Source organism: Leifsonia sp. SIMBA_070, from assembly GCF_046534635.1.
Classification (GTDB): domain Bacteria; phylum Actinomycetota; class Actinomycetes; order Actinomycetales; family Microbacteriaceae; genus Leifsonia.
In genome coordinates, this window is sequence record NZ_JAWRYK010000001.1 from 1,759,495 (window position 1) to 1,817,165 (window position 57,671).

53 protein-coding genes (2 of these 53 only partly in view) are annotated in these 57,671 nt (G+C 70.4%); 3 read left to right on the forward strand and 50 right to left on the reverse strand.

Annotated features, from left to right (window positions below):
• From pyk to SB754_RS08460, 44 genes are all read right to left on the reverse strand, one after another.
• Positions 1-1,132 carry the 5' portion of a pyruvate kinase gene (pyk, locus tag SB754_RS08245; RefSeq protein WP_410781846.1) on the reverse strand. Its footprint begins 284 nt before the window's first position, so 1,132 of the gene's 1,416 nt are visible here — the first part of the coding sequence; it begins with the start codon at positions 1,130-1,132; its stop codon lies beyond the left edge, outside the window.
• 80 nt (positions 1,133-1,212) lie between these two features.
• Positions 1,213-2,670, reverse strand: coding sequence for a glutamate synthase subunit beta (locus SB754_RS08250; RefSeq protein ID WP_410781847.1), 1,458 nt, complete (start codon positions 2,668-2,670; stop codon positions 1,213-1,215).
• 42 nt (positions 2,671-2,712) lie between these two features.
• Positions 2,713-7,290 carry a glutamate synthase large subunit gene (gltB, locus tag SB754_RS08255; protein ID WP_410781848.1) on the reverse strand — a complete coding sequence of 1,526 codons (4,578 nt, stop codon included), beginning with the start codon at positions 7,288-7,290 and terminating at the stop codon, positions 2,713-2,715.
• A 168-nt stretch (positions 7,291-7,458) separates the two neighbouring features.
• Positions 7,459-8,448, reverse strand: a complete 990-nt coding sequence (gene lgt, locus SB754_RS08260) for a prolipoprotein diacylglyceryl transferase (protein WP_410783287.1) — start codon at positions 8,446-8,448, stop codon at positions 7,459-7,461.
• Positions 8,449-8,531: 83 nt separating this feature from the next.
• The gene (gene trpA / locus SB754_RS08265) at positions 8,532-9,332 is read right to left on the reverse strand and encodes a tryptophan synthase subunit alpha (RefSeq protein WP_410781849.1); all 801 of its coding nucleotides are present in this window, start codon (positions 9,330-9,332) and stop codon (positions 8,532-8,534) included.
• A complete protein-coding gene (gene trpB, locus SB754_RS08270; protein ID WP_410781850.1) occupies positions 9,329-10,540 on the reverse strand; it encodes a tryptophan synthase subunit beta in 1,212 nt (403 codons plus the stop codon). Before trpB ends, trpA begins: the two co-directional genes overlap by 4 nt.
• A complete protein-coding gene (trpC, locus tag SB754_RS08275) occupies positions 10,540-11,310 on the reverse strand; it encodes an indole-3-glycerol phosphate synthase TrpC (protein ID WP_410781851.1) in 771 nt (256 codons plus the stop codon). Before trpC ends, trpB begins: the two co-directional genes overlap by 1 nt.
• Positions 11,311-11,313: 3 nt before the next feature.
• Complete coding sequence (locus SB754_RS08280; protein WP_410781852.1) at positions 11,314-11,544, reverse strand: DUF6704 family protein; 231 nt, start codon at positions 11,542-11,544, stop codon at positions 11,314-11,316.
• A gap of 69 nt (positions 11,545-11,613) precedes the next feature.
• The gene (locus tag SB754_RS08285) at positions 11,614-12,339 is read right to left on the reverse strand and encodes a Trp biosynthesis-associated membrane protein (RefSeq protein WP_410781853.1); all 726 of its coding nucleotides are present in this window, start codon (positions 12,337-12,339) and stop codon (positions 11,614-11,616) included.
• Positions 12,336-13,898, reverse strand: coding sequence for an anthranilate synthase component I (locus SB754_RS08290; protein ID WP_410781854.1), 1,563 nt, complete (start codon positions 13,896-13,898; stop codon positions 12,336-12,338). The genes SB754_RS08285 and SB754_RS08290 overlap by 4 nt, the downstream gene beginning before the upstream one ends.
• Positions 13,895-14,278 (reverse strand): phosphoribosyl-AMP cyclohydrolase, encoded by a 384-nt coding sequence (hisI, locus tag SB754_RS08295; protein ID WP_410781855.1) that lies wholly within the window; start codon positions 14,276-14,278, stop codon positions 13,895-13,897. The genes SB754_RS08290 and hisI overlap by 4 nt, the downstream gene beginning before the upstream one ends.
• Positions 14,275-15,039, reverse strand: a complete 765-nt coding sequence (hisF, locus tag SB754_RS08300) for an imidazole glycerol phosphate synthase subunit HisF (protein ID WP_410781856.1) — start codon at positions 15,037-15,039, stop codon at positions 14,275-14,277. The genes hisI and hisF overlap by 4 nt, the downstream gene beginning before the upstream one ends.
• Positions 15,039-15,878 (reverse strand): ATP phosphoribosyltransferase, encoded by an 840-nt coding sequence (gene hisG / locus SB754_RS08305; RefSeq protein WP_410781857.1) that lies wholly within the window; start codon positions 15,876-15,878, stop codon positions 15,039-15,041. The genes hisF and hisG overlap by 1 nt, the downstream gene beginning before the upstream one ends.
• 48 nt (positions 15,879-15,926) lie before the next feature.
• A complete protein-coding gene (locus SB754_RS08310; RefSeq protein WP_410781858.1) occupies positions 15,927-16,190 on the reverse strand; it encodes a phosphoribosyl-ATP diphosphatase in 264 nt (87 codons plus the stop codon).
• Between the two features lie 21 nt (positions 16,191-16,211).
• Positions 16,212-16,874 (reverse strand): ribulose-phosphate 3-epimerase, encoded by a 663-nt coding sequence (gene rpe / locus SB754_RS08315; protein ID WP_410781859.1) that lies wholly within the window; start codon positions 16,872-16,874, stop codon positions 16,212-16,214.
• A 9-nt stretch (positions 16,875-16,883) separates the two neighbouring features.
• Positions 16,884-18,308 (reverse strand): RsmB/NOP family class I SAM-dependent RNA methyltransferase, encoded by a 1,425-nt coding sequence (locus SB754_RS08320; protein ID WP_410781860.1) that lies wholly within the window; start codon positions 18,306-18,308, stop codon positions 16,884-16,886.
• Positions 18,305-19,231, reverse strand: a complete 927-nt coding sequence (fmt, locus tag SB754_RS08325) for a methionyl-tRNA formyltransferase (RefSeq protein WP_410781861.1) — start codon at positions 19,229-19,231, stop codon at positions 18,305-18,307. Before fmt ends, SB754_RS08320 begins: the two co-directional genes overlap by 4 nt.
• Before the next feature lie 121 nt (positions 19,232-19,352).
• A complete protein-coding gene (locus SB754_RS08330) occupies positions 19,353-21,515 on the reverse strand; it encodes a primosomal protein N' (RefSeq protein ID WP_410781862.1) in 2,163 nt (720 codons plus the stop codon).
• Between the two features lie 2 nt (positions 21,516-21,517).
• On the reverse strand, positions 21,518-22,711 hold the full coding sequence (gene metK / locus SB754_RS08335; protein WP_410781863.1) for a methionine adenosyltransferase: 1,194 nt from the start codon (positions 22,709-22,711) through the stop codon (positions 21,518-21,520).
• 56 nt (positions 22,712-22,767) lie between these two features.
• On the reverse strand, positions 22,768-24,075 hold the full coding sequence (locus tag SB754_RS08340) for a bifunctional phosphopantothenoylcysteine decarboxylase/phosphopantothenate synthase (RefSeq protein ID WP_410783288.1): 1,308 nt from the start codon (positions 24,073-24,075) through the stop codon (positions 22,768-22,770).
• 101 nt (positions 24,076-24,176) lie between these two features.
• On the reverse strand, positions 24,177-24,437 hold the full coding sequence (gene rpoZ / locus SB754_RS08345) for a DNA-directed RNA polymerase subunit omega (RefSeq protein WP_090037987.1): 261 nt from the start codon (positions 24,435-24,437) through the stop codon (positions 24,177-24,179).
• Positions 24,438-24,542: 105 nt separating this feature from the next.
• The gene (gmk, locus tag SB754_RS08350; RefSeq protein WP_410781864.1) at positions 24,543-25,466 is read right to left on the reverse strand and encodes a guanylate kinase; all 924 of its coding nucleotides are present in this window, start codon (positions 25,464-25,466) and stop codon (positions 24,543-24,545) included.
• A complete protein-coding gene (pyrF, locus tag SB754_RS08355; RefSeq protein WP_410781865.1) occupies positions 25,459-26,328 on the reverse strand; it encodes an orotidine-5'-phosphate decarboxylase in 870 nt (289 codons plus the stop codon). The genes gmk and pyrF overlap by 8 nt, the downstream gene beginning before the upstream one ends.
• The gene (gene carB / locus SB754_RS08360) at positions 26,325-29,612 is read right to left on the reverse strand and encodes a carbamoyl-phosphate synthase large subunit (RefSeq protein WP_410781866.1); all 3,288 of its coding nucleotides are present in this window, start codon (positions 29,610-29,612) and stop codon (positions 26,325-26,327) included. Before carB ends, pyrF begins: the two co-directional genes overlap by 4 nt.
• Positions 29,612-30,826 (reverse strand): glutamine-hydrolyzing carbamoyl-phosphate synthase small subunit, encoded by a 1,215-nt coding sequence (gene carA, locus SB754_RS08365; protein WP_410781867.1) that lies wholly within the window; start codon positions 30,824-30,826, stop codon positions 29,612-29,614. The genes carB and carA overlap by 1 nt, the downstream gene beginning before the upstream one ends.
• A complete protein-coding gene (locus SB754_RS08370) occupies positions 30,786-31,328 on the reverse strand; it encodes a hypothetical protein (RefSeq protein ID WP_410781868.1) in 543 nt (180 codons plus the stop codon). Before SB754_RS08370 ends, carA begins: the two co-directional genes overlap by 41 nt.
• Complete coding sequence (locus tag SB754_RS08375; protein ID WP_410781869.1) at positions 31,321-32,637, reverse strand: dihydroorotase; 1,317 nt, start codon at positions 32,635-32,637, stop codon at positions 31,321-31,323. The genes SB754_RS08370 and SB754_RS08375 overlap by 8 nt, the downstream gene beginning before the upstream one ends.
• Positions 32,638-32,639: 2 nt before the next feature.
• A complete protein-coding gene (locus SB754_RS08380; protein ID WP_410781870.1) occupies positions 32,640-33,614 on the reverse strand; it encodes an aspartate carbamoyltransferase catalytic subunit in 975 nt (324 codons plus the stop codon).
• Positions 33,611-34,177 carry a bifunctional pyr operon transcriptional regulator/uracil phosphoribosyltransferase PyrR gene (gene pyrR, locus SB754_RS08385; protein ID WP_410781871.1) on the reverse strand — a complete coding sequence of 189 codons (567 nt, stop codon included), beginning with the start codon at positions 34,175-34,177 and terminating at the stop codon, positions 33,611-33,613. The genes SB754_RS08380 and pyrR overlap by 4 nt, the downstream gene beginning before the upstream one ends.
• Before the next feature lie 104 nt (positions 34,178-34,281).
• Entirely contained in the window at positions 34,282-35,028 is a 747-nt protein-coding gene (locus SB754_RS08390; protein WP_410781872.1) for a DsbA family protein, read from the reverse strand.
• Positions 35,025-35,441: a transcription antitermination factor NusB gene (gene nusB, locus SB754_RS08395; RefSeq protein WP_410781873.1), complete on the reverse strand. Its 417-nt coding sequence runs from the start codon at positions 35,439-35,441 to the stop codon at positions 35,025-35,027. The genes SB754_RS08390 and nusB overlap by 4 nt, the downstream gene beginning before the upstream one ends.
• Positions 35,442-36,005, reverse strand: a complete 564-nt coding sequence (gene efp, locus SB754_RS08400; RefSeq protein WP_410781874.1) for an elongation factor P — start codon at positions 36,003-36,005, stop codon at positions 35,442-35,444.
• Between the two features lie 120 nt (positions 36,006-36,125).
• Positions 36,126-36,563, reverse strand: a complete 438-nt coding sequence (locus SB754_RS08405) for a type II 3-dehydroquinate dehydratase (RefSeq protein WP_410783289.1) — start codon at positions 36,561-36,563, stop codon at positions 36,126-36,128.
• Positions 36,564-36,592: 29 nt separating this feature from the next.
• Entirely contained in the window at positions 36,593-37,672 is a 1,080-nt protein-coding gene (gene aroB / locus SB754_RS08410; protein ID WP_410781875.1) for a 3-dehydroquinate synthase, read from the reverse strand.
• Positions 37,669-38,175, reverse strand: coding sequence for a shikimate kinase (locus SB754_RS08415; RefSeq protein ID WP_410781876.1), 507 nt, complete (start codon positions 38,173-38,175; stop codon positions 37,669-37,671). The genes aroB and SB754_RS08415 overlap by 4 nt, the downstream gene beginning before the upstream one ends.
• A 4-nt stretch (positions 38,176-38,179) precedes the next feature.
• On the reverse strand, positions 38,180-39,388 hold the full coding sequence (gene aroC / locus SB754_RS08420; protein WP_410781877.1) for a chorismate synthase: 1,209 nt from the start codon (positions 39,386-39,388) through the stop codon (positions 38,180-38,182).
• 63 nt (positions 39,389-39,451) lie between these two features.
• On the reverse strand, positions 39,452-40,600 hold the full coding sequence (locus tag SB754_RS08425; protein WP_410781878.1) for a shikimate dehydrogenase: 1,149 nt from the start codon (positions 40,598-40,600) through the stop codon (positions 39,452-39,454).
• Positions 40,593-42,194 carry an endolytic transglycosylase MltG gene (gene mltG, locus SB754_RS08430; protein ID WP_410781879.1) on the reverse strand — a complete coding sequence of 534 codons (1,602 nt, stop codon included), beginning with the start codon at positions 42,192-42,194 and terminating at the stop codon, positions 40,593-40,595. The genes SB754_RS08425 and mltG overlap by 8 nt, the downstream gene beginning before the upstream one ends.
• A gap of 1 nt (position 42,195) precedes the next feature.
• Positions 42,196-42,663, reverse strand: a complete 468-nt coding sequence (gene ruvX / locus SB754_RS08435) for a Holliday junction resolvase RuvX (RefSeq protein WP_410781880.1) — start codon at positions 42,661-42,663, stop codon at positions 42,196-42,198.
• A 7-nt stretch (positions 42,664-42,670) separates the two neighbouring features.
• Positions 42,671-45,328, reverse strand: a complete 2,658-nt coding sequence (gene alaS, locus SB754_RS08440; protein ID WP_410781881.1) for an alanine--tRNA ligase — start codon at positions 45,326-45,328, stop codon at positions 42,671-42,673.
• 53 nt (positions 45,329-45,381) lie between these two features.
• Positions 45,382-45,573: a hypothetical protein gene (locus tag SB754_RS08445; protein WP_410781882.1), complete on the reverse strand. Its 192-nt coding sequence runs from the start codon at positions 45,571-45,573 to the stop codon at positions 45,382-45,384.
• A 57-nt stretch (positions 45,574-45,630) separates the two neighbouring features.
• Positions 45,631-46,014, reverse strand: coding sequence for a DUF948 domain-containing protein (locus tag SB754_RS08450; RefSeq protein WP_410781883.1), 384 nt, complete (start codon positions 46,012-46,014; stop codon positions 45,631-45,633).
• Positions 46,015-46,155: 141 nt separating this feature from the next.
• Positions 46,156-46,779 carry a 30S ribosomal protein S4 gene (rpsD, locus tag SB754_RS08455; RefSeq protein WP_018191226.1) on the reverse strand — a complete coding sequence of 208 codons (624 nt, stop codon included), beginning with the start codon at positions 46,777-46,779 and terminating at the stop codon, positions 46,156-46,158.
• A gap of 186 nt (positions 46,780-46,965) precedes the next feature.
• Positions 46,966-48,306 (reverse strand): replication-associated recombination protein A, encoded by a 1,341-nt coding sequence (locus SB754_RS08460; RefSeq protein WP_410781884.1) that lies wholly within the window; start codon positions 48,304-48,306, stop codon positions 46,966-46,968.
• 157 nt (positions 48,307-48,463) lie between these two features.
• On the opposite strand from SB754_RS08460, the gene SB754_RS08465 reads away from it, so the two are divergent.
• The 3 genes from SB754_RS08465 to SB754_RS08475 all read left to right on the forward strand — a co-directional run bounded on the left by SB754_RS08465 (position 48,464) and on the right by SB754_RS08475 (position 51,279).
• Positions 48,464-49,249 (forward strand): peptidylprolyl isomerase, encoded by a 786-nt coding sequence (locus SB754_RS08465; RefSeq protein ID WP_410781885.1) that lies wholly within the window; start codon positions 48,464-48,466, stop codon positions 49,247-49,249.
• Between the two features lie 129 nt (positions 49,250-49,378).
• Entirely contained in the window at positions 49,379-50,557 is a 1,179-nt protein-coding gene (locus SB754_RS08470) for a DUF349 domain-containing protein (protein ID WP_410783290.1), read from the forward strand.
• 95 nt (positions 50,558-50,652) lie between these two features.
• Positions 50,653-51,279, forward strand: a complete 627-nt coding sequence (locus SB754_RS08475) for a type IV toxin-antitoxin system AbiEi family antitoxin (RefSeq protein ID WP_410781886.1) — start codon at positions 50,653-50,655, stop codon at positions 51,277-51,279.
• Here the strand turns inward: SB754_RS08475 and SB754_RS08480 are convergent.
• The 6 genes from SB754_RS08480 to ruvB form a co-directional block, all read right to left on the reverse strand.
• A complete protein-coding gene (locus SB754_RS08480; RefSeq protein ID WP_410781887.1) occupies positions 51,258-53,504 on the reverse strand; it encodes a RelA/SpoT family protein in 2,247 nt (748 codons plus the stop codon). The two genes, SB754_RS08475 and SB754_RS08480, sit on opposite strands and share 22 nt — an antisense overlap.
• 69 nt (positions 53,505-53,573) lie before the next feature.
• Positions 53,574-53,942: a rhodanese-like domain-containing protein gene (locus SB754_RS08485; protein WP_410781888.1), complete on the reverse strand. Its 369-nt coding sequence runs from the start codon at positions 53,940-53,942 to the stop codon at positions 53,574-53,576.
• Positions 53,943-53,951: 9 nt separating this feature from the next.
• Complete coding sequence (secF, locus tag SB754_RS08490) at positions 53,952-54,971, reverse strand: protein translocase subunit SecF (protein ID WP_410781889.1); 1,020 nt, start codon at positions 54,969-54,971, stop codon at positions 53,952-53,954.
• On the reverse strand, positions 54,971-56,701 hold the full coding sequence (gene secD, locus SB754_RS08495) for a protein translocase subunit SecD (RefSeq protein WP_410781890.1): 1,731 nt from the start codon (positions 56,699-56,701) through the stop codon (positions 54,971-54,973). Before secD ends, secF begins: the two co-directional genes overlap by 1 nt.
• A gap of 62 nt (positions 56,702-56,763) precedes the next feature.
• Positions 56,764-57,195 (reverse strand): preprotein translocase subunit YajC, encoded by a 432-nt coding sequence (gene yajC / locus SB754_RS08500; protein WP_410781891.1) that lies wholly within the window; start codon positions 57,193-57,195, stop codon positions 56,764-56,766.
• 58 nt (positions 57,196-57,253) lie between these two features.
• Positions 57,254-57,671, reverse strand: partial view of a Holliday junction branch migration DNA helicase RuvB gene (ruvB, locus tag SB754_RS08505; RefSeq protein WP_410781892.1) — the 3' portion only. Its footprint extends 620 nt past the window's final position; 418 of the gene's 1,038 nt are visible here — the last part of the coding sequence; its start codon lies beyond the right edge, outside the window — the gene reads right to left on this strand; the stop codon is at positions 57,254-57,256.

Sequence of the window (57,671 nt, forward strand, 5' to 3'; positions counted from 1 at the left end):
CGCCCGACTCGGTGAAGACGCAGAGGAACTTGGCCTCGACGAAGTCGGCGACCTCGACGGCGGCCAGCGTGATCGCACCGGACTGCGTGCGGGGGCGGGTGCCGAGCGGCAGGATGCGCTCCAGCCCGTGCTCCTCGGTGGAGGTCACGATCTTCGCCATGGTCTGGACCGTGACGGTCGGGTACTCGCCGACGCTGGTCTCGCCCGAGAGCATGACGGCGTCCGCGCCGTCGAGAACGGCGTTCGCGACATCCGAGGTCTCGGCGCGGGTCGGCACCGGGCTCGAGATCATCGACTCGAGCATCTGGGTGGCAACGATGACCGGCTTCGCCGCACGGCGGGCCAGCTCGACCGCGCGCTTCTGCACGATCGGGACGGCCTCCAGCGGCAGCTCGACACCGAGGTCGCCGCGGGCGACCATGATCGCGTCGAACGCCTCGATGATCTCCTCGAGCGCATCCACCGCCTGCGGCTTCTCGATCTTGGCGACGACGGGGATCTTGCGCCCCTCCTCCGCCATGATCTCGTGCACGCGCTCGATGTCGGCCGCGTTCCGCACGAACGACAGCGCGATCAGGTCGGCGCCGAGCTTCAGGCCCCAGCGGAGGTCCGCCTCGTCCTTGTCGGACAGCGCGGGGACGTTGACCGCGACGCCGGGGAGGTTGATGCCCTTGTTGTTGGAGACCGGACCGGCGACGATGACCTCGGTCGTGACGACCGGGCCGTCGACCGAGACGACGCGGACGCGGACCTTGCCGTCGTCGATCAGCAGGTAGTCGCCCGGCTTCACATCGTTCGGGAGGCCTTTGAACGTCGTGGAGGAGATCTCCTTCGTGCCGATGATGTCTTCGGTGGTGATCTTGAAGATGTCCCCCTCGGCGAGCTCGTAGGGGCCGGCCTCGAACTTGCCGAGGCGGATCTTCGGGCCCTGGAGGTCGACGAGGACCGCGACCGGCTTCCCCGCGTCGTCGGCGGCCTTGCGCACATTGGCATAGACCCCCTCGTGCACTTCGTAGCTGCCGTGGCTGAGGTTCATCCGCGCAACGTCGACACCCGCATCGATGATCGCGCGGATGTTGTCGTAGCTGGAAGTCGCCGGCCCGAGGGTCGCGACGATTTTGGCCCTTCTCATGCTTTTCTGTTCGCTCCGTTGTTCTGCGCCGACGGCGCTGGATTTCGTGGTGGCGCCCGGTCGTGCGGGCATCGCCTCGTTCAGACGAGGATGCCGCGGTCGGTGGGACGGATCGGAGACGGCAACTGCGTCTCCCCTTCAAGATACCGGTCAACGGCGGCTGCCGCTGCCCGGCCCTCTGCGATGGCCCACACGATGAGGGACTGGCCGCGGCCGGCGTCGCCGGCGACGAACACGCCCTCCTGGTCGGTCTGGTACTCGCCGTCGCGCGCGACGTTGCCGCGCTGGTCGAACGGGAGGCCGAGCTGAGCGGTGATGTCCTGCTGCTCCGGGCCGGTGAAGCCGAGGGCCAGCAGCACCAGGTCTGCGGGGATCTCGCGCTCGGTGCCGGCCTTCGGGACGCGCCGTCCGTCGAGGTACTCGGTCTCGGCTACGCGCAGCGCGCGGACCTCGCCGAACTCGTTGGCGAGGAACTCGACGGTCGACGCGAGGTACTCGCGCTTTCCGCCCTCCTCGTGGGCCGACTGGATCTCGAACAGGGTCGGGGTGGTCGGCCACGGCTGGTGCTCTGGACGCTCCGACGGAGGCTGGGTGCCGATGGCGAGGTTGGTGACGCTCGCGGCTCCCTGGCGGTGCGCGGTGCCGATGCAGTCCGCACCGGTGTCGCCGCCCCCGAGGACGACGACGTGCTTGCCGTCCGCGGTGATCTGGTCGGCGACCTGGTCGCCCGCGCCCGCCTTGTTCTGCTGCACCAGGTACTCCATGGCGAAGTGCACGCCGGAGAGCTCGCGGCCCGGGATGGGCAGGTCACGCGGCACCAGGGCGCCGGTCGCGACGACGACCGCGTCGTACCGGGCACGCAGGTCGTCCCAGGTGATGTCGACGCCGATGTTGACGCCCGCACGGAAGCGGGTGCCCTCGGCCATCATCTGGTTGAGACGCGCCTCGAGGTGCTTCTTCTCCATCTTGAAGTCCGGGATGCCGTAGCGCAGGAGGCCGCCGATGCGGTCGTCGCGCTCGTACACGGCCACCGTGTGGCCGGCGCGGGTCAGCTGCTGCGCGGCGGCGAGGCCGGCGGGGCCGGAGCCGACGACGGCGACGGTCTTACCGGTGAGGCGCTCCGGCGGGTGCGGCTGCACCCAGCCGTTCTGCCACGCCTGGTCGATGATCGAGACCTCGACCTGCTTGATCGTCACGGCCGGCTGGTTGATGCCGAGCACGCAGGACGACTCGCACGGCGCAGGGCAGAGGCGACCGGTGAACTCCGGGAAGTTGTTGGTCGCGTGCAGGCGGTCGATCGCCTGGCGGCCCTCCCCGCGCCACATCAGGTCGTTCCACTCGGGGATCAGGTTGCCGAGCGGGCAGCCGGAGTGGCAGAACGGGATGCCGCAGTCCATGCAGCGTCCGGCCTGGCGGCGCAGCTGCGCCTGGTCCTGGCCTTCGTAGACCTCTTTCCAGTCCATCAGCCGGACCGAGACGGGACGGCGCTTCGGCAGCTCCCGCTCCGTTGTCTTCAGAAAACCCTTCGGGTCAGCCACCGGTCACCTCCAATTCGACGAAACCTTTGGGATCAGACAGATTCATCCGCCGGTCACCTCCAGAATCCGGTTCCACACGATGTCGCCGTCGGGGTCGAGCCCCTCGTCGACTGCTTCCTGCCGCGTCTGCAGCACGGCCGCGTAATCGCGCGGCAGCACCTTGACGAACTTCGCGACGGTCTCGTCGAAGTCCTCGAGCATCCGCGTCGCCAGCGTCGAGCCCGTCTCGGCGGCGTGCTGCTCGAGCAGGTCGCGGACGATCTCGATGTCGGCGCTGCCGAGGGGCAGGAGCTCCAGCTCGCCGCTCGCTAGCGAGTCGCGGTTCACGCGCTCCCGCTTCAGGTCGTACACGTAGGCCGTGCCGCCCGACATGCCGGCGCCGAGGTTGCGCCCGGTGCCGCCGAGGATCACGGCGAGTCCGCCGGTCATGTACTCGAGCGCGTGGTCGCCAACGCCCTCCACGACCGCGGTGGCACCGGAGTTCCGGACCAGGAACCGCTCGCCCACGATTCCGCGGATGAACATGCTGCCCTGCGTCGCGCCGTAGCCGATCACGTTGCCCGCGATCACGTTGCGCTCCGCCGGGAAGACGCTGCCGCGCGGCGGCCGGACGACGATCTGGCCACCGGAGAGGCCCTTGCCGACGTAGTCGTTGGAGTCGCCCTCCAGCCGCAGCGTGATGCCGGCCGGGAGGAACGCGCCGAGCGACTGCCCGGCCGAACCGGTCAGCGTGATGTCGATCGAGCCCGCGGGCAGGCCGTTCTCGCCGTGGCGGACGGTGACCTCGTGGCCGAGCATGGTGCCGACGGCGCGCTCGGTGTTGCGCACGGGGAGGCTGAGCTCCAGCCGGCCGCCGTGCTCCAGCACGTCGCGCGCGGCGTCGATGAGCTGCACGTCGAAGTGCTTCTCCAGCTCGTGGTCCTGCTGGCGCCCGTTGCGGCGCGGGGCCTCCGGACCGAATGCGGGGCCGTGCAGGATGGGCGCCAGGTCGAGACCGGACGCCTTCCAGTGGTTCACCGCCTTGTCGACGTCGAGCAGCTCGGCGTGGCCGATCGCCTCGTCGAGGGTGCGGAAGCCGAGCGCCGCCAGGTACTCGCGCACCTCCTCCGCGATGAACTCGAAGAAGTTGACGACGAACTCGGGCTTGCCGGCGAAACGTGCGCGCAGCTCCGGGTTCTGGGTGGCGACGCCGACCGGGCAGGTGTCCAGGTGGCAGACGCGCATCATGACGCAGCCGGAGACCACCAGCGGGGCGGTCGCGAAGCCGAACTCCTCCGCGCCGAGCAGGGCGCCGACGATCACGTCGCGGCCGGTCTTCAGCTGGCCGTCGACCTGGACGACGACGCGCTCGCGCATCCCGTTCAGCATCAGCGTCTGCTGCGTCTCGGCGAGGCCCAGCTCCCACGGGGTTCCCGCGTGCTTCAGCGAGTTCACCGGGGAGGCGCCGGTGCCCCCGTCATGTCCGGAGACCAGGATGACGTCGGCAAGCGCCTTCGCCGTTCCCGCCGCGACCGCGCCGATGCCCGACTCGGAGACGAGCTTGACGTGGACGCGGGCGCCCGGGTTGGCGCGCTTCAGGTCGAAGATGAGCTGCTTGAGGTCTTCGATCGAGTAGATGTCGTGGTGCGGCGGCGGCGAGATGAGGCCGACGCCGGCCGTCGCGTGCCGGGTCCGCGCCACCCAGGGGTAGACCTTCGTGGGCGGCAGCTGGCCGCCCTCTCCCGGCTTCGCGCCCTGGGCGAGCTTGATCTGGATGTCGTCGGCGTGCGTCAGGTACATCGACGTGACGCCGAACCGGCCGGACGCGACCTGCTTGATCGCGCTGCGGCGCTGCGGGTCGAGCAGACGGTCGAGATCTTCGCCGCCCTCACCGGTGTTCGACTTGGCGCCGATCCGGTTCATGGCGATCGCGAGGGTCTCGTGCGCCTCCTTCGAGATGGAGCCGTAGCTCATCGCCCCGGTGGAGAAGCGCTTCACGATGGAGGAGACCGACTCGACCTCGTCGATCGGCACCGGCTGGCGCTCCCCCGTCTTCAGGGCGAACATCCCGCGCAGCGTCATCAGCGACTCGGACTGGTCGTCGACCAGCTTCGTGTACTCGCGGAAGACGTCGTAGCGCCGAGTCCGCGTCGAGTGCTGCAGCCGGAACACCGTCTCCGGGTTGAAGAGGTGCGGGGAGCCGTCGCGGCGCCACTGGTACTCGCCTCCGGTCGCCAGCCGCTCGTGCGCGAGGGCTGCGCCCTCTGCCGGGTAGGCGCTCTCGTGCCTGGCCAGGTTCTCGGCCGCGATCACGTCGATCCCGACGCCGCCGAGCTTGCTCGTCGTGCCGGTGAAGTACTGGTCGACGAACTCCTGGCTGAGGCCGACCGCTTCAAAGGCCTGAGCGCCCGCGTAGGAGGACACCGTCGAGATGCCCATCTTGGACATGATCTTCAGGACGCCCTTGCCGAGTGCCTTGATGACGTTCTTGACCGCCTTCTCCGGGGTCACTCCGGTGATCATGCCGCTGCGGACCAGGTCTTCGCAGGTCTCCATCGCCAGGTACGGGTTGATCGCGGAGGCGCCGTAGCCGATGAGCAGCGCGACGTGGTGCACCTCGCGGACGTCGCCGGCCTCCACGATCAGGCCCGCCTTCATGCGGGTCTCCGAGCGGATGAGGTGGTGGTGCACGGCCGCGAGCATGAGCAGCGACGGGATGGGCGCGAGGTCTTTCGTGGAATCGCGGTCGCTGAGCACGATGAACTGCGCGCCGGCGGCGATCGCCTCGTCGACCTCGTCGCACATCTCGGCCAGCCGGCGCTCGAGGGCGTCGGGCCCGGCGTCGGAGCGGTACAGGCCGCGCACGGTCGTAGTCAGGGTGCTGCCCGGGCGCGGGTCGATGTGCTGGATCTTGGCCAGCTCGTCGTTGTCGATGACCGGGAAGTCGAGGACGACCTGCTTGGCGTGCTCCGGGCCCGCGGTCAGGAGGTTGCGCTCCGGGCCGAGGCCGAGCTTCAGGGAGGTGACGACCTCTTCGCGGATTGAGTCCAGCGGCGGGTTCGTCACCTGCGCGAACTGCTGCGTGAAGTAGTCGAACAGCAGGCGCGGGCGCTCCGAGAGCACCGCGACCGGGGTGTCCGACCCCATCGCGCCGAGCGGCTCCGCACCCGTCGTCGCCATCGGCTTCAGGAGGATGCGGACCTCCTCCTCGGTGTAGCCGAACGTCCGCTGCCTGCGGACGATTGAGGCCGGCGTGTGCACGATGTGCTCGCGTTCCGGGAGGTCTTTCAGGTTGATCCGGCCCTCGTCCAGCCACTCGCCGTACGGCGCCTCGGCGGCCAGCTCGGACTTGATCTCCTCGTCCTCGATGAGGCGACCGGCGACGGTGTCGACCAGGAACATCCGTCCTGGGCGCAGCCGTCCCTTGCGGACGACGCGGCTGGGCTCGATGTCGAGCACGCCGATCTCGGAGGCGAGCACGACCAGGCCGTCGTTGGTGACGACATACCGTCCGGGGCGCAGACCGTTGCGGTCCAGGGTCGCACCCACCAGGGAGCCGTCGGTGAAGACGATCGCGGCCGGGCCGTCCCACGGCTCCATGAGCATCGAGTGGTACTCGTAGAACGCGCGGCGGACCGGGTCGATCTCGATCTGGTTCTCCCACGCCTCCGGCACCATCATCATCACGGCGTGCGGAAGCGGACGGCCGCTGAGAGAGATGAGCTCCACGACCTCGTCGAAGGAGGCCGAGTCGCTCGCGCCGGGCGTGACGATCGGGAAGATGGGACGCAGGTCGCCGAGCAGCTCGCTCTCGAGCTGCGACTGGCGGGCGCGCATCCAGTTGCGGTTGCCCTGCACCGTGTTGATCTCGCCGTTGTGCGCGATCATGCGGAACGGCTGAGCCAGCGGCCACGACGGGAACGTGTTCGTCGAGTAGCGCGAGTGCACGAGCGCCAGCTTCGAGGCGAACCGCTCGTCCGAGAGGTCTGGGTAGAACGGCTCCAGCTGAAGGGTCGTCACCATGCCCTTGTAGACGAGGGTCCGGCTCGACAGCGACGAGAAGTACAGGTCGAGCTCGCGCTCGGCGCGCTTGCGCAGGAAGAAGGTCTGCCGGTCGAGGGCGATGCCGGAGACCGGCTCGCCGTCGTCGCCGGTGCGGGTCGACGCGACGAACAGCTGCTCGATGACGGGCATGGCCTGTCGCGCCAGCGTGCCCAGCTCCTCCGGGCGCACAGGAACAGAGCGCCAGCCGAGGACGGTCAGCTCGTGCTCGCCGGCGATCGACTCGAGCGCGGCCTTGATCTCGGCGCGGTCCGACTCGTCGTTCGGCAGGAAGGCGTTGCCGACCGCGTAGCGGCCGGCGCCCGGCAGCTCGAAGCCGGCGACGGCGCGCAGGAAGGTGTCCGGCACCTGGGTGATGATGCCGGCGCCGTCACCGGTGCCGGCGTCCGAGCCGACGGCGCCGCGGTGCTCGAGGTGACGCAGCGCTTCGAGCGCGGCGTCGATGATGTCGTGCCCGGCGGTGCCGCGAAGGGTCGCGACCATCGCGAGACCGCAGGCGTCCTTCTCGTGGGCAGGGTCGTACAGGCCTTGCGGGCCTGGCACGGTCCCGAAACGGGAATGGGGAGGCGTGAGCGCCATCTGTCGACCGTCCTCACAGTGTCGTGGATGTGGGGATGTTGGGTGCGGGGACGCCATCGGCCCGTGCTAGGAGTTCCGCCGCTCGCCCTGAGGCCGTGTGTGGCCCCGTTCGGTGCGGTCAGGTGCGTGGGATCGCCTCGACGGTTTGTTACTTCGAGCCGTCGGGTTTCATCCGTTCGTGGGGCTTGTGGCCTTGGCCGAAGCGGACCCGGCAGGCACACCGTCGTCGTCGGCGGTGCCCTCATCCTCCAGGTCCGTGTCGTCAGAGTCTACCTCAGCATCCGGACGCACCCATTCACGGCCGGGCCGGTACGGGCTCGGCTCCATTCCGGTGTGGCGGCGGGACTGCACGATGAAGATCACGACGCCCAGGACGACCGCGACGAACGCGGCCCAGACGTTGGTGGGGATGCCGAGGAACGAGTACTCGCTCGGGTCGATGCGGATCGACTCCAGGTAGGAGCGGCCGAGGCCGTACCAGACCAGGTAGAGCGCGAAGAGCTTGCCCCACTGCAGGTGGAAGCGGCGACCGATCAGCACGAGGAGGACGACGCCGATGACGTTCCAGATGATCTCGTACAGGAACAGCGGCTGGAACAGCGTGTTGTCGGGCAGTCCGACCGGGATCGCCTTGTTGCCGGAGTCGATCTGGAGGCCCCACGGCAGGTCGGTGGGCAGGCCGAACAGCTCCTGGTTGAACCAGTTGCCGAGGCGGCCGATGGCCTGGGCCAGCAGGAGCGCAGGCGCGAGGGCGTCGGCGAAGGTCCAGAACCGGATGCCGGTCCAGCGGCAGCCGATCCAGGCTCCGACCGCGCCGCCGAGCAGCGAGCCGAAGATGGCGTTGCCGCCCTCCCAGATCGCGAACACCTTCCACAGGTCGGCGCCCGGGTAGAAGTAGTCCCCGGGGTGGGTGACCACGTGGTACAGCCGCGCGCCGATGATGCCGAGCACGACGACCGGGATGAGGATGTCGAGCAGGACGCCCGGCTCCGCTCCGCGCTTGGTGAGACGGCGCGAGGTCCACATCGCCGCCACGATGATCCCGATCAGGATCATGATGGCGTAGGTCTGGATGCGCCAGTGCAGACCGAAGATGTCGATCGGGATCTGCTGCCACTCCGGCCCGGGGCTGGGGATGCTGGCGAACCAGCTGCTCATGGTCAGGGCCACCGATGACTACCTTTCGATGATGGGGATGCGGCGTCGCGCGTCGCGCGCTGCCACCTTAGTTTAGGACGCGGTCAGGAGCGGTTCGTGCCGTCGGCGAGAGCGGCGGCCACGCGGCCGGCCTCTGCGACGCCGCCGTCGCCGAGCGCCTTGACCAGCGCCGAGCCGACGATGGCGCCGTCGGCGTACTCGAGGACCTCGGCGACCTGCGCCGCGGAGGAGATGCCCAAGCCGACGCAGGTGCTGGTCGCACCGGCCTCGCGGAGGCGGCCGACGAGCGTGCGCGCCGCCGCATCCACGTCGGTGCGGGCACCGGTGATGCCCATGGTCGAGACGGCATAGACGAACCCGCGGCTGGCCTCGACGGCCTGCTTCAGGCGCATGTCGGTCGAGCTGGGGGCGGCGAGGAAGACGCGGTCGAGGCCGACGCGGTCGGAGGCGGCGAGCCAGTCGGCGCCCTCGTCCGGGATGAGGTCCGGCGTGATCAGCCCGGCTCCCCCGGCCTCGGTCAGGTCGTCGGCGAAGCGCTCGACGCCGTACTGCAGCACAGGGTTCCAGTACGTCATCACCAGCACGGGGATGTCGACCTGCGCCGCGATCTCACGGACGGCGGTGAAGCCGTCGCGCAGCCGGAAGCCGGCACTCAGCGCCCGCTGGGTCGCGGCCTGGATGACGGTGCCGTCCATCACGGGATCGGAATACGGCAGACCCAGCTCGATGACGTCGACGCCGTTCTGCGCCAGGGCGACCGCGGCATCCACGCTGGTGCGGAGGTCGGGGAAGCCCGCGGGAAGGTAGCCGATCAGGGCGCCGGCGGCCTCGGCGTTGCGACGCGCGATGACGTCGGCGACCCTGCTTCCGACGACCGCATTCACGACTGCACCGCGTCGGCGTCGAGAAGGTCGAAGTAGCGGCCGGCCGTCTCCATGTCCTTGTCGCCGCGTCCGCTCAGGTTGACCAGGACGATGCCGTCCGGGCCGAGCTCACGACCGAGCGCGAGCGCGCCGGCGAGGGCGTGCGAGGACTCGATGGCCGGGATGATGCCCTCGGTGCGGCTGAGCAGGCGCAGGGCGTCCATCGCCTCGGCGTCGGAGACGGGCACGTACTGGGCGCGGCCGATCTTGGCCAGCCAGGCGTGCTCGGGGCCGACGCCCGGGTAGTCGAGACCCGCGGAGATCGAGTGCGACTCGATCGTCTGGCCGTCCTCGTCCTGCAGCAGCATGGAGCGGGCGCCGTGCAGCACGCCGGGGCGGCCCTTCGTGATCGTCGCCGCGTGCCGCGGCGTCTCGGCGCCCTCTCCGCCGGCCTCGAAGCCGATGAGGCGGACGTCTTCGTCGTCGAGGAACGCGTGGAAGATGCCCATCGCGTTCGAGCCGCCGCCGACGCAGGCCGCGACGGCGTCTGGCAGACGGCCGGTGAGCGCGAGGACCTGCTCGCGGGCCTCCTCGCCGATGATCTTCTGGAGGTCGCGGACCATCGCAGGGAACGGGTGCGGACCCGCGACCGTGCCGAAGATGTAGTTGGTGTGCTCGACGTTGGTGACCCAGTCGCGCATGGCGTCGTTGATGGCGTCCTTGAGCGTGCGCGAGCCGGTCTTCACGGCCACGACCTCGGCGCCGAGCAGGCGCATGCGGGCGACGTTGAGCGCCTGGCGCTCGGTGTCGACCTCGCCCATGTAGATGGTGCACTCGAGCCCGAACAGCGCGGCGGCGGTCGCGGTGGCGACACCGTGCTGACCGGCGCCGGTCTCGGCGATCACCCGGGTCTTGCCGATCCGCTTGGTGAGGATCGCCTGCCCGAGCACGTTGTTGATCTTGTGCGAACCCGTGTGGTTCAGGTCTTCGCGCTTCAGGATGATGCGCGCGCCGCCCGCGTGTTCGGCGAAACGCGGCACCTCGGTGATGATCGACGGCCGGCCGGTGTAGCTGCGGTGCAGCTCGTCCAGCTCTGCGTGGAACGCGGGGTCGGCCTTGGCCTCCTCCCACGCCGCCGACAGCTCGTCGAGCGCTGCGACCAGCGACTCGGGGACGAACCGCCCGCCGAAGTCGCCGAAATACGGACCCTGCTCAGTGCGGAGGGACATCAGGCTCCCAAGAAGCTCTCGAGCGTGGCGACGGGGTCGCTCGTGACGAGCGCCTCGCCGACGAGCACCACATCGGCGCCCGCCGCCCGGTAGTGCGCGACGTCGTCCGCCGTCTTCACGGCCGACTCCGCCACGCGGGTGACGCCGGACGGGATGCGGTCGGCCAGGCGGCCGAACAGATCCCGATCCAGCTCGAACGTTGTGAGGTCGCGGGCGTTCACGCCCACGAGGCCTGCGCCCGTGTCGAGGGCGCGGCTGAGCTCATCGGCGGAGTGCGCCTCGACCAGTGAGGTCATGCCCAGCTCGGTGATCAGTCCGTGCAGCTCGACGAGACGCTGCTGGTCGAGCGCGGCGACGATGAGCAGCACCAGGTCGGCGCCCGCAGCTCGCGCCTCGAACACCTGGTACGGGTCGGACACGAACTCCTTGCGCAGCACCGGGATGGACACGGCGTCGCGGACGGCCTCGAGGTCGGCGAGCGAACCGAGGAAGCGGCGCTCTTCGGTCAGCACGCTGATCGCGCTGGCGCCGCCGGTCTCGTACGAGACGGCGAGGGAGGCCGGGTCCGGGATGGCGGCCAGCGAACCGCGGGACGGGCTGGCCCGCTTCACCTCCGCGATGATCTTGACGCGCTCCGCCGGAGCGAGGGCGGCCAGGGCGTCGAGCGCCGGCGGGCGGGCCAGAGCGGCTGCCTCCACGTCGGCGAGCGGACGCTCGGTGCGCCGCCGCTCAGCGTCCTCCAGCGCGCCGGCGACGAGGTCGGCGAGCACGGATCAGTGGCCCTTCGGGGAGTACTTGGAGCCGCCGACTCCATAGCCGGCGCGCTTCATGATCCCGCCGACGATCAGGCCGATGATGGCGAGACCCGCCGCCGCCCAGACGATGATGGGGAGGTCGAAGAAGAACGCGACGGCACCGATGGTGAAGGCGATCAGCATGATGATCACGGCCGTCCACGCCGCCGGCGAGTGACCGTGGCCGGGCTCGACTGACTCGGTGCTCATGGGACTCCTGCACGTCGGGTGCGCGCCCAGGGGCGCGCACGGGAAATGGAACGCAACCAGTCTAGTGGCTCAGCGCGTCGGGTCGTCGCCCCGGGTGAGCTCGTCCCAGCTGTCGATCGCGGTGTCGCGGTCGAGCGCGCGCGGCTCTCCGGGCGTGTCGTCGTCGGGCTCTGCGGTGTCCGGAACGGCGGGTTCTTCCCCGCCCTTCCCGGTGGGCTGATCGGGCTCTGCGAGCTCTGCGGACTCACCGAGCACGTCGGCCGCCGGCCGTCCGTCCTCCCCCGCGAACCGGGTCTGGTACTTGCGCGACGGACCCGGCCAGAACCGCGAGAACACCACGACTGCAGCGCTCGCCAGGATGATCAGCACACCCGCGACGACAGCCAGCCACGGCCAGAACTGGATGTCGACGGAGTGCACCAGCCGGCGAAGGGAGGCGTCCCCCGCCACGCCGGTCGCGGTCGTGATCGCGGAGGCGGCGGCGCGCACCGCATCCGACACGGCCGTGATCGCGGAGATCAGCACGGAGACGCCGAGCAGCACTCCGAGCAGGGCCAGGACGATCCGGAACACCGGCCCGGCGATCGCCAGCGCGGCCGTCAGCGCGAGTCCGGCGAGGGCCAGCGCCGTGAGCGCAGGCGCCGCGACAGACCCCGCGACGGTGATCGTGCTCGCGTGGTTCGCCGTGTCGGTGAGCTGGATGCTGAACCAGGGCTGCGTTGCGGCGAGCAGCGCGAGGACGCTCCCCACGACGAGCAGCAGCATCGCGGAGTACTTGGCGCGACGGCCGTTCACCGGGCAGCCTCCGGCGGCACCGGTATGAGCGCGTTGGCGACGGCGACCGCACGGAGCGGTGCCGCAGCCTTGTTCTGCGACTCCTGGAACTCGCTCTCCGGCACCGAGTCGGCCACCAGTCCCCCGCCGGCCTGCACCCATGCGACGCCGCCCATGAGGGTGGCGGTCCGGATGGCGATGGCGAGGTCCGCATCGCCCGCGAAGTCGAAGTAGCCGATGACGCCGCCGTAGACGCCGCGCTGAGCAGGCTCCAGCTCGTCGATGATCCGCAGCGCCATGGGCTTCGGCGCGCCGGAGAGGGTGCCGGCCGGGAACGTCGCGCGGAACACGTCGATCGCGCTGGCGTCCGGCCGCAGGTCGCCCTCCACGGAGGAGACGATGTGCATGATGTGACTGAAGCGCTCGACACGCATGAACTCGGTGACCTCGACCGTTCCCGCCTCGCACACCTTGAGCAGGTCGTTGCGCGCGAGGTCGACGAGCATGAGGTGCTCGGCGCGCTCCTTGTCGTCGGCGAGCAGCGACGCCTCCAGGTCCAGGTCCTCCTCCGGGGTCGCGCCACGGGGGCGGGAGCCGGCGATGGGATGCGTGAACGCACGGCCGTCCTGCACCTTCACCAGCGCCTCCGGCGAGGAGCCGACGATCTCGTACGGCTCACCGTCCGGCTTCTCCAGCGACAGCAGGTACATGTACGGGCTCGGGTTCAGCGCCCGCAGCACGCGGTAGACGTCGAGCGCGGGCGCGGTGCACTCCAGCTCGAAACGCTGCGAGATGACGACCTGGAAGATGTCGCCCTCGACGATCCGCTCCTTGGCGGTCACGACCGACGCGAGGAAATCCTCACGGGCCGTGCGCGACACCGGGTCGGCGGGCACGGCGAGGTCGATGTGCGCCAGCAGAGCCTCCGACGGCTGAGCCAGCTCCCGCTGCATCCGGTCGAGCCGCCGCTGGGCGTCCTCCCAGAGAGCGTCCGGTGCGTCGACACCGTCGGCCAGCGCGTTGGCGACCAGCTTCACGGTCCCCGACCGGTGGTCGACCACGACGAGGTCGGAGACGAAGGTGAGGGCCTGACCGGGGACGTCGACATCCACCGGCGGGGCGTCGGGAAGACGCTCGATCTGCCGGATCGCCTCCCACCCGATGAAGCCGACCAGACCGCCGGTCAGCGGAGGGAGGCCGGGGATGCGCGGCGTCTGCCAGCGGGCGTGCAGCGCCGCGAGGGCCTCCAGCGGGCGCAGCGACCCGGCGGTGCCGATCGCGCGCTCCGCCGGCAGCCCGTAGTCGAGCCAGCGGACCTCGTCGCCCACCTGCGTGAGCACGCCGAACGACGCAGCGCCGACGAACGAGAAGCGCGACCAGATGCCGCCCTGCTCCGCGGACTCCAGCAGGAAAGTGCCCGGACGGCCGGCCGCGAGCTTGCGGTAGATGCCGACGGGTGTCTCGCTGTCGGCGAAGAGCTCGCGCACGACAGGGACGACGCGATGACCGGCGGCCAGCGCGTCGAAGGCCGCGCGCGTGGTCGTGCCCGCGGCGGCGTCGAGCTGCGAAGGACCGGTCACAGGTCGGCCGCCTCGATCTCGGGGCTCGCGCCCTCCACCGGATCGAGCACATCCGCGTCGAAGCAGGTGTGCGTGCCGGTGTGGCAGGCCGCGCCGATCTGGTCGACGGTGACGAGGAGGGTGTCGCCGTCGCAGTCGAGCGCCGCGCCCTTCACATACTGGACGTGACCGGAAGTGTCGCCCTTGCGCCAGTACTCCTTGCGCGAGCGGGACCAGAAGGTCACCCGGCCCTCGCTCATGGTGCGGCGGAACGCCTCCGCGTCCATCCAGCCCATCATGAGCACCTCGCGGGTGTCCCACTGCTGGATGATCGCCGGGACCAGGCCTGCGTCGGTGAAGCGGATGCGCTCCAGCACCGCCTCCGTGGTGGTGTCATTCATCGGCGGACCTCCATCCCGGCCGCGGCCAGTTCGTCCTTCACCTGTTCGATCGTCAGCTCGCCCTGGTGGAACACGCTCGCGGCGAGCACTGCGTTCGCTCCGGCCTCGATCGCCGGGACGAAGTCCTCCACTCGCCCAGCGCCGCCGGACGCGATCACCGGGACGCTGGAGATCGCGCGCATCTCGCGGATCAGCTCCAGGTCGAAGCCCTCCTTGGTGCCGTCGGCGTCGATGGAGTTGACCAGCAGCTCCCCGGCGCCCAGCTCAATCGCCCGCGCGGCCCACTCCAGGGCGTCGAGGTCGGTCTCGCTGCGGCCGCCGTGCGTGGTGACGACGAAGCCGGAGGGCGTGGCGGCCGAGCGCTTCACGTCGAGCGACAGCACGAGCACCTGCGCGCCGAAGCGTGCCGCGATCTCTGCGATCAGCTCGGGCCGGGCGATGGCGGCGGAGTTGACACCCACCTTGTCGGCGCCGTGGCCGAGCAGCTTCGCGACGTCCTCCGGGCTGCGCACGCCTCCGCCGACGGTGAGCGGGATGAACACCTGCTCGGCGGTCGCGCGCACCACGTCGTAGGTGGTCGCGCGGTCGTCGACCGTGGCCGTGACATCGAGGAAGGTCAGCTCGTCGGCGCCCTGCTCGAAGTACCGCCGGGCCAGCTCGACCGGATCGCCCTGGTCGCGCAGGTTCTGGAAGTTCACGCCCTTCACCACGCGGCCGGCGGCCACGTCGAGGCAGGGGATGACGCGGACCGAGACGCTCATCAGATCCGCGCCGCGTGGATGGACGTGACCAGGATGGCGCGCGCGCCCAGCTCGTACAGGTCGTCCATGATCCGGTTCGTCCTGTCGCGCTTGATCATGACGCGGACGGCCACCCAGTCCGGCTCGCCCAGCGGAGAGACCGTCGGCGACTCGACGCCCGGCGTCAACGCGACGGCCTTCTCCAGCAGGGCGACGGGGAGGTTGTAGTCGACCAGGACGTACTGCCGGGCCACCATGACGCCCTGCAGCCGGCGGACCAGCGTGTCCACACCGGCGGCGGGGGCCTGAGAGGAGATGAGCACGGCCTCCGACTCGAGGATCACCGGGCCGAAGATCTCCAGGCCCTGCTTGCGCAGCGTCGACCCGGTCTCGACCACATCGGCGACCGCATCCGCGACGCCCAGGCGCACGGCGGACTCCACCGCACCGTCCAGCTTGATGAGGGAGGCGCTCACGCCGTGCTCGCCCAGGAATGCGCCGACGAGGCCCGGGTAGCTGGTGGCGACGCGCTTGTCCTCCAAGTCGGAGAGCTCGGTGAACACCCCGCTCGGGCCGGCGAACCGGAACGTGGAGGCGGCGAAGTCGAGCGCGCTGATCTCGGCGGCCGGAGAACCGGAGTCGAGCAGGAGGTCGCGCCCGGTGACACCGACGTCGAGCGCGCCCGAGCCGACATAGGTCGCGATGTCGCGCGGGCGCAGGTAGAAGAACTCGACGCCGTTGCGGGCGTCGGTGACGATGAGCTCCTTGGGGTCGCGGCGGCCGACATAGCCGGCCTCGTGCAGCATCTGCGCCGCGGTCTCTGCGAGGGAACCCTTGTTCGGGACGGCGATCTTCAGCATGGGTGAGTCTTTCGTGACGTGATCGAACGAGTGGATGCGGTCAGGCGATCACAGATGTCGGTACACGTCGGCCGGAGTGAGGCCCCTGGCGAGCAGCAGGACCTGCAGGTGGTAGAGCAGCTGCGAGGCCTCTTCTGCCAGGGCCTCGTCGGACTCGTACTCGGCGGCCATCCACACCTCGGCGGCCTCCTCCACGATCTTCTTGCCGATGCCGTGCACGCCGCTGTCGAGCTCGCGGACCGTGCCGGAGCCCTCCGGTCGGGTGCGGGCCTTCTCGGTGAGCTCGGCGAAGAGGTCGTCGAAGGTTTTCACCGTTCTAGCGTAGCGGTGACTTCAGTGGGCGTGTGCCGAGGCGGCGTCGCGGAGGGCGGTGACGCGGTCGGCGGGGTCGCCGCGGAAGACGGCGGAGCCCGCCACGAAGGTGTCGGCGCCCGCGGCGGCGGCCGTGACGATGGTCTCCTCCGTGATGCCGCCGTCGACCTGCAGCCAGACGTCCAGTCCGCGCAGCTCGACGGCCTCCCGCAGCGCGCGCAGCTTCGGCATCATGTCGGGCATGAACGACTGGCCGCCGAATCCCGGCTCCACTGTCATCACGAGCACCTGGTCGAACTCCTCCAGGAGGTCGAGGTACGGCTCCACGCCGGTGCCCGGCTTGACCGCGATCCCGGCGCGCGCGCCGATCGCCCGCAGCCGGCGCGCCAGCGACACCGGGTCGTGGGCGGCCTCCCCGTGGAAGGTCACCGAGTACGCGCCCAGCTCCGCGTACGCGGGAGCCCAGCGGTCCGGGTCGTCGATCATCAGGTGCACGTCGAGCGGCACCGGGCTCACATCCTGGATGCGGCCCACCATCTGCGGGCCGAACGTCAGATTGGGCACGAAGTGGTTGTCCATCACATCCACGTGGACCAGGTCGGCGGTCTGGATGCGCTCCAGCTCGCTCTGCATGTTGACGAAGTCTGCGGCCAGGATGCTCGGGTTGATGCGGACGTGTCCCATGCTCCCAGCCTAAGCGGACCGCTTGCGCAGCAGCGCGATGAACATGGCGTCGGTGAGGTGCCGGTGCGGCCACAGCTGGACGGTCAGCGGGTCGCCGGCCAGGTCGAGCTCCTCGCGCGCCAGGGACTGCACGACCTCCGCCGTCTGCTCCTGCTCCAGTACGCCCGCATGCCGTTCGAGGGCCGCTGCGACGATGCCGCGCGTCTCGCCGACGTGCGGCGAGCAGGTCACGTACGCGAGCAGTCCCCCGGGCTTCAGCGCGGCGACCGCGGAGTCGAGGAGATCGGCCTGCAGGACGGTCAGCTCGGCGACGTCGCGCGGGGTCTTGCGCCAGCGCGCCTCCGGCCGGCGGCGGAGCGCACCGAGTCCGGTGCACGGGGCGTCGAGCAGGATGCGGTCGAAGGCGTCCGGCCGCTCGGCGCCGAGGGCGACGCCGTCCTGCTCCCAGACGGGCACCTCCAGCGGCACCGGCGCGAGCGCCCGGCGGACCAGCTCGGCCCGCGCAGGCACCAGCTCGTTGGCGACCAGCGACGCGCCGCCCGCCAGCGCCTCGGCGGCGAGCAGCGCCGACTTGCCGCCCGGGCCGGCGCAGAGGTCGAGCCAGCGCTCCCCCTCCTCCACCGGGCGCGCCCGGCTGAGGACGAGTGCCGCCAACTGCGACCCCTCGTCCTGCACGCGGATCCGTCCTCCGGACTCCTCCACGATGCCCTGGGGGTCTCCCCCGCCGACGGTGAAGCCGGGAGGCGAGAACCGGTCCGGACGTGCGCCGGCCGGCTCCTCCACGAGCCCGGGCAGGGCGATCAGGTTCACGCGCGGTGCGGTGTTGTCGGCGGCCAGCAGCGCCTCCAGCTCATCGCCGCGCCCCTCCGCAGCGAGGGAGCGGCGCAGGGCGCGGACCACCCAGACCGGATGCGACGACAGGGCGGACAGGCGGTCGTCCTCGTTCCTGGCGTCGTCGGCGACGTAGTTGCGCCACTCCTCTGGACTGTGCCGGCCGATCTCGCGCAGGACGCCGTTCACGAACCCGGTGCCGGAGCGGCTGCCCACCTGGCGAGCCAGACCGACGGACTCGTTGACGGCAGCGTGCGCGGCCACCCGGGTCGACAGCAGCTGGTGGACTCCGAGCCGCAGGACGTCGAGGAGCGGAGGGTCGATCCGGTCGACCGGACGACCCGCCGCCAGCGCGATCACCCGGTCGTAGTACCCCTGCATGCGGAGGGTGCCGTAGGTGAGCTCGGTGGCGAGCGCGGCGTCGGCGGTCGACAGCGCGGCCCGGTTGATCTTGGTCGGGAGGAGCAGGTTGGCGTAGGCGTCGGACTCCCGGACCGCCTGCAGCACCTCCAGTGCGACCCGTCTGGCCGGCTGGACGTGCGTCTCCGGCGGCCGCGCCGGACCCCGGCGACCGGGTGCTCCGCCTCCACGCCGGCCGCTCACGAGAGCACCACCCCGGCGTCGCCGGCGGACGGCGCGACACCCCGCCACCAGTCCGCGGCGGGCATGGCGCGTTTGCCGGCGGGCTGCACCGTGAGCAGCTCCAGGGGATGCGTCCCTGTGCCGACGAGCACGCGGCGGTCGCGCACCTCCACAGTTCCGGGGGCGAGCGGCTGCTCGGCGGCGGCCGGTCGGGCTCCGTGGATCTTGAACCGTTCGCCGCCGAGGAGGGCGAAGGCGCCCGGCTCGGGCGTCACGCCCCGGAGACGGGCGTAGACGCGGTCCGCAGGCTCGGTGAGGTCGAGGCGCGCGTCGTCGAGGGTGAGCTTCGGCGCGACGGCGACCTCGCCCTCCTGAGCCGTCGCACGGGCGGTGCCCGCCTCGAGCGCATCCGTCGTGTCCGCCAGCAGCGTCGCGCCGTCGGTCGCGAGGGAGGAGAGCAGGTCGCCCGCGGTCTCATCCGGGCCGATCGGCCGGCGCAACTCGGCGTAGACGTCGCCGGCGTCGAGCTCCGGGACGAGGTGGAACACGGCGGCGCCGGTCTCGCTGTCGCCGGCGATCACGGCGTGCTGCACGGGTGCGGCGCCGCGCCACCGCGGGAGCAGGGAGAAGTGGAGGTTGACCCAGCCGAGGCGGGGAAGCGACAGCAGCGGCTCGCGCACGAGTCCGCCGTAGGCGACGACGACGCCGAGGTCGGGGGCCAGTGCGGCGATCCGGTCGGTCACGTCGGGGCCGAGGCGGTTCGCCTTGAGCACCGCGAGGCCGAGGCGCTCGGCGGCCTCGGCGACGGGCGACGGCGTGAGCACGCGCTTCCGGCCGAGGGGGGCGTCTTCGCGCGTGACGACGGCCACCACGTCATGCCGGGCCGCCACCGCCTCGAGCGACGGAATGGCGACGGCGGGAGTGCCGGCGAAGACGATGCGCATGCGGAAAGGTTCTTTCGGTCGGGAGGCCCTCCAGCCTACTCCGGGCGGGCCGGGCATCGATGGGACGCAACACGCCGGCATGCGAGCGGGAAAGCGTCGTGTTGCGGCCCATGGATGCGCGTCAGAGGATCTCGGGGTCGTCGAAGCGGACGCGGAGGGTCGGCGCGGGACGGTAGCCGGCCTTCCCCGCGGGCGCACGGCGCCGGCGCGTCGCGTTCCGGATCACGGCCGCGCGGACGGCCGCCGCGACCTCCTTGCCGTGCGCGTACTCGAAGCGCAGGACGGCGCGCACGAGGTCCGGTCCGGAACGCGCCGCGCGGGAGTCGGCCTCCACCGGCGCGGGACCGAGCACGTCGATGAGGAGGGACGGGTCGACTTCCGCGATCGTCTCGGAGACCGTGGCCTCCGTCCCGGTCACCGACGCCAGGCGCACGGCAGGCGGGAACCGGAGCTCCCGTCGATCGACCAGCTCCTCGTGGGCGAACTCGACCAGCCGGCCGGTCGCGAAATCGCGCGCGAGCGGTCCGGACACCCCGACCAGCAGGGTGGGGGCGCCGGGCGCCGCGAGCCCGGCGGCGCTCTGCCACCAGCGCAGGCAGTCCTCGGCGACGTGCAGGCTCTCTCGCGCCAGCATCCGCTCGCCGTCGAGCAGCAGCACCGCCTGGTACCCGCCCTCCGCGATCGGCTCCGCTCCGCGTGTCGCCACCACGAGCGCCGGGGCCGGGCCGATCCGCTGCACCGGATGGTCTCCATCGGCGAGGATCACCCGCGTGCCCGGGAAGGCGCGGCCCAGCTCTTCAGCGGTCCGCCCGGATCCCACGGTCACCGTCCGGAAGGTGCGGTGCTCGCAGTGCTCGCACTGCCAGTCGGTCGCCAGCCGCCCGCAGACCGTGCACGACGGCGGTGCACCGGCGCGGGTCTGGTGCAGCGCCCCCTTGCAGTTCATGCAGCGGGCGGCCTGGCCGCACTTCGCGCACGCGATCACCGGGGCGTACCCCGGCCGCGCCACCTGCACCAGCACCGGACCGGCCGGCCGGCCGCTCGTGCCCTTCAACGCCTCCCCTGCGGCACGCCACGCCGTCGACGGGATGCGCGCCGCCCGCGCCATCGGCTCGGTCGCCTGCTGGTTGGCGGTCAGCACGACCTTCGCCGTGGCAGCCCGCTCCGGGCCGATGTCGCGCAGCCAGCCCAGCTCGACCAGGCGCTGCGCCTCCACGCTGCGGATGTTGCCGCTCAGCACGAGCGCGCCGCCCTCGAGCTCCTGCCGCACCAGGGCGGCGTCGCGGGTGTGCACGTACGGGCTCAGCGGTTCGGCGTGCAGCGGGTCGCTGTCCTCCCAGACGGCGATCATCCCCAGCTTCTCGGCCGGAGCGTAGACGACGGAGCGGTTGCCGATGACGATGCGAGGGCCGGACAGCGCCTCCAGGAACCCGCGGTAGCGCTCCGGGTTGGTCTGGCCGGCGTCCGCCCGGACAACGGCGGACGGCGGGGCGAGGGAGGCGAGCGCTGCGGCCAGCTGCTCCAGGTCGCGGTGGTCGGGCACTGCGACGATGGCGGTGCGCCCGCCGAGCCAGCAGTCGACCGCCAGGGCCGCGAGTGTGATCGCCCACTCGCCCACCCAGGTGCCGCCGGGCAGCTGCGCCAGGCGCGGGATGGCGCGCAGCGCGATCCGCTCGTCGCGCGCCACCGCGTCCTCCAGTACCCGCTCCCCGTACCCGCGCACCGGCACCCCGCGCGCGCCGACAGCGCGCACCGGCTCCGCTTGTCCGGCGAGTTGCGACATCTGCTCACCACTCGACGCGGATTCGGACATCGAGTCACCACTCGGCGGAATGGAAGGGGCCGGCGGGACGGACGGGACCCGCGAGACCGGCGGGACCGACGGGACGGACGAGACGGACGCGGCTGCGCGGGCGGCGAGCCACGCCTTCTCGACGCGGACCATGCGGCCGGGAACCGCGAGGCGCAGGATGTCGCTCGCTGTGCCCGCGCTGCGGTCGGCGAGGCGGCGCGCCAGCCGCCACACCCCGGGCGTGAGCACGCGAGCGGGCGACACGACCGCCTCCAGCGGGCTGAGCGTCCCGTCGTAGCCGTCGTCCGGCTGGCCGAGCTCGACGAGGTACCCGTCCGCGACGCGACCCGCCGAACGGAGCGGCACCCGGACGCGCACACCGGGCAGGGCCTCTGCGGCCAGCTCCTCCGGTATGGCGTAGTCGAAGAGGTGGTCGAGCTGAGGGAGCGGCGAGTCGATGACCACCCGGGCGACCCGTGCGGCCGCCGCCACGGCTAGATCCCCGCGGCCGAGCGCAGGTCGTCGACGCGGTCGAGCCGCTCCCAGGTGAACTCGGGCAGCTCGCGGCCGAAGTGGCCGTAGGTCGCGGTCTGTGCGTAGATCGGGCGCAGCAGGTCGAGGTCGCGGATGATCGCGGCCGGACGCAGGTCGAAGACGTCGCGGATAGCGCCGATGATGCGCTCCTCGGGGACCTTGGCGGTGCCGAACGTCTCGACGTACAGGCCGATGGGCGCCGCCTTGCCGATCGCGTAGGCGATCTGCACTTCGAGCCGGTCGGCGAAGCCCGCCGCGACGGCGTTCTTCGCGACCCAGCGCATCGCGTAGGCCGCCGAGCGGTCGACCTTCGACGGGTCCTTGCCCGAGAACGCGCCGCCGCCGTGACGGGAGGCGCCGCCGTAGGTGTCGACGATGATCTTGCGGCCGGTCAGTCCGGCGTCGCCCTTCGGGCCGCCGATCTCGAACCGGCCGGTGGGGTTGATGAGGGTGCGGATGTGGGAGGTCTCGAGACCCGCACCGTGGAGGACGGGGTTGATGACCTCCTCGATGACCTCGGCCTGCAGCTGCTCGTTGGAGACGTGCGGAGCGTGCTGCGTCGACAGCACGACGGTCTGCACGCTCTTCGGGACGGCGCCCTCGTAGCCGATGGTGACCTGCGTCTTGCCGTCCGGGCGGAGGTAGTCGAGCGTGCCGTCTTTGCGGACGGCGGCGAGCCGCTCGGCGAGGCGGTGCGCCAGCCAGATCGGGAGCGGCATGTACTGCGGCGTCTCGGTCGTGGCGTAGCCGAACATGATGCCCTGGTCGCCCGCACCCTGGCGGTCGAGGTCGTCGTCGCTCTGCTCGGCGCGGGTCTCGAGCGCGTTGTCGACGCCCTGGGCGATGTCGGGCGACTGCGCGCCGATCGAGATGGAGACGCCGCACTGCGTGCCGTCGAAGCTGACGTCGGACGAGTCGTAGCCGATCTCGACGATCTTCTCGCGGACCAGCGCCGGGATCTCGACGTAGCCGCTTGAGGTCACCTCACCGGCCACGTGCACGAGGCCGGTGGTGACCAGGGTCTCGACCGCGGCCCGGCTGTGCGGGTCGACGGTGAGGAGGGCATCGAGGATGCTGTCGGAGATCTGGTCGCAGATCTTGTCCGGGTGCCCTTCGGTGACGGACTCGGACGTGAACAGACGCAGATCTGCCATGGTTCTCCTTGGTCGACGGAGCTTCAGCGCGTGACCGGATACCTGCGGCGCGCGCTCTAAGCGATGACGTCGAGGATACGGTCGGCCACCGACAGCTTGCTGCCGGAGGCCTCCATCACTATATCGCCGCCCTTTCGCAGGACGACGACCTCATTGCTCTCCGTTGCGAAGCCCTGCGACCATCCCACCTGGTTGAGGACGAGGAAGTCGCTGCCCTTCGCGGAGAGCTTGGTGCGGCCCAGGTCGATCAGCGCCTGCGGGTCGGCCTCGGTCTCGGCGGCGAAGCCGACGACCACCTGCCCGTCGCGCTTGTTCGCAGAGAGTCCGGCGAGGATGTCGGGGTTGGCCACGAGCTCCAACGTCAAGGTGTCGCCGTGCTCGGACTTCTTGATCTTCGCATCGCGCGTCTCGATTGGACGGTAGTCGGCGACGGCCGCGGTCATCACGACGATGTCGGCGGCGCGCGCGGCCTCTCCGACGGCCTCCTGAAGCTCCAGCGCCGTCTGCACCTCGATGAGCTCGACGCCCTCGGGCGGCTCGACCTCCAGGTGCGCCGCGATCAGGACCACGTCGGCTCCGCGCGCCTGCGCGGCGGCTGCGATGGCCACCCCCTGCCGCCCGCTGGAGCGGTTGCCGAGGAAGCGCACCGGGTCGAGCGGCTCCCGGGTGCCGCCCGCAGTGACGACGACGCGCTTGCCCTCGAGGTCGACGCCGCCGCGAGGGCGGCGAGCCGCCTCGTTGGCCCGGCGGCGCTCGGACAGCACCACGACGTCGTTGACGGCTTCGCCCGCTCCGGCGGGCAGCGCGGCGGGTGCGAGAGTCTCGACCGCACGGGGCGTCGCACCGGCGGCGCGGAGCGCGGCGCGGACGATGACCTCCGGCTCCTCCATCCGCCCCGGTCCCGAGTCGGCGCCGGTGAGCTGGCCGGTCGCGGGGCCGACGACGGTCACGCCCCGGCTCCGCAGAGTCGCGATGTTCGCGACCGTCGCCGGGTTGCGCCACATCTCGGTGTGCATCGCCGGCGCGATCACCAGCGGAGCCGTGGAGGCCAGCACCGTGTTGCCGAGGAGGTCGTCGGCGAGACCCGCGGCCAGCTTCGCGATCGTGTTCGCGGTGGCCGGTGCGATGACGATGAGGTCGGCGGACTGGCCGATCGCCACGTGCCGGACCTCTGCGACGCCCTCGTAGAGGTCGGTCGCCACCGGGTTGCGGCTGATCGCCTCGAGCGTCGGCCGGCCGACGAACCGCAGCGCTGCCTCCGTCGCGACCACGTGGACCGAGTGACCCTCGAGGACCAGGGCACGGACGACGCCGACGGCTTTATACGCAGCGATGCCGCCGGTCACTCCGACGACGATGGTCAATCGTGGGCTCAACGGCGGCACCTCTCCTCGGCCGGGGCGCTGCCCTGGCTGCGGTCGTCTGCGGCTCTACTGCGTCTGCTGTTGCTGCGTGCGGATGCTGCCTACTCGGCGGCGATCGGCTTCACGACGAGCTTGTCCTCGTTGATCTCGTGCAGGGCGACCGAGAGGGGCTTGTCGTCGACGGAGGAGTCGACCAGCGGTCCGACGTTGTCGAACAGGCTGCCCTCGTGGAGGTCGGCGTAGTAGTCGTTGATCTGGCGGGCCCGCTTGGAGGCGAAGATGACGAGCGCGTACTTCGACTCGACGCGCGACAGGAGTTCGTCGATGGGCGGGTCGATGATGCCGTTGTTGCTGGTGGCCATGCGGGGTGCTCCTTGTTCTGGGCGATCGAGCGCGGTGACCCGATCGACGGCCGCGTCAGGCGACCGGGGACGGTGGGCGCGCCTGCGAGGGCGCGGAGAGACGGCTCACGGACGCGACGGCGCCGCGCGGACCTTCATCAAGTCTACGACCTCGCGAGCCGCCTCTGCGACGTCGTGGTTGACGACCTTGTAGTCGAACTCGTCCTGGGCGGCCAGTTCGACCTTCGCGGTCTCCAGTCTCCGCTGCTGCTCGGCGGTGTCTTCCGTGCCGCGCCCGATCAGACGGCGGACCAGCTCCTCCCAGGTCGGCGGGAGCAGGAAGATCAGCCTCGCTTCCGGCATCGACGCCCGTACCTGGCGGGCTCCTTGGAGGTCGATCTCGAGCAGGACGCTGCGTCCGGCGGCCAGCGCGGCCTCGATCGGGGCCCGCGGAGTGCCGTACCGGTACGCGTTGTGCACGGTGGCGTGCTCCAGGAGCTCGCCCTCGGCGATCATGCGGTCGAACTCGGCGTCGTCCACGAAGTAGTAGTTGACCCCGTCGACCTCGCCCGGCCGCGGCACACGGGTCGTGGCGGAGACCGACAGCAGCACGTCCGGGTAGTGCTCGCGGATGTAGGTGGAGACGGTGCCCTTGCCGACCGCGGTGGGGCCGGCGAGCACGACCAGGCGGTTGCGCTGGCGCGCACTGCGGTTCTCGCGCTCGATCAGGAACTGCCGCAGCCGCAGCCGCTGGTGCCGGCCGAGACCGCCGAGCCGCTTGGCGGGCGAGATGGCCAGGCGCTCGAGCGCCTCCTGCATCTTGGTGGTGCCGATCGCCGGGACGCTGAGCAGGAACTCGGTCACCCGCAGGCGGCCTTCGACGCCGTCCGGGTCGGCGGTGGCGTGGTCCAGCACCGTGAGCGGCGACACCTCGCGGGAGGCGATGGAGGCTTTCACGGCGGCGCGCGCACGGCGCGCGACGACGGCGGCCTGGGAGGCGGCCTGCCGGTCGACCTCGGGCGGAGCGGGCCTGCTGGACGTCTCAGCCATGGAGGGCACGCACCTCCTCGGCGCGGCGCCCGACGGCCTCCGCCAGCCGCTGGGGACCGGCGGAGAGCAGCCCGCGGGACTCGCTGACGATCACACCGTGGGCGAGCGATCCGAACAGCCGCGGCGCGTCCTCCACCCGGGCGCCCTGGTGGCCGAAGCCCGGGGCGAGCACCGGGAGGGCGGGGGTCCGCTCCCCCGCCGTCGCCACGTCGATCCCGTAGTCGGCCAGCTCGACGGTCGCGCCGAGCACCAGCCCGACCGACCCGTACGGAGCGTGCGCCGAATGGTCCTGATTGAACGAATGCACGTCTTCGATGATCGCACGCGCAACGGACAGCCCCGATCGCGGGCCGTCCTGGACGAGCGCCTGCTGCACGGCCGCCGCCTCCGGATTGGAGGTCGCCGCCAGCACGAACAGGCCCTTCCCTGCGCGGTCGCCGAGCTCCATCGCCGCAGCCAGCGACCCGACCCCCTGGTAGGCGGCGACGGTCATCGCGTCCGCCTCCAGCGGCGAGCCGGGCGTCAGCCACGCCTCGGCGTACGCCGTCACGCTGGTGCCGATGTCACCGCGTTTGGCGTCGGCGATCACCAACAGCCCTGCGGCGCGCGCGGCGGCCAGCACCTCCTCCAGCGCGGCATATCCGGCCGCTCCGAAGCGCTCGAAGAACGCCACCTGCGGCTTGACGATCCCGGCCCGGCCGGCAGCCGCCTCGACGACGGTCAGCCCGAAGGAGCGGAGGCCGTCCGCCGAGGCGGGCAGCCCCCACTCCTCGAGCAGGTGCGCGTGCGGGTCGATGCCGACGCACAGCCGCCCGCGCTCGGCGAAGACGCGCGCGAGCCGCTCGCCGAACGGCGCCGTCATGCTCGGGCGGACCTCTCCAGCGCGTACTCCTGCAGCGACTTCACGTTGAAGCCCTCCCGGATGGCGTCCAGCGACGCGACCGCGGCGCTGAGCTCCGCGATGGTCGTGAACAGGGGCTTGTCCGCCGCGACGGCGGCCGCGCGGATCTCGTAGCCGTCCGCACGCGCCGAGCGACCGCTCGGGGTGTTGATCACCACATCCACTTCGGAGCGCGTGATGATGTCGACGATCGAGTCGCCGCCGGTCTCCTGCGCCTCGCTGTGCTTGCGGACGATGCGAGCCTCGATGCCGTTGCGGTTGAGCACCTCGGCGGTGCCCTCCGTCGCGATGATCTCGTAACCGAGCTGGTGGAGGCGGAGCACCGGCAGCACGACCGCGCGCTTGTCGCGGTCGGAGACCGAGACGAACACGGTCCCGCTGAGCGGCATCCCGCCGTATGCGGCCGACTGGCTCTTCGCGAACGCCGTCGGGAAGTCCTTGTCGATGCCCATGACCTCGCCCGTGGAGCGCATCTCCGGGCCGAGCACGGAGTCGACCACGGTGCCCTCGGCGGTGCGGAAGCGCTTGAACGGCAGCACGGCCTCCTTCACGGCGACCGGCGAGTCCATCGGGATCAGCGATCCGTCGTCCTCGGGCAGCATGCCCTCGGCGATGAGCCCGTCGATGGTGTCGCCGACCATGAGGCGGGAGGCGGCCTTCGCCAGCGGGATGCCGAGGGCCTTGGAGACGAACGGAACGGTCCGCGAGGCCCGCGGGTTCGCCTCCAGCACGTAGAGGACGCCCGCGCCGATCGCGAACTGCACGTTCAGCAGGCCGCGGACCCCGATCCCCTCGGCGATCTTCAGCGTCGCCTCGCGCACGCGGTCGATCTCGCGGCGGCCGAGCGTGATCGGCGGCAGGGTGCAGGACGAGTCGCCCGAGTGGACCCCGGCCTCCTCGATGTGCTCCATGACGCCGCCGATGTAGAGCCGCTCGCCGTCGTACAGGGCGTCGACGTCGATCTCGATCGCGTCGTCGAGGAAGCGGTCGACCAGCAGCGGGTGCGACGGACCGACGATCCCCTGGCCTGCGACGCGCTCGAAGTAGTCCGCGAGCGACGCGGTGTCGTAGACGATCTCCATGCCGCGGCCGCCGAGCACGAAGCTCGGGCGCACCAGGACCGGGTAGCCGATCTGTTCCGCGGCGTGCAGGGCGCTCGGGAAGTCCACCGCGGTGCCGTTGCGCGGTGCGGTGAGGCCGGCGGCGTCGAGGATGCCCGAGAACAGCCCGCGCTCCTCGGCCAGGTCGATCGCGTCGGGCGTGGTGCCCAGGATCGGCACGCCGGCCGCCTCCAGGCCCTTGGCGAGCCCGAGCGCCGTCTGGCCGCCGAGCTGCACGACCACGCCGACCAGCTCGCCGGACTGCGACTCCGCGTGGATGACCTCCAGCACGTCCTCGAGCGTGAGCGGCTCGAAGTAGAGCCGGTCGCTGGTGTCGTAGTCGGTGGACACCGTCTCCGGGTTGCAGTTGATCATGATGGTCTCGAACCCGGCGTCGTGCAGCGCGAAGGAGGCGTGCACGCAGGAGTAGTCGAACTCGACGCCCTGCCCGATGCGGTTCGGGCCGGAGCCCAGGATGACGACCTTGCGTCGGTCGCTCGGCGCAACCTCCGTCTCCAGGTCGTAGCTGGAGTAGTGGTACGGGGTCAGCGCCGGGAACTCGCCCGCGCAGGTGTCGACCGTCTTGTAGACCGGGCGCACGCCGAGGATGTGGCGCACCTCACGGACGTCGGCCTCGCCGAAGCCGCGGAGCTCGCCGATCTGGGCGTCCGAGAAGCCGTGGTCCTTGGCGAACCGCAGAGTCTCGGTGTCGAGCGTCGGCGCGTCGCGGATCTGGTCGGCGACCTCGTTGATCAGGGAGATCTGGTCGAGGAACCAGGGGTCGATCTTGGTCGCCTCGAACACCTGCTCCGGGGTCGCGCCGAGGCGCAGCGCCTGCTGCACGTCGACGATGCGGCCGTCGGTCGGGGTGGCGATGGAGGTCAGCAGCTCCTCCACGGTCTTCGTCTGCTGGCCCCAGTGGAACGAGGATCCGCGCTTCTCCAGCGACCGGAGCGCCTTCTGCAGCGCGCTCGAGAAGCTGCGCCCGATGGCCATCGCCTCGCCCACCGACTTCATGGTGGTGGTCAGCGTCGGGTCGGCGGCCGGGAACTTCTCGAACGCGAACCGCGGCACCTTGACGACGATGTAGTCGAGCGTCGGCTCGAAGCTCGCCGGCGTCACCTTGGTGATGTCGTTGGGGATCTCGTCCAGCCGGTAGCCGATGGCCAGCTTCGCCGCGATCTTCGCGATCGGGAAGCCGGTCGCCTTCGACGCGAGCGCCGACGAGCGGGAGACGCGCGGGTTCATCTCGATGACGATGATGCGCCCGTTCTCCGGGTTCACCGCGAACTGGATGTTGCAGCCTCCGGTGTCGACGCCCACCGCCCGGATGATGTCGATGCCGATGTCGCGCATCCGCTGGTACTCGCGGTCGGTCAGGGTCAGCGCGGGCGCCACCGTGATCGAGTCGCCGGTGTGCACGCCGACCGGGTCGACGTTCTCGATGGAGCAGACGACGACCGTGTTGTCGGCCGTGTCGCGCATGAGCTCGAGTTCGTACTCCTTCCAGCCGAGGATGGACTCCTCCAGGAGCACCTCGCTGGTCGGGCTCTGGTGGATGCCGTCGCCAGCGATGCGGCGCAGCTGCTCCGGCGTGTACGCGAAGCCCGAACCGAGACCACCCATCGTGAACGACGGTCGGACGACGAGCGGGTAGCCGAGGTCTTCGGCGAACTCGAGCGCCTCCTCCACCGTGTGGGCGATGTGCGAGCGTGCGACCTCCGCGCCGGCCTCGACGACCAGCTCCTTGAAGATCTGGCGGTCCTCGCCCTTCTGGATGGCCTCGAACTTGGCGCCGATCAGCTCGACGTTGTACTTCTCGAGGATGCCGTGCTCGTGCAGCTGCATGGCCGCGTTGAGTGCGGTCTGACCGCCCAGGGTCGGCAGGATGGCGTCCGGCCGCTCCTTGGCGATGATGGTCTCGATGACCTGCCAGGTGATCGGCTCCACGTACGTCGCGTCGGCGAAGTCGGGGTCGGTCATGATCGTCGCCGGGTTGGAGTTGACGAGGATGACGCGCACGCCCTCCGCCTTCAGCACACGGCAGGCCTGCGTGCCGGAGTAGTCGAACTCGACCGCCTGGCCGATGACGATGGGCCCGGAGCCGATGACGAGGACCGAGTCGATGTCGTCGCGTTTGGGCATCAGGCGTTCTCCTGGTTCTCGGTGTGCGTGGTGGACGGTTCGGCGTGCTGAGCGCGAACCATGTCCAGGAAGCGGTCGAAGAGGTAGTTGGCGTCGTGCGGGCCGGCGGCCGCCTCCGGGTGGTACTGCACGCTGAACGCGTTCAGGTCGAGGCAGTTCAGCCCCTCCACCACCTCGTCGTTGAGCGAGAAGTGGCTCACCTCGACGCGGCCGAAGCCGGTCGGGGAGTCGAAGGTCGCGTCGATCGGCGCCTTGACCGCGAAGCCGTGGTTCTGCGCCGTGATCTCCACCCGGCCGGTGCGTTTGTCGAGCACCGGCTGGTTGATCCCGCGGTGACCGAACGGCAGCTTGTAGGTGTCCAGCCCGAGTGCGCGGCCGAGCAGCTGGTTGCCGAAGCAGATGCCGAAGTACGGCAGTCCGGCGCGCAGCGTCTCCTGGAGCAGGGCGACGTGCTTGTCCGAGGCCTGCGGGTCGCCTGGGCCGTTCGAGAAGAACAGAGCAGAGACGCCGAGCCCGAGCACATCCTCCGCCGTCACCTGCTGGGGGAGCACGTGCACGTCGAGGCCGCGGGCGGCCAGGTTCTCGAGCGTCGACTTCTTCACGCCGAGGTCGAGCACGGCGACCGAGCCGACCTTCTCGCCGACAGCAGGCACCGTGTACGGCTCGACGGTCGACACCTCGGCCGACAGGTTGCGGCCGGACATCGGGGCCCCGGCGAGCACCAGCTCGAGCTGCTCGCTGTCGGTGAGCTCGAACTGGTCGCCCGAGAAGATGCCGGCGCGCATGGCGCCGGCCGAGCGGATGTGGCGGGTCACGGCACGCGTGTCGATTCCGCTGATCCCGACGACGCCCTGGGCGACGAGGTCGTCGTCGAGGCTGCGCTGAGCACGGAAGTTGGACACCACACGGCTGGGCTCGCGGACGACGTAGCCGGCGACCCAGATCTGCCGGGACTCCATGTCCTCGTCGTTGGTGCCCGTGTTGCCGATGTGGGGCGCCGTCTGGAGGACGATCTGCCCCGCGTAGGACGGGTCGGTCAGGGTCTCCTGGTAGCCGGTCATGCCGGTCGCGAAGACGGCCTCGCCGAGGGTCCGCCCGCGGGCGCCGTAGGCCCGGCCGACGTACCGTTTTCCGTCTTCGAGGACGAGCACCGCTGGTTCTGCTGCGAGCACGTCACACCTCCTTGTCGTTCGGGCGGGGAGTGCCCGCCGCATCCGGGGCATCCGCCCGCGGAACGATCTCTTCGATGGCCGCGGCGAGCTGCGCGCGGCCGGCCGGGTCGACGACCCGGAAGTAGCTGTCGGCGGCCGCGCCGCCGCTGGTGGTCCAGCCCAGACGTAGCAGCCCGTCGCGCTCGACTGCGCGGTCGATCGCGACGCTGGCGACGCCGGCGCCGGTGACGACCGCCGCCGGGACGAACACGGGCGGTTCGCCGGTCACCGCGATCGAGACCCCTTCGGGCCGGACGGCGACCGTCGCGGCGCCGCGGAACGCGAGCCCCGGGAGGACGAGCCGCTCCAGGTGCTGCCCGGCCTTCGTCGTGGCGACGTAGAGCAGGTCGGCCTCGGCGGTCGGGGCGCTGAGCGTCCCCGGCGTCGAGTAGCCGCCTCCCGCCGAGGAGTCGCGCTGCGCCCGGCGTCGCCAGCCGACGATCGCGAGCACCAGGACGATGACGAGGACGGCGAGGATGCCGAGGGTGGGGAGGAGCTTATCCACGCGCCGACACCTCCTCGCGGTCGAGCACCGCGCCGTCGAGCACCGTCGGACGGCCGTGGTGGAAGGTCGCGACGACCCGTCCCGGAAGCGTCAGCCCCAGGTACGGCGAGTTGACGCCCTTGCCGGCGAGGTCCGCGGTCGAGAACGTGCGCGACGCGGTCGGGTCGTAGAGGAACAGGTTCGCCGGGGCGCCCTCCTGCAGCGGGCCGCCGTGGCCGGCCAAGCGGCCGATGCGCGCCGGGGTGGCCGAGAGTACGCGTGCCGCATCCGCCCAGCCCAGCATCCCGTTGTCCACGACGCTCGCCTGCACGACGGAGAGGGCGGACTCGAGGCCGACCATGCCGAACGCGGCCGCGTCCCACTCGCAGTCCTTCGCCTCGATGGGATGCGGAGCATGATCGGTGGCGACGATGTCGATCGTGCCGTCCGCGAGCCCGGCGCGGAGCGCCTCCACGTCTTCCCGGCTGCGCAGCGGCGGGTTGACCTTGTACCGCGCGTCGTACCCGGTCGCGAGCTCCTCGGTCAGCGCCAGGTGGTGCGGCGTCACCTCGGCGGTCACGTCGATGCCGCGGGCCTTCGCCCAGCGGATGACATCGACACTGCCCGCGGTCGAGACGTGACAGACGTGCAGCCGGGAGCCGACGTGCTCGGCGAGCAGGACGTCGCGGGCGATGATCGACTCCTCGGCGACGGCCGGCCAGCCGGCCAGCCCGAGCTCTCCGGAGAGAGCGCCCTCGTTCATCTGGGCGCCCTCGGTGAGCCGTGGCTCCTGCGCGTGCTGCGCGATCACGCCGTCGAACGCCTTCACGTACTCGAGCGCCCGGCGCATCAGCAGCGGGTCGGAGACGCATTTGCCGTCGTCGGAGAAGACGCGGACCCGCGCGCGGGACTGGGCCATCGCGCCCAGCTCGGCCAGCCGCTCCCCCGCGAGTCCCACGGTGACGGCGCCGATCGGCCGCACCGTCGCGTAGCCCGCGGCCTCGCCCAGGCTCAGCACCTGCTCCACGACACCCGCGGTGTCGGCGACCGGCGACGTGTTCGCCATGGCGAACACCGCCGTGAAACCGCCCGCCGCAGCCGCCCGCGTGCCGGTCAACACGGTCTCGCTCTGCTCGTATCCGGGCTCCCGCAGGTGGGTGTGGAGGTCGACCAGGCCGGGCAGCGCGAGCAGCCCGTCCGCGTCGATCGCCGTGGCGCCCGCTGCGCTCAGCCCGGTCCCGGCGGCGGTGATCGTGCCGCCCTCGACCAGCAGGTCGGTACGGGTGCCATCGGCCAGCGTCGCGCCGCCGATCAGGAATCTCTCGTCCACACTCACCTCACACCACCTGGCCGTAGCACCTGCTCGGGACCGCTCCCCGACAGCAGCAGGTACAGGGCTGCCATCCGTACGGAGACACCGTTCGCGACCTGCTCCCGGACCGTCGAGCGCGGGGAATCCGCGGCCGCGGCCGAGATCTCCAGCCCGCGGTTCATCGGCCCGGGGTGCATCACAATGCTATCGGGCTTCAGCCGGGCGAGCCGTTCCTCGTCCAGGCCCCAGCGCCGCGTGTATTCGCGCGTGGTCGGGAAGAACGCCGCGTTCATCCGCTCTGCCTGGATGCGGAGCATCATCACGACGTCCGGCCCCGCGGTGAGAGCGGCGTCCAGGTCGTAGCCCACCTCCGCAGGCCAGCCGGAGACGTCCACCGGCAGCAGCGTCGGCGGGGCGACCAGCGTGACATGGGCTCCGAGGGTGCGCAGCAGCCAGACGTTCGAGCGGGCCACCCGCGAGTGGAGGATGTCGCCGACGATCGCGACGCTCACCCCGTCGAGGTCCTTCCCGCGCGACGCCGCGCCGTGGAGCCGGCGGCGCATCGTGAACGCGTCCAGCAGGGCCTGCGTCGGGTGCTCGTGCGTGCCGTCGCCGGCGTTCAGGATGCCCGCGTCGATCCACCCGCTCGCCGCCAGCGTCTGCGGGGCCCCGGAGGAGCCGTGCCGGATCACCACGGCGTCGGCGCCCATCGCCTGCAGCGTCTGCGCGGTGTCCTTCAGGCTCTCGCCCTTGGAGACGCTGGAGCCCTTCGCAGAGAAGTTGATGACGTCGGCGGAGAGGCGCTTCGCCGCCGCCTCGAACGAGATGCGGGTGCGGGTGGAGTCCTCGAAGAACAGGTTGACGACGGTCTTGCCGCGCAGTGTGGGGAGCTTTTTCACCTCGCGCTCCTGCACGTCGGCCATGTCCTCCGCCACGTCGAGGATCTGAATGGCGTCGTCGCGCGCGAGGTCGCGGGTGGACAGCAGGTGCCTCATGCGCCGGCCCCCTGTTCGCCGGCGTCCTCGATGGTGACCGACTCCTCGCCGTCCACTTCCGTCAGCCGCACGAAGATGCGCTCGGAGGCGGCCGACGGCAGGTTCTTGCCGACGAAGTCGGCCCGGATCGGCAGCTCGCGGTGGCCGCGGTCGACCAGGACCGCCAGGCGGACGGCGCGGGGCCGGCCGATGTCGCTCACGGCGTCGAGGGCGGCCCGGATGGTGCGGCCCGAGAAGAGCACGTCGTCCACCAGCACGACGGTCTTGCCGTCGATCGGTCCGGGCAGTGACGTGGGCTGCGGGGTGCGGGTGGGGTGCCGCGAGAGGTCGTCGCGGTACATGGTGACGTCCAGCGCGCCCACGAGCTCGGCGGCCGATGCGACCTTCGCCGGTTCGATGCGCTGGATGGTGTCGGCGATCCGCCGCGCGAGCACGACGCCGCGGGTCGGGATCCCCAGGATCACCAGGTCGTCGGTTCCCCGGTTGGACTCCAGGATCTCGTGGGAGATCCGAGTCAACGCCCGGGCTATGTCAGCCTGCTGCAGCACGGTACGCGCCGTCATGCCGACCTCCTTCCCCGCCTCACAGGACGGCTGTTAAAGGATGTCTATCGCTGTCAGCCTAGCAGCCTGGCGCCGCCCACCGCGGACGCGCCGGGGCAGAGAGGTCAGTGGTCGGCGAGGAAGCTGCGGAATGCCTTCGCGTCGCTCACGCCGCCCGGGTACTGCTTGCCGTTCACGAGGACGGTCGGCGTTCCCTTGATCGTGTCGAGGGCCTTCGTGCCGTCGACCTCGATGGGACCCTTCTGCGAGTTCGCGGTGTTGCCCTGCGCCCACGCTTTGTAGGGGCCGCTGTCCGAAAGACAGCCGGCGATGTTGCTCGCACCGGCCGCGGTCGCGCGGGAGACCAGCTCTTTGTCGGTGAGCCCGTCGGAGTTCTCCTCCGGCTGGTCGGTGAACAGCGCCTGGTAGAACGGCAGGATCGCGGTTCGGTCCGACACGGCGACGCACGTCAGAGCCGCGGCGGCGCGCGTCGAGTAGCCGGTGCCATTCGATGCAGCGTCGAGGAACGTCAGCGGGTGCAGCCGGAGCGTGATCGAGCCGTCGTCGACCGACGACGAGAGGGTCTTCCCGTTCGCCTTCTCGAACGCGCCGCACACCGGGCACATCGCGTCGAACCAGATGTCGACCTTCTTCTGGCCGTCGCCGACCGTGATGAAACCGCCGTCGAAGTCGACGGCGCCGTCGGTCCCGGTCGGAGGAGCGTCCGTCGCGACGCGCACGTTCGATGCGCCACCCAGGAGTGAGCATCCGGCCGCTGCAGCCACGACTCCGACGGCCAGTGCGACGGCCGCAGCTGCGCGGCGCAGCCTCCCGCTCGCCGGCCTCCCGCTTATCCGGCGCCCCCGCATCATGCCGTCCGGCTCTGAGCGATCTTGGCGAGGAGCCCGTTCACGAAGCCCGCCGAGTCGTCGGTCGAGAGCACCGTCGCGGCCTCGACGGCCTCCGAGATCGCCACACCGTCCGGCACCTCGTCGTTGAACAGCACCTCCCAGACGCCGATGCGCAGGATGGCGCGGTCGACGGCCGGCATGCGCGCCAGGGTCCAGCCCTGGGCGTAGGTCTCGATCTGCTCGTCGATCTCGTCCTGGTGCTCGATGACTCCGTCGAGGATGTCACGGGCATACAGCCATGACGCCTCGCGCGCCGGCTGGCTGGCCGCGCGCTCCGCCTCGGTGGCGAGCGCCTGCCGCAGCGGCGTCTGGCGCAGGTCGGCGCTGTAGAGCACGTCGAGGGCGCGCTTGCGCGCCTTGGTCCGCGCGCTCATCTAGTCGTTGACGCGGCCGAGGTAGTCGCCCGTGCGGGTGTCGACCTTGACCTTCGTGCCGGTCTCGAGGAACAGCGGCACCTGGATCTGGTAGCCGGTCTCCACCGTCGCGGGCTTGGTGCCACCGGTGGAGCGGTCGCCCTGCAGGCCCGGCTCGGTGTAGGTGATCTCGAGCACGACCGAAGCCGGGAGCTCGACGTACAGCGGCGAGCCCTCGTGCAGAGCGACGGTGACGTTCTGGTTCTCGAGCATGAAGTTGGCGGCGTCGCCGACGACCGGTCCAGGGATGGTGATCTGGTCGTAGTCCGAGGTGTCCATGAAGACGAAGTCGACGCCGTCCTGGTACAGGTACTGGTAGTCGCGGCGGTCGACGTTGGTGATGTCGATCTTGGCGCCGGCGTTGTACGTGCGGTCGACCGTCTTGCCCGTGGTGACGTTCTTCAGCTTGGTGCGGACGAACGCGCCGCCCTTGCCCGGCTTGACGTGCTGGAACTCGATCACGGTCCAGAGCTGTCCGTCGATGCTGAGGACGACGCCGTTCTTGATGTCAGCGGTTGAAGCCAAGGGGATGTTCCGTTCGTTCGGTGAGAAGATGCGGGTGGATGCTGAGCTCGCCACGCCTATCGGGTCGGCAGAGCTTGTCCACAGTGGACCGCGCGCGGCGGTCCCAGAAGATTCTAGACGTCAGCGCCGGTTTCGGCGAATGAACGCCAGCGCCAGCCGGTAGGACTCGAACCCGAATCCGGCGATCACACCGGTCGCCACTGCGGAGATGACGCTGGTGTGCCGGAACTCCTCGCGCGCGTGCGGGTTCGACAGGTGCACTTCCACCACGGTGCCGCCCGCCTTCGTCACGAGCGAGACGGCATCCCGCAGCGCGAAAGAGTAGTGCGTCCAGGCGCCCGCGTTCAGGATGACCGGCGCGCCCGAGTCGGCGGCCTCGTGCAGCCAGCGCAGCAGCTGCCCCTCGTCGTCGGTCTGACGCAGGTCGATCGTGTCGTCGCCCGCATCCTCCTGCAGCACCGCGCGCAGGTCCTCCAGCGTGCCCGCGCCGTACACGTCGGGCTCGCGCGTGCCGAGCCGGCCGAGGTTCGGTCCGTTCAGGACGAGGATGCCGGCCACGCCGCTCCCCTCCCTCACGCTCGTGGCGCTCATGATCCGACCTCCTGGTACGCGGCGAACAGCAGGCTCTGGTCGGGTCCGGCCAGGATGGTCGGCCGGGCCACGTCGTCGAGCACGATGAAGCGCAGCATACTGCCCCGCGCCTTCTTGTCGCGCTGCATGGTCGCCAGGAGGGTCTGCCAGCGGCCGAGCGGATAGGTCACCGGCAGGGTCAGCGACTCCAGGATGCGGCGGTGCCGGTCGACGACCTCGTCGCTGAGCCGTCCGCTCAGCCGCGCCAGCTCGGCCGCGAAAACCATCCCGACCGAGACCGCCGCGCCGTGCCGCCACTGGTAACGCTCGGCGTGCTCGATGGCGTGCCCCAGCGTGTGGCCGTAGTTGAGGATCTCGCGGAGGCCCTGCTCGGTGAAGTCCTCCCCCACGACCCGCGCCTTGATGCCGATGGAGAGCTCTACCAAGCGCCTGAATTCAGGAGTCTCCGGGTCGGTCGCGCGGTCCACGTCCGCCTCGATGATGTCGAGGATCTCCGGTTCGGCGATGAAGCCGTACTTCACGACCTCCGCGAATCCGGCCAGGAGGTCGTTGCGCGGCAGCGAGGTGAGCGTGTCGAGGTCACAGACGACCGCCGCCGGCGCGTAGAAGGAGCCGACCAGATTCTTGCCCTCCGCCGTGTTGATACCGGTCTTGCCGCCGACCGCCGCATCCACCATCCCGAGCAGCGTCGTCGGCACCTGGACGAGCTTCACGCCGCGCAGCCAGGTGGCGGCCACGAAACCGGCGAGGTCGGTGACGGCGCCGCCGCCGAAGCCGATGACGGCGTCGGAGCGGGTGAAGTCCGCTTGGCCCATGATCTGCCACAGGAAGGACGCGACCTCCACCCGCTTGGCCCCCTCGGCATCCGGAACCTCGGCCAGCAGCACCTCGTACTGCCCGAGCAGGGACTCGCGCAGCTCCGACGCGGCGGCCCCCAGGCTCGGCTGGTGCACGAGCAGCACCTTGTTGACGGCGGAGCCGAGGTGGTCGGCCAGCCCGAAGCGCAGACCGCGACCCACGACGACCGGGTACGGCTGCGTTCCGGAGACGAGGATCTCGGTGGGGGCGTCGGTCATGCGTGTCCTTCTTCCTGGGCCCAGCGCGCGATCTCCTCGACGATGGTGTCGATCGGCCGGGAGGAGGTGTCGGCGGTGTAGTCCGCGAGCGAGTGGTAGAGGTCGGAGCGGGAGGCGACCAGCCGCTTCCATGAGTCGAGGTCCGTGACGAGGGGGCGCTTGCCGTTGGCGATGCGTTTCGCGATCGCCTCCGCACGGACCGTGAGCAGCACGACCCGCGCCTCAGCCAGGTCGGCCTGCGTCTCGGGGTCGAGCACCGCGCCGCCGCCGAGCGACACGACGCCCGGGCTCTGCAGCGCCACGGCCACCGCAGCCCGCTCCAGCTCGCGGAAGTACGGCTCTCCGTGCGTTGCGAAGATCTCCGGGATCGGTCCGTGCTGCGACACCACCATGGCGTCCGTGTCGACGTAGGGCACGCTGAGCAGCTTCGCGAGCCGCTTCCCGACCCGGGACTTGCCGGCGGCGGGCGGCCCGATCAGCGCGATGGTCTCGTGGGGGGCCACAGCGTCAGGCGTAGGGAGCACTCGCGCGCTCCGTGGTGAGGTTCTGCGGGATGGCGGCGAGGTAGCCCTCGAGGTTGCGGGCCGTCTCGGGGACCGAGTCGCCCCCGAACTTCTCGAGCACCGCGTTCGCGAGCACGAGGGCGACCATGGCCTCGGCCACCACGCCGGCAGCAGGGACCGCACAGACGTCGGAGCGCTGGTGGTGCGCGGGCGCCGCCTCGCTGGTGGCCACATCCACGGTCCGCAGCGCGTGCGGGACGGTCGCGATCGGCTTCATGCCGGCGCGCACGCGCAGGACGCCTCCGGTGCTCATGCCGCCCTCTGTGCCGCCCGCCTTGTCACTGGTGCGGACGATCGTGCCGTCCTCGGCCAGCAGCTCGTCGTGCGCCTCCGACCCGCGACGGGTCGTGGTGAGGAAGCCGTCGCCGATCTCGACGCCCTTGATCGCCTGGATGCCCATCAGCGCGGCCGCGAGCTGCGCATCCAGCTTGCGGTCCCAGTGCACGTGCGAGCCGAGCCCCGGCGGGAGGCCGTAGGCGAGCACCTCGACCACGCCGCCGAGGGTGTCGCCGTCCTTGTGCGCCGCGTCGACCTCCTCGACCATCCGCTCGGAGGTCGCCGGGTCGAAGCAGCGCAGCGGGTCGGCGTCGAGCGTGTCGACGTCGGACGGAAGCGGGAGCGGCGACCCCTCCGGCACCCGGACCGGGCCGATCGAGAGGGTGTGGCTGACGAGCGTGATGCCCAGCTCCTCCAGGAAGGCCTTGGCGATTGCACCCAGCGAGACGCGCGCGGCGGTCTCGCGGGCGCTGGCGCGCTCCAGCACCGGGCGCGCCTCGTCGAAGCCGTACTTCTGCATGCCCACCAGGTCGGCGTGGCCGGGGCGCGGACGCGTCAGGGCTGCGCCGCGACCGGAGTTCAGGATCTCGGGGTCCACCGGCTCTGCGCTCATCACGTCGACCCACTTGGGCCATTCGGTGTTGCCGATGCGCAGCGCGATCGGACTGCCGAGGCTCAGGCCGTGGCGGACGCCCCCGGAGATGTCCAGGGCGTCCTGCTCGAACTTCATGCGCGCCCCGCGGCCGTAGCCGAGCTTGCGGCGGGCCAGATCGGCGCGGATCGCGTCGAGCGAGACGGGGACCCCGGCGGGGAGTCCCTCGAGGACGGCGATGAGTTCGGGGCCGTGGGATTCCCCGGCCGTGAGCCAACGAAGCATTCTTCGATTCTGGCACAGCGCGGTGGAGCGCCCGCGCCGCGGGGAGGCGGCGGCCTCCCCCATTCAGCCCTCGAGCGGGGCGCCCTGCTCGTCGATTCCGACCGCATCCAGCATCGCCGCGAGCACCTGCGCCTCGTCCTGCAGCGGCTGCAGGGGGTCGCCGGAGACGAAGACGCGCACCTGGAGCAGCGCCTGGTGCACCAGCATCGCGAGACCCGAGACGACCCGGCCGCCGACCGACTCCCACTGACGGGCGAGCGGCGTCGGCCAGGGCTCGTAGGCGACGTCGAAGAGCAGCGAGCGCCGGCGCGTCGAGTCGGTGTACACCGCCTCCGTCACTGTGCCGCCCGGCAGCGTGCCGATGACCAGCTCCGGGACGTCCAGCGAACGGTCTGCCTGCGAGAACGGCCGGATGCGGACACGAAGGCCGAGGTCGTTGGCGAGCGGCTCCACCCAGGCGCTGCGGGCGAGGTCGCGGACGTGCACGTCGACCCGCTCCGCGCCCAGCTCGGCGGCGGCGACGAGAGCGGACGCAGCCGTCGCTCCCCCGCCCAGGATGTGCACGTAGCGCGCCTGCTCGAGGCCGGCGGCCTGGACCGCGCGCACGATTCCGGCCACATCCGTGTTGAAGCCGCGGATCGCCTCCCCGTCGAGGAGCACGGTGTTCGCTCCGCCCGCCTGGTCGGTGATGCGGTCCGTCTCCGCCAGCAGCGGGAGCACGGCCTTCTTCAGCGGCATGGTCAACGAGAGGCCGCGCCACTCCGGACCGAGCCCGGCGATGAAGTCCGGCAGGGCGTCCTCGGTCACGTCGACGGCCTCGTATGACCAGTCGAGGCCGAGGGCGTCGTACGCGGCGCGGTGCAGCGCCGGGGACTGCGAGTGCCCGATCGGCGACCCGAGCACCGCGAGGCGGCGGCTGGGCGCCTTGGCGGCACGCGGCTTGGTGGTGCGGGGCTTGGCGGGTGCCTTCGCAGGCTTCGACGGTGCCGCGGCGGGAGGCTCGGCTGCGTCCGCCGGCTCGACCGCGTCTTCCGGCTCCTCGCGCTCCTCGGCCTCCTCGGCCTCCGCGACGGCAGCCTCTTCGGCCTCCGCCTCGCGCTCCGCCTCCACCAGGGCGGCGATGGCCGCCTCCGCGGAGGCCTCGGACACCCCGTCCTCGACCGCGGGCTCGGCGGTCTCGTCGTCGGGCCGGCGGTTGCTGGGGTCACTCATATCCGGGGTTGTCCTTCATCCACTGCTGCCATTTCTCCACCGCGGCGTCGTGCTCGGCCTGCGTGGTGGAGAAGATCGTCTCTCCGGTCTGGAGGTTCCAGGTCACGAAGTACATCCAGGTGCCGTCGGCGGGGTGCTGCACGGCGTTGATCGCCAGGTCGCCCGGGTTGGAGATCGGACCCACCGGGAGCCCCGGGTGCACATACGTGTTGTACGGGTTGCTCGCGTCCGCACGCTCGGCGTCGGTCGTCTCGACGCGGTCGGTGTGACCCGTGCCGTAGGCGACGGTCGCGTCGGACTGCAGATCCCATCCCTGGGCGATCCGGTTGAGGAAGACGCGCGCCACCTTCGGGTAGTCGTCCTTCAAGCCCGCCTCGCGCTGCACCACCGAGGCCAGCACGACCGTGTTCCAGCGGTTCGCGGGAGCGACGCCCGCCTCGTCCAGCGCCTGGAACATCCGGTCGACCATGGTCTTTATCGCCTGTTGGGCGGTCGTGCCCGGCGCGAACGTGTAGGTGGCCGGGAACAGGAAGCCCTCCAGCGACTTCGCCTCGGCAGGCAGGCCGTAGGCGGCCGGGTTCGCGGCGGCGGCCTGGAGGTCGGCCAGCGGGATCTTCGTGGAGTCGGCCACCGTCTGCAAGATGTCCTTCTCGGCGGTGCCCTCCGGGATGACGGCCGTGTTCTCGACCCGGGAGGACGGATCCTGCAGGGAGGCCAGTGCGGCGGCGGCGCTCATCTTCTTCGCGAGCTTGAACACGCCCGGCTGGAACTGCGCCTCCGGCTTCTGCCGGAGCAGGAGCGAATAGAACGCGTCGTAGGTCTTCACCACGCCGGCCTTCGCCAGGTTGTTGGCGATGGTCGAGCCGTCGTCGCCCGACTTGATCGTGAACATGACCTCGCCGGTGCCAGTGCCGCTGTAATCGTTGGCCGGCGGGAACAGGGCATCCTGGACCTTCGCGATCTGCGGCTGGAAGATCGCGTACGCGCCCCCGGCCATGCCTCCCAGCAGACCGAGCACGACGATCGTCACGACGAGCCGCCTGACCCAGCGCCGCTTCTTCGGGGGCTCGTCATGCGACACGTAGTTCTGCTGCCGCCAGACGAGAGGATGCCCCTCGTGGACGGACTCGTCTTCGATGTCCTCCAGCACTCCGAAGACATTACGCGCAGGATGGTCCTCACGCGAGGACGAGTGCTCGTCGGCTCCGTGACGCGCGGTCGCGCCGACCGCAGCGGGCTCCTCCACGTGGGAGATCGGGCCGGTGATGACGGAGTCGAAGTCCAGCCCGGCGAGGGCGGCGATGTCCGACGGCGACTCCTGGGTGGGCGTGGGCGACGAGATCGGCGTCGAGACCGGGGCTTGCGGGTCCTGCGCCTTTCGCTGCGCCTGCGCTGCCTGCGCCTCGCGGGCCGCGCGCGCCTCCCGGCGCGTCATCGGCGGCCGGCTCTCGCCCGACGCCGCCGACCCTGATGCGCCCGCGACCGCGGAGCCGGCCGCAGTCGTTCCTCCGTCCGGCTGCAGCGGCGGCACCGGCGGACGGTTCACCGCCGGGAACACGGGCGGCTCTGGCCGCTCGTCGGGGTTGTGAGACACGCTACTGTCCAATGCTCGTTTCGACGGGGTCACCCGGCGGACGGCCTGTGGCCCGTTCCGCGTCGAGGGCGTGCTGCAAAATTATCGTGGCGGCGACCTGATCCACGACGGGACGCGCCTTCTTCGTGTTCCTGCCCGACGCCCGGAGCGCCGAGGTCGCCGACACAGTCGACAGTCGCTCGTCGACCAGCCTCACCGGGACACCGACCTCGACGGCCAGCGCCTCGGCGAACCCGATGGCATCCGCTGTGGAGGCGGTGTGCGAACCGGAGAGCGCCAGGGGCAGCCCCACGATAACCTCGAAGGCTTCGAGTTCGCTCGCGATCTCGGCGATCCTCCGGCGATCCGCAGCGTCTTCGGAGCGTGCGACGGTCTCGACGGGGGTGGCCAGCATCCCGTGGAGGTCGGACCGGCTCACGCCGATCCGCACCTTCCCGACATCGATGCCGAGCCGCACCCCGCTGCGCATTCCGGCGCTACCCGATCGCCGAGACGACCGCGCTCAGTGCCGCCGGGATGGCCTCCGCGTCGGTTCCGCCGCCCTGTGCCAGGTCGGCCTTGCCACCGCCTCCCCCACCCAGGACGCCGGCCGCCGTCTTCGCGAGCGCACCCGCGTTGACTCCGGCGTCGCGCGCGGCCTGGTTCGTGCCGACGATGACCACGGGCTTGCCGCCGGCGCGCGCCGCCAGGGCGACAGCTGCCGGGTCGGAACCCAGCCGCTCGCGCACCGTGGTGACGAGCAGGCGCAGGTCGTCGGCGGTGTTCAGGGTGCCCGCGTCCTCCGCGACCACCGTCACGGCGCCCTGGCGGGACGCCGACTGCAGCAGCGCGGGGACCTTGTCGAGCACCGCTCGGGCCTCGAACGCCTGAATGCGCTTCTCGGCCGCCTTGAGGCTCGCCATGAGGTCGGCGATCTTCTCCGGCAGCTGCTCGCGCGGGGTCTTCAACGTCCCGGACAGCTGCGAGACGATCGTGCGCTCGACCGCGAGGTCCTTGAACGCCTCCAGGCCGACCAGCGACTCGACGCGGCGGTTGGTCGAACCGACCGACGACTCGCTGACCAGGTTGATCATCCCGATCTCGGAGCTCGTCGACACGTGCGTGCCCGCGCAGAGTTCGCGCGACCAGGGCCCGCCGATGTCGACGACCCGGACCACATCGCCGTACTTCTCGCCGAACAGCGCCATCGCCCCGAGCGACTTGGCCTCGGCGAGCGGCAGCTCCCGAGTGGTGACCTCGAGGTTCTGACGGATCGCGTTGTTCGAGATCTCCTCGATCTCGCTCCGCGTCTCGGCGGACAGCGCCTGGTTCCAGGAGAAGTCGAGCCGCAGGTAGCCGGCCTTGTTGTACGAGCCGGACTGGTGGGCGTTCGGCCCGAGCACCTGCCGAAGGGCGGCGTGGATGATGTGCGTGCCGGAGTGCGCCTGACGCGCGCCGCGGCGGTAGTCCGCGTCCACGATGCTGGTCGCCGGCGCACCGACCCCGACCTCGCCGCTGCGCACCAGCACCTTGTGACTGATCAAACCCTTGACCGGCTTCTGCACGTCGAGCACGTCGAGCTCGTAGCCGGGCCCGACGATGCTGCCGGCGTCCGCATCCTGTCCGCCGGACTCCGCGTAGAGTGCGGTGGCGCCGAGGATGATCTCGGCGACCTGACCCTCGCGGGCGCGGTCGACGGAGCGGCCGTCGACGATGAGACCGAGCACGCTCGACTCGGTCTCGAGCTCCGTGTACCCGGTGAAGACCGTCTCGCCGAGCGACCGGAAGGAGCTGTAGACCGACAGGTCGGCCAGTGCGGTCTTCTTCGCCTTGGCGTCCGCCTTCGCGCGGGCGCGCTGGTCGGCCATCAGCGTGTCGAAGGCGGCGCGGTCGACGCTGAGGCCGGCCTCCTCCGCCATCTCGAGCGTGAGGTCGATCGGGAAGCCGTAGGTGTCGTGGAGCAGGAACGCCGTGTCGCCCGCGAGCTGCTTCCTGCCCTCCTTCTGGGTGCTGGCGACGGCGGTGTCGAGGATGCTCGTCCCGGCCACCAGTGTGCGCAGGAAGGTCTCCTCCTCTGCATACGCCAGCTGCGAGATCCGGTCGAACTCGGTCTCGACCTCCGGATACGCCGCCTTCATCGCATCGCGGGAGACCGGGAACAGCTCGGGGAAGGTCGCGGTCTCGACGCCCAGCAGGCGCATCGCGCGCACGGTGCGGCGCAGCAGGCGCCGGAGGACGTACCCCCGGCCCTCGTTCGACGGCGTGACGCCGTCGGCCATGAGCATCAGCGCACTCCGGACGTGGTCGGCGATGACGCGCAGCCGCACGTCGTCCTCGTGCGCCTCGTTGCCGTACGGCTTGCCCGCCAGCTCGGCGGCGCGGTCGAGCACAGGGCGCACCTGGTCGATCTCGTACATGTTGTCGACGCCCTGCTTGATGAATGCGACCCGCTCGAGTCCGAGACCGGTGTCGATGTTCTTCTTCGGCAGGTCGCCGAGGATCTCGAAGTCCTTCTTGCCGTCGCCCTCGCCGCGGAGGTACTGCATGAAGACGAGGTTCCAGATCTCGACGTAGCGGTCGTCGTCGGTCGCCGGTCCCCCGTCGGCGCCGTACGCCGGGCCGCGGTCGAAGAAGATCTCGGAGCAGGGGCCGGCCGGCCCCGGCTGCCCGGTGGACCAGTAGTTGGTGTCCTTGCCGAGGTCCTGGATGCGCTCAGGAGGCAGCGTGGAGACGCGGGTCCAGATCTCGCGCGCCTCGTCGTCCTCCTCGTACACGGTGACCCACAGGTCCTCCGGGTCGAAGCCCAGGCCGCCCTCGTCCTCGGACGTGGTCAGCAGCTCCCACGCGAACGTGATGGCCTGCTCCTTGAAGTAGTCGCCGAAGGAGAAGTTGCCGGCCATCTGGAAGAACGTGCCGTGCCGCGGCGTCTTGCCGACCTCGTCGATGTCGAGCGTGCGGATGCACTTCTGAACGCTCGTGGCGCGCGGGAACGGCGCGGGCACCACGCCGGTCAGATACGGCACGAAGGGCACCATCCCGGCGACCGTGAAAAGCAGCGACGGGTCGTCGCTCACCAGGGAGGCGGAGGGGACGACGGTGTGGCCGCGCTGCGCGAAGAAGTCGAGCCAGCGGCGGTGGATTTCAGCAGTCTGCATGGGTTCCGGTCGATCGAAGTCTGCGGGATGAGAAGAAGTGAAGGAGACGGGCGTCAGTCGCCCTGGATGGCGGAGCGGAGCTCGGCCTCGCGCTGCCGGTAGCCATCGGAGACGGCCTCACCGAAGTCGCGCGCCTTCTGGTCGATGTTGCTGAAGAATTCGCGACCCTTGGCGGTCTCGTTGACCTTGTGGGCGACGGCGAAGCCGATAGCGACGCCGATGAGCAGCCACAGGAAACTCTTCATGCTTGATCCTCCCTCTCTGGATGGCGTCGGCGCGAGCGCCGGCGCACCCGAGCAAGTCTAGTGGGAGTCTCGGCGAGAGCCCCTGGGGGCGAAACCGCCTGCGGCCTTGAAGGCGGCGCGGGCCGCTGCGCTGAATCCGGCCAGCTTGATGAGCGGGCCGCCGACCGTCGCGGCGAACAGCGCCACCAGCGCGGAGACATTGCCGGTCACATCCGCCACGTTCTTGGTGATCACGTCGACGCGCGCGAGCTGCTTGTTGGTCTCCTGCAGCGTGGTCGCGGTCTCGTCGAGGATCGGCGTGATGCCGTCGCTCGCCTCCTTGATCGCGTCCCGGGTCGAATCGAGGACCCGCCCCAGCTTGATCAGCGGGATGGCGATGAAGCCGACGAGCACGGCGAACACGACGGCCGCGATCAACCCTGCGATGTCTCCAGCGGACACGTGGGCTCCTTCCATTCCGCAACGGGCATACCGCTCAAGCGTAGCCGCATGCGCGCGCCGCGGGAACGAGGAACGCGGGAACGAGGAACGGGGCCGCGGCAGAAAGCCACGACCCCGTTCCTGGAGTGAAGACGCAGTGCCTCAGCGGGCCGCGTAGTACTCGACGACCAGCTGGACCTCACAGGTCACGGGGACCTCGGCGCGCTTCGGGCGGCGGACCAGACGGGCCTGCAGCTTGTCGATCTCGACATCCAGGTAGCCCGGGGTCTTCGGCAGCACGTCGAGGTGACCGCCGGCGGCCGCGACCTGGAAGGGCTCGGTGCCCTCGGAGCGGGCCTTGACGTGGATGAGCTGACCCGGCTTCACGCGGAAGGAGGGGCGGTCGACGAGCTGGCCGTCGACGAGGATGTGACGGTGCACGACGAACTGACGGGCCTGCGTGATGGTGCGGGCGAAGCCGGCACGCAGGACGAGGGCGTCGAGGCGCATCTCGAGGAGCTCGACCAGGTTCTCACCGGTCAGGCCCTGGGTGCGACGGGCCTCTTCGAAGGCGATGCGGAGCTGCTTCTCGCGGATGCCGTACTGGGCGCGCAGACGCTGCTTCTCGCGCAGACGCACCGCGTAGTCCGAGTCGGCCTTGCGCTTGGTGCGGCCGTGCTCACCCGGAGCGTAGGGGCGCTTCTCCATGTAGCGCGCCGCCTTCGGGGTGAGCGGGATGCCCAGGGCCCGCGACTCGCGGGTCTTGCTGCGGGAACGTGAAGACACGGTTTCCTTTCGGTTTCTCTCTGAAGTGGTGGATGCGGGCACGCGCGCCTGTTGAGAGGCGCAACGCCGCAGAGAGAGGGATTGTCGCCAGGGACGCCCGGCTACAGGGCGGTTCCCGTCGAGTCGTGACCGCGGCAGCCGCACCTCGGACACACTTCTAGGCGCAGAAAGTCTAACAGATCGCGATCAGCGTCCGAGCACGATGCGGCGCAGCTTCGCGAGGCGCGCCGAGACGTCCCGCTCGTTGCCGTGCTCGGTCGGCGCGTAATAGGTCGTCCCGACCAGCTCGTCGGGCAGGTACTGCTGCTGGAGCACTCCGAGCGCGTCGTCGTGCGGGTACTTGTAGCCCTTCCCGTGGCCCAACCGCTTGGCGCCCGGATAGTGCGCGTCGCGCAGGTGCTTCGGCACGCGGCCGATCTTGCCGGCACGCACATCGGCGATGGCCTGGTCGAGCGCCATGTACGCCGCATTCGACTTGGGCGCCGTCGCCAGGTGGACGACCGCCTGCGCCAGCGGGATCCGCCCCTCGGGCATCCCGATGTACTGGACGGCGTCGGCCGCGGCGATCGCGACGCCCAGCGCCTGCGGGTCGGCCATCCCGATGTCTTCGGACGCGAGGACGATGATGCGCCGGGCGATGAAGCGCGGATCCTCGCCCGCTTCGATCATGCGGGCGAGGTAGTGCAGGGAGGCGTCGACGTCAGAGCCGCGCACCGACTTGATGAAGGCGCTGATGACGTCGTAGTGCTCGTCGCCGTTGCGGTCGTAGCGGAGCAGGGCGCGGTCGACCGCCTGCGCCACCAGCTCTGCGGTGATGACCGGCTTCTTCGTGGAGGTCGCCGGCGTCGATGACGCGGCGGTCACCGATGCGGCCTCCAGCGCGGTCAGCGCACGTCGCGCATCCCCCGAGGCCAGACGGATGAGGGCGGCGCGCGCCTCCGCATCGAGCGTGTACTGGTCGCTCAGCCCCCGCTCGTCCGTCACGGCGCGGTCGATCACCACGCCGAGGTCGTCGTCGCTCAGGGTCTCGAGCGTCAGCAGCAGACTCCGGGAGAGCAACGGCGAGATGACGGAGAACGACGGGTTCTCGGTCGTCGCGGCCACCAGGATCACCCAGCCGTTCTCGACCCCCGGCAGCAGCGCATCCTGCTGGGCCTTCGTGAAGCGGTGGATCTCGTCGAGGAAGAGCACCGTGGAGATGCCGTAGAGATCGCGGGTCGAGAGGGCCTCATCCATGACGAGCCGGACATCCTTCACCCCGGCGGTCACGGCCGAGAGCTCGACGAAGCGTCGCCCCGAGGAGTGCGCGATGGCCTGGGCGAGCGTGGTCTTGCCGGTGCCGGGCGGGCCCCAGAGGATGACCGAGACCGAGCCGGACTGCCCTTCTTTGTCGGAGGCGAGCGCGACGAGCGGGGAGCCGGGCTTGAGGAGGTGCCGCTGGCCGGCGACCTCGTCGAGCGACTTCGGGCGCATGCGCACCGCGAGCGGAGTCGCTCCCGTCCGGAGCCCAGGTTGCACGTCGACCACCCGATCAGCGTAGTCGCGACCACCGACACCGGGCTGGGAGCGCCGCCTCCCTGGGAGCCGCGAGTTGGTTGCGCATAGCGCCGCCGGATAGGGTTCTCCATGTTCCAGCGGGCGACGCCTCGCGGACATCCCCCGTACGGACCGCCGGAGGACACACGTGGCACCGAAGCAGAACGATCGCGAAGCGCGACAGGCACGCGAACGGCTGCGCGCCTACCAGGCGCGCCAGACCGTGCACGAGCACAAGGTCAAGCGACGCAAGCGTGACAACTGGGTGGCCGGAATCGCCGCCGTCGTGATCGTCGCACTCGCGGTCGGCACGCAGCTGCTGTACTTCTCGGCAGGGCCGGGCGCCGCGAAGTCCTCGGCCTCCGCGTCGTCGTCGGCCGCGCCGTCGGCATCGCCGTCCGCGGGCGGAGTCCCGCCGAAGACGCTGGCCGAGGACCGCACCTGGACCGGCACGATGACGATCAACAGCATCCCGCTCGCCGTCTCGCTCGACGGCAAGGCGGCCCCGCAAGCCGTCTCGTCGACGGTGTCGCTCGTGCAGAAGAAGTTCTACGACGGCCTGACCTGCCACCGGCTCACCAACGGCGGCTTCTACGTGCTGCAGTGCGGCGACCCGAAGGGCGACGGCTCCGGCGGCCCCGGCTACTCCTACGGACCGATCGAGAACGCTCCGAAGGACAACGTCTACAAGGCGGGCACCATCGCCATGGCGCGCCAGAGCAACGACGCATCGAGCCAGGGCAGCCAGTTCTTCATCGTCTACGACGACACCACGATCCCCGCGGACCAGGCCGGCGGGTACACCGTCATCGGCCAGGTGACGTCCGGACTCGACCAGCTGAAGAGCCAGGTCGCCGACAAGGGCGTCGAGGGTGGAGGAACGGACGGCAAGCCGGCCGTGGCGACCACCATCGACAGCTTCACCCTGCGGTGATCCGGACGCGTGCAATAGGCTGATTCCCGAACGTGGGGCGGCATCCCGCCCGCAACGCGCAGCAGCAAGGTGAGGCTCTTGGCTACTTCTGAACAGCACCCCTGGGGACGTGTCGACGACACCGGGACCGTGTACGTCCGCGAGGGCGACGGCGAACGCGTCGTCGGCGAGTACCCCGACGGCTCGGCCGACGAGGCGCTCGCCTACTTCGAGCGCAAGTACACCGATCTCGCCGGCCAGGTCGGCCTGCTCGAGCAGCGCGCGCGCCGCGGCGCCCCCGCCACCGACATCGCCAAGTCGGTGGCCAACCTGCGGTCCGCCGTGCAGGGCGCGAACGCCGTCGGAGACCTCGCGTCGCTTCTGACCCGGCTCGATGCGCTGGGCGGCACCGTCGAAGAGCTGACCGAGCAGCAGACTGCAGAGGCCAAGGCCGCGCTCGACGCCGCCATCGCCGAGCGCACGGCCATCGTCGAAGAGGCCGAGGCACTCGCAGCGCAAGACCCTGCGCGCACGCAGTGGAAGACCACCAGCACCGCGCTGGACGCGCTCTTCGCCCGGTGGCAGGCTCACCAGCACGACGGGCCGCGCCTTCCCAAGAACGAAGCCAACGAGCTGTGGAAGCGGTTCCGCGCCGCCCGGGCCACGATCGAGCACAACCGCAAGGCGTTCTTCGCCGAGCTCGACACGCAGCACCGCGACGTGCGCAATCGCAAGACCGAACTCATCGAGCAGGCCGAGCGGCTCATCCCGCAGGGCGCCGACGGCGTCCCGGAGTACCGCCGTCTGCTCGACCAGTGGAAGGCCGCCGGCCGCGCGGGCAAGAAGAACGACGACGCCCTGTGGGCGCGGTTCAAGGCTGCCGGCGACGCCATCTACTCGGCCAAGGCCGAGGTGGATGCGCGCGACAGCGAGGAATACGAGGCCAACCTCCAGCAGAAGCTGGCTCTGCTCGACGAAGCGGAGCCGCTGCTCAAGGCGACCGACCGCGAGTCGGCACGCGCCAAGCTGCTCTCGATCCAGGAGCGCTGGGACCAGATCGGCCGCGTGCCGCGCGAGCAGGTGCGCCCCATCGAAGACCGTCTCCGTCGCGTGGAGACCGCCGTCCGGCGTCTCGACGAGGAGCACTGGGAGAAGAACAACCCCGAGAAGAAGGCGCGCTCCGAGGGCCTGGCGAGCCAGCTCAACGCTGCCATCGCCAAGCTCGAGCAAGAACTGGCGGATGCGCAGGCGTCCGGCGACAGCCGGCGCGTCAAGGAGGCTCAGGAGGCGCTGGACGCTCGGAAGATCTGGCTCGACGCGCTCGGCTGATCACTGAAGTCGTCCACACCGGCGACCGCCGACGGGTTCTCCCCCGTTTCCGACCTCGGCGGCCGTCACGGCGGCGGCCCGGCGAGGCTGGGGGTATGACGACGATCACCGCTCCCCTCCTCGACAGCAGCGTCCTCCCCATGGTCGAACTGCTGGCCCTCTGCCTCGACGGTCACCTGTATCGTGTGGGCGACTTCTTCGCTCCGGCCGAAGCACCGGATGCTCCAGAGCTCCGCGCCAGCGCGTTCGGCCGATCGGTGTCGACGTGGATGGTTGCCGACCGGGAGTCCGCTGCCTGGATCCACGGCACGCGGTCTGTGCCTCCGCCACTCCCCCAGGTCTGCATACCGCCCCATCGACGCGGCGGGCTGGCCGCGGCCGCTGTCGACGCCTGCCACCGCTCGTTGCGGCCCGACGAAACGGTCTCGCTGGGAGCAGTGCACGTGACGACACCGCTACGCACGGCAGTCGACCTGCTCAGTCTCCCTGGGACCTTCGACGACCAGCAGGCGCTAGAGGTCTGTCACCTGCTCGCACTGGCAGGCATGACGCCCGCCGAGACGGATGAGCGACTGCGGATGAGCCGTCGCAAGGGCTGCGCACTCGCACGCAGCCGGCTGCCGATGGTGGCCGGAGCGCGGCTCCCCGGCCCGGTTAGCCCGGCCCGGTCAGCCCTCGGCCCGGTCGGCCCTCGGCCCGGTCAGCCCCCGGTGACGCGGTAGACGTCATACACGCCGTCGATGCGGCGAACGGCGTTGAGCACGCGGTCGAGGTGCGTGGTGTCGCCCATCTCGAAGACGAAACGGCTCAAGGCGAGCCGGTCGCTGGAGGTCGTCACGGTGGCGGAGAGGATGTTCACGTGATGCTCGGAGAGCACGCGGGTGACGTCGCTGAGCAGGCCGGAGCGGTCGAGCGCCTCGACCTGGATCTGCACCAGGAACACACTCTTGGAGCTCGGGGCCCACTCGACCTCGATCATCCGCTCGGGCTCCTGCAGCAGCGACTGCACGTTGTGGCAGCTCGCTTGATGGACGGAGACGCCCTGCCCGCGCGTGATGAAGCCGACGATCGGGTCACCCGGCACCGGCGTGCAGCACTTGGCCAGCTTGACCAGGATGTCGGGGGCGCCACGCACCAGCACACCGGAATCGCTGTTGCGCAGCTGCCGGCGACCCTTGACCGGGATCTCCAGCTCGCCGTCCGACTCCGCCTCGGTCTGCAGCGAGGCCATGACCTTCTCGATCACGGACTGGGTCGAGATGTGGCCCTCGCCGACGGCCGCGTAGAGGGCCGAGACGTCCGGGTGCTTGAGCGACGAGGCGACCTCGACCAGGGCGTCCTGCGTCATCAGCTTCTGCAATGGCAGGTTCTGCTTGCGCATGGCGCGCGCGATCGCGTCCTTGCCCTGTTCGATCGCCTCGTCGCGGCGCTCCTTGGTGAACCATTGCCGGATCTTGTTGCGGGCGCGCGGGCTCTTGACGAAGTTGAGCCAGTCCTGGCTGGGACCGGAGTCCGGGTTCTTGGAGGTGAAGATCTCGACGACGTCGCCGGTGTTGAGGCTGCTCTCCAGCGGGACGAGACGGCCGTTGACCTTGGCGCCCATGGTCCGGTGACCGACCTCGGTGTGGACCGCGTACGCGAAGTCGACCGGGGTGGCGCCTGCCGGAAGACCGATCACGCGGCCCTTCGGGGTGAAGACGTAGACCTCTTTCGCACCGATCTCGAAGCGCAACGAGTCGAGGAACTCGCTCGGGTCCGCCGTCTCGGCCTGCCAGTCCGAGATGTGCGCCAGCCAGGCGAGGTCGGTGTCGACCTTCCCAGGCGCGCCGGAGCTCTTGCCGGTGGTCTGCTCCTTGTACTTCCAGTGCGCCGCGACACCGAACTCGGCGCGCTGGTGCATCTCTTCTGTGCGGATCTGGATCTCGACCGGACGGCCCTGCGGACCGATCACGGTCGTGTGCAGGGACTGGTACAGGTTGAACTTCGGGGTGGCGATGTAGTCCTTGAACCGGCCGGGCATCGGGGTCCAGCGCGCGTGGATCTGCCCGAGAACGGCGTAGCAGTCGCGCACGGTGTTGACCAGCACGCGGATGCCCACGAGGTCGTAGATGTCATCGAACTCGCGCCCGCGGACCACCATCTTCTGGTAGATCGAGTAGTACTGCTTGGGCCGCCCGACGACCTTGCCGCGAATCCTCGCCGACTTCAGATCCTCGTTGATGGTGTCGATGACCTGCTGCACCAGCCGCTCGCGCTCCGGGGTGCGCTGCTTCACCAGGCTCTCGATCTCGGCATACAGCTTCGGGTAGAGCACGGCGAACGAGAGGTCCTCGAGCTCCCACTTGATCGCCTGGATACCGAGGCGGTGCGCCAACGGGGCGTAGATCTCCAGCGTCTCCGTGGCCTTGCGCGTCGCCGACGCGGCCGGGACGAAGCCCCAGGTGCGGGCATTGTGCAGGCGGTCCGCCAGCTTGATGATCAGCACGCGGATGTCTTTGGACATCGCGACGATCATCTTCCGCACTGTCTCGGCCTGGGCGCTGTCGCCGTACTTGACCTTGTCGAGCTTGGTCACGCCATCAACAAGCATGGCGATCTCGTCGCCGAACTGGTCGCGGAGCTCGTCGAGCGTGTACTCGGTGTCCTCCACCGTGTCATGGAGGAGGGCGGCGGCGATGGTCTTCGCGCCGATCCCGAGATCGGCGATGATCTGCGCCACGGCGACCGGGTGCGTGATGTAGGGCTCGCCCGACCGCCGCTTCTGCCCGCGGTGCGCCTGCTCGGCGACGCCGTAGGCGCGCTCGATCAGCGAGAGGTCGGCCTTCGGGTGGTGCATGCGCACCGTGCGGATCAGCGTCTCGACAGCGCCGGACGGCTGGGCCCGCGAGAAGATGCGGGGCACGAGACGGCGCAGGGAGGCGCTCTGCGATGTCGTCGTATCAACCATTCGCACGCCTCCTGTCGTCCATTATGACCGCTCCGGATCACCGTTCTGTCACGGCGACCGCACGAGGGCCTAGACGATCGCTCCTGGCGTACCGTCGTCGCGCTGCACCGGTCCGCCTGCGGCCTGCCACGACCCCATGCCGCCCTCGACATTCGCGGCCGGATAGTTCGCCTCGTTGAGGGCGTCGGTCACCATCCGGGAGCGGGCGCCGCTGCGGCAGATCACCAGGATCTGTTGATCCTCCGGCAGCTCGTGCTGCCGCGCCCCGAGCTCACCGAGCGGGATGTGGTGGGCGGCGGGCGCATGGCCCGCCTCCCACTCGTAGCCTTCGCGCACGTCGAGCAGCCACGCAGCGCCGGCATCCGTCAGCGCGCAGGCGCGCGCGGCCGACACCTCGTCCTCGGCCAGGAAGCCGGTGGAAGCGGAGGCGTCGGTCATCCGGTCGCGCTACTCCGCGGCCGTCGCGACGGCGTCGGTCTTCACCGCGGCCTTGGGCCGGATGGAGAGCACCTTCTGGTCGTGCTTGCGGATCGCAGGCTCCTTCTCTCGGAACTGCGAGTACATCGGCGCCGCCAGGAAGATCGTCGAGTACGTGCCCACGATGATGCCGATGAGCAGCGCGAGCGAGATGTCGCGGAGGGTGGCCGCACCGAGTGCGTACGCGCCGATGAAGAGGATGGACGCGACCGGCAGCACGGCGACGACCGCCGTGTTGATCGACCGGACCAGTGTCTGGTTGACCGCCAGGTTGACCGCCTCGGGGAACGTGCGCCGGGTGAGCTCCAGCTCCTCCTTGGTGTTCTCGCGGATCTTGTCGAACACCACGACGGTGTCGTACAGCGAGTAGCCGAGGATGGTCAGGAAGCCGATCATCGTGGCCGGAGACACCTCGAACCCGACCAGCGCGTATACGCCGGCCGTGATGATGAGGTCGTGGAACAGGGAGATGATGGCCGCGGCTGACATCTTCCAGGTGCGGAAGTACAGCGCCATCGCGATGAACGCGAGCAGCAGGAACACGACAAGACCCTGGATGGACTGCTGGGTCACGTCCGCACCCCATGAGGGGCCGATGAAGGTCGCAGAGACCTCCGACGGGTCGACGCCGTACGCCTTCGCGAGCGCATCCGACACGTCGTGCGTCTGCGTCTCGGAGAGCTGGTCGGTCTGGACCCGCACGGCGTCGTTGCCGACGACGCTCACGTGCGAGACGGCGTTCGGGACGACGCTCGTCACTGCGCTCTGGGCCTTGGTGGTGTCGGTGCTCGACACCTGGCTGACCTGGAACTGCGACCCGCCGCGGAACTCGATCGAGAAGTTGAACCCGCCCTTGACGATGGGGACGAGGATCGACAGCACCACCATGACGGCGGCGATCGAGTACCAGACCTTCCGGCGGCCGACGAAGTCGATCGACCGCGCGCCGGTGTAGAGGTCGTTACCGAATTTCACGAGACGGCTGGCCATCAGGAGTCCTTCCCCTCGGTCGAACGATCCGAGGACGCCGAGGCGCTGGCGAGCTCAGCCGCCTTGCGCTCGGCGATCGTCTGGCGGCGTGCCGCCTCCTTGCTGCTGCGGGCAGCCGTTCCGGCACCGACGGTCGCCGTCGGAGCGCGGAACTTCGCGGCTCCCCGGTACACGGCGCCCAGCGCCTGCGGGTCGAGTCCGGACAGCGGGTGCCCGGAGCTGAAGAATCGCGTGGTTGCCAGGAGCTGCAGCGTCGGGTGGGTGAAGAGCAGCACGACGATGACGTCGATGATGGTCGTCAGACCCAGGGTGAAGGCGAAGCCGCGCACGTTGGCGGCGGCCAGGACATACAGCACCACCGCCGCGAGCAGGTTGGTCGCCTTCGAGGCGTAGATGGTGCGTCGCGCTCGTCCCCAGCCCGCCTCGACCGCGGACTCCAGCCCTCGGCCATCGCGCAACTCGTCGCGGATCCGTTCGAAGTAGACGATGAACGAGTCGGCCGTGAAGCCGATCGCGACGATCAGGCCTGCAACGCCCGCGAGGGAGAGCCGGTAGTCGTAGTGCCACGACAGCAGCGAGATCGTCAGCCAGGTCAGCACACCGGCGACCACGAGCGAGAACATCGTCACGAGGCCGAGCAGCCGGTACTGGAAGAACGTGTAGATGGCGACCAGGATCAGACCGATGAGACCGGCGATCAGACCGCTGAGCAGCTGGGACGTGCCCAGGGTGGCCGAGATCGTGTCCTGGCTCTGCACCTTGAAGCTGAACGGCAGAGCACCGAACTTCAGCTGGTCGGCCAGCGCCTTCGAGGTCGTCTCGGTGAAGTTGCCGGTGATCTGCGGCTTGCCGTCGGTGATCGCCGCCTGCGTGGTGGGCGCCGAGATCACCTTGCCGTCGAGGACGATGGCGAACTGGTTCTGCGAGCCCTGCAGTGCCACCAGACGCGTGGTGACGTCCGAGAAGGCCTTGGTGCCCGCGTCGTTGAAGACGATGTTGACGGCCCACTGACCGGTGGTCACGCCCTGCGAGCTCTGGACGAGACCGGCGCTGGCGTCTTTGATGTCCTGGCCCTTGACCTCCACCGGACCGAGCAGGTACTTGACGGTGTTCTGGTCGTCGCAGGTGATCAGCGGCTGGTCGGTCGGCGCGGAGCTCGACGTCTTCTTCGCGTTCGCCTTGCAGTCGTAGGCGTCGAACTCCGCCTGGAGCTTCGGCGTCACCCAGGCGAGGTCGCTGCCGTTCGTGGGCTTGGTGGACGGGGTCGACTGCAGGCCGGGGGCCGGTGTCGGCGCCGGCGTGGACTTACCGTCTGCGCCCACGACCTCGTTGGTCGGGCCGCCGGCGACGAGCACCGGACGGAAGTCGAGGCGTGCGCTCGACTTCACGCGGTCGAGGGTCGCCTGATCGGGCTTGCCCGGGAGGGACACCACGATGTTGCGCGAACCCTCCGTCGAGATCTGGGCCTCGGACACGCCAGACGCATCGATGCGCTGGCGGATGATGGAGACCGCCTGGTCGAGCTGCTCCTGCTGCACCGACTGGCCGTTCTCGACCTGCGGGGCGAGGATGATCTGCGTCCCGCCCTCGAGGTCGAGGGCGAGCTTGGGCAGCCAGGTCGCATTGCTGAACAGGACGCCTGCCGTGAGGGTGCCCAGGAGGACCACCACGAGGACGCCGAGCCATGTCAGCGAACGCCAGGCTTTCTTGACCGGGGTCGACTTTGCCACCTAGGTACTCAGCTTTCTACGAGTGCTCCGGCGCCGAGGGCGCCGGAGCACAGGAAAATGTGTCAGTCGTCGCTCTTCGGGCCGCGCTTCTTGGCCGCATCGTCGACCCGCTCGCCGTACTCCGGCGCGGCGGTGTCGGCGTCTGCCGAGATCGCGTGGTCCTCGTTGAGCTCGACACCCGGGGCCGCGGCGGCGTCGCCTGCGGGCTCGGTGGTCTCTTCTGCGACCGTGGGCTCGACCACGCGGGCCAGCACCTGGCGGTGCACCTTGACCTCGTGGCCCGGGCTGGTCTCGATGACGGCGGTGTTGTTCGCCTCGTCGACCGAGATGAGGGTGCCGTAGAGGCCGAAGTTGGTCATGACCTCGGCACCGGGCACCATCTTGGAACGGGTCTCCTCCTGGTCACGGCGCCGCTTGCGGCTGTTCCGGAACATGAAGAAGACGAGGGCCGCCAGGATGACGACCATCAGAATGGTCAACGGGTCAAAGACCATGGGGAGTTGCCGAACCTTTCATCGGGGGCAAGGGGGTTGGCCGAACGGCCAGCTTGGATTATATGTCATCGATCAGGGTGGGAGGCTGGGAGGAATCCCTCGCCTGCCTAGGGATTCCCAGGTGCCGCCACGCGGCCGCTGTCGCCACCCTCCCTCGCGGAGTGCGGGACAGCAGGCCGATCCGGACCAGGAAAGGTTCCACCACCGACTCGATCGTCTCAGCTTCTTCTCCGACCGACACGGCGAGAGTGTTCAGCCCGACCGGTCCCCCGTCGAAGCGCTCCAGGATGATGTGCAGCACCGCTCTGTCGAGCCGGTCGAGCCCGAGCGGGTCGACGTCGTAGAGCTCGAGGGCGGCGCGGACGGCGTTCACGTCGCCCCGGCCTCCGTGGACCAGGGCGTAGTCGCGGACGCGGCGGAGCAGCCGGTTGGCGATGCGCGGAGTCCCCCGGCAGCGGCCGGCGATCTCGGCCAGC

Coding starts and splice junctions, on each gene's coding strand:
- gltB (WP_410781848.1), bottom strand. CDS start 7,290: ATGGCGCTCACGCCTCCCCATTCCCGTTTCGGGACCGTGCCAGGCCCG.
- lgt (WP_410783287.1), bottom strand. CDS start 8,448: ATGAGCAGCTGGTTCGCCAGCATCCCCAGCCCCGGGCCGGAGTGGCAG.
- trpB (WP_410781850.1), bottom strand. CDS start 10,540: ATGTCCCTCCGCACTGAGCAGGGTCCGTATTTCGGCGACTTCGGCGGG.
- SB754_RS08280 (WP_410781852.1), bottom strand. CDS start 11,544: ATGAGCACCGAGTCAGTCGAGCCCGGCCACGGTCACTCGCCGGCGGCG.
- hisI (WP_410781855.1), bottom strand. CDS start 14,278: ATGAATGACACCACCACGGAGGCGGTGCTGGAGCGCATCCGCTTCACC.
- hisF (WP_410781856.1), bottom strand. CDS start 15,039: ATGAGCGTCTCGGTCCGCGTCATCCCCTGCCTCGACGTGGCCGCCGGC.
- hisG (WP_410781857.1), bottom strand. CDS start 15,878: ATGCTGAAGATCGCCGTCCCGAACAAGGGTTCCCTCGCAGAGACCGCG.
- rpe (WP_410781859.1), bottom strand. CDS start 16,874: ATGGGACACGTCCGCATCAACCCGAGCATCCTGGCCGCAGACTTCGTC.
- fmt (WP_410781861.1), bottom strand. CDS start 19,231: ATGCGCATCGTCTTCGCCGGCACTCCCGCCGTCGCCATTCCGTCGCTC.
- metK (WP_410781863.1), bottom strand. CDS start 22,711: ATGGCAGATCTGCGTCTGTTCACGTCCGAGTCCGTCACCGAAGGGCAC.
- rpoZ (WP_090037987.1), bottom strand. CDS start 24,437: ATGGCCACCAGCAACAACGGCATCATCGACCCGCCCATCGACGAACTC.
- gmk (WP_410781864.1), bottom strand. CDS start 25,466: ATGGCTGAGACGTCCAGCAGGCCCGCTCCGCCCGAGGTCGACCGGCAG.
- pyrF (WP_410781865.1), bottom strand. CDS start 26,328: ATGACGGCGCCGTTCGGCGAGCGGCTCGCGCGCGTCTTCGCCGAGCGC.
- carB (WP_410781866.1), bottom strand. CDS start 29,612: ATGCCCAAACGCGACGACATCGACTCGGTCCTCGTCATCGGCTCCGGG.
- carA (WP_410781867.1), bottom strand. CDS start 30,826: ATGCGGCGGGCACTCCCCGCCCGAACGACAAGGAGGTGTGACGTGCTC.
- SB754_RS08380 (WP_410781870.1), bottom strand. CDS start 33,614: ATGAGGCACCTGCTGTCCACCCGCGACCTCGCGCGCGACGACGCCATT.
- pyrR (WP_410781871.1), bottom strand. CDS start 34,177: ATGACGGCGCGTACCGTGCTGCAGCAGGCTGACATAGCCCGGGCGTTG.
- SB754_RS08390 (WP_410781872.1), bottom strand. CDS start 35,028: ATGATGCGGGGGCGCCGGATAAGCGGGAGGCCGGCGAGCGGGAGGCTG.
- nusB (WP_410781873.1), bottom strand. CDS start 35,441: ATGAGCGCGCGGACCAAGGCGCGCAAGCGCGCCCTCGACGTGCTCTAC.
- aroB (WP_410781875.1), bottom strand. CDS start 37,672: ATGACCGACGCCCCCACCGAGATCCTCGTCTCCGGAACGCAGCCGTAC.
- aroC (WP_410781877.1), bottom strand. CDS start 39,388: ATGCTTCGTTGGCTCACGGCCGGGGAATCCCACGGCCCCGAACTCATC.
- SB754_RS08425 (WP_410781878.1), bottom strand. CDS start 40,600: ATGAGTGACCCCAGCAACCGCCGGCCCGACGACGAGACCGCCGAGCCC.
- ruvX (WP_410781880.1), bottom strand. CDS start 42,663: ATGCGCAGCGGGGTGCGGCTCGGCATCGATGTCGGGAAGGTGCGGATC.
- alaS (WP_410781881.1), bottom strand. CDS start 45,328: ATGCAGACTGCTGAAATCCACCGCCGCTGGCTCGACTTCTTCGCGCAG.
- SB754_RS08445 (WP_410781882.1), bottom strand. CDS start 45,573: ATGAAGAGTTTCCTGTGGCTGCTCATCGGCGTCGCTATCGGCTTCGCC.
- SB754_RS08475 (WP_410781886.1), top strand. CDS start 50,653: ATGACGACGATCACCGCTCCCCTCCTCGACAGCAGCGTCCTCCCCATG.
- SB754_RS08480 (WP_410781887.1), bottom strand. CDS start 53,504: ATGGTTGATACGACGACATCGCAGAGCGCCTCCCTGCGCCGTCTCGTG.
- SB754_RS08485 (WP_410781888.1), bottom strand. CDS start 53,942: ATGACCGACGCCTCCGCTTCCACCGGCTTCCTGGCCGAGGACGAGGTG.
- secF (WP_410781889.1), bottom strand. CDS start 54,971: ATGGCCAGCCGTCTCGTGAAATTCGGTAACGACCTCTACACCGGCGCG.
- yajC (WP_410781891.1), bottom strand. CDS start 57,195: ATGGTCTTTGACCCGTTGACCATTCTGATGGTCGTCATCCTGGCGGCC.